At 66.0% G+C, this 55,170-nt stretch carries 57 protein-coding genes, 2 tRNA genes and 1 other RNA gene (2 of these 60 running past the window's edge); 45 read left to right on the forward strand and 15 right to left on the reverse strand.

Annotation, left to right across the window (positions count from 1 at the left end; all coding sequences use genetic code 11):
- From aspS to OVY29_RS02220, 4 genes are all read left to right on the forward strand, one after another.
- Positions 1–621: the 3' end of an aspartate--tRNA ligase gene (aspS, locus tag OVY29_RS02205; RefSeq protein ID WP_313910757.1), read on the forward strand. 1,161 nt of this gene lie to the left of the window's left edge; the window shows 621 of its 1,782 coding nt (coding positions 1,162–1,782); its start codon lies beyond the left edge, outside the window; it ends in the stop codon at positions 619–621.
- Positions 622–624: 3 nt separating this feature from the next.
- Positions 625–1,497, forward strand: a complete 873-nt coding sequence (locus OVY29_RS02210; protein WP_313910758.1) for an alpha/beta hydrolase — start codon at positions 625–627, stop codon at positions 1,495–1,497.
- A 98-nt stretch (positions 1,498–1,595) separates the two neighbouring features.
- Entirely contained in the window at positions 1,596–2,381 is a 786-nt protein-coding gene (locus OVY29_RS02215) for a polyphosphate kinase (protein WP_313910759.1), read from the forward strand.
- Between the two features lie 55 nt (positions 2,382–2,436).
- Positions 2,437–2,973, forward strand: coding sequence for a J domain-containing protein (locus OVY29_RS02220; protein WP_037554691.1), 537 nt, complete (start codon positions 2,437–2,439; stop codon positions 2,971–2,973).
- Between the two features lie 156 nt (positions 2,974–3,129).
- Here the strand turns inward: OVY29_RS02220 and mtgA are convergent, their stop codons facing one another.
- Entirely contained in the window at positions 3,130–3,837 is a 708-nt protein-coding gene (gene mtgA / locus OVY29_RS02225; RefSeq protein ID WP_313910760.1) for a monofunctional biosynthetic peptidoglycan transglycosylase, read from the reverse strand.
- A gap of 91 nt (positions 3,838–3,928) precedes the next feature.
- Between mtgA and OVY29_RS02230 the strand changes: the two genes are divergently transcribed.
- Positions 3,929–4,729, forward strand: coding sequence for a transporter (locus tag OVY29_RS02230; RefSeq protein ID WP_052182136.1), 801 nt, complete (start codon positions 3,929–3,931; stop codon positions 4,727–4,729).
- 4 nt (positions 4,730–4,733) lie between these two features.
- Here OVY29_RS02230 and rpoH read toward each other — a convergent pair whose 3' ends face one another.
- The gene (gene rpoH, locus OVY29_RS02235; protein ID WP_037554693.1) at positions 4,734–5,636 is read right to left on the reverse strand and encodes an RNA polymerase sigma factor RpoH; all 903 of its coding nucleotides are present in this window, start codon (positions 5,634–5,636) and stop codon (positions 4,734–4,736) included.
- Positions 5,637–5,713: 77 nt separating this feature from the next.
- Complete coding sequence (locus tag OVY29_RS02240) at positions 5,714–6,670, reverse strand: RluA family pseudouridine synthase (protein ID WP_037554695.1); 957 nt, start codon at positions 6,668–6,670, stop codon at positions 5,714–5,716.
- Between the two features lie 171 nt (positions 6,671–6,841).
- Here OVY29_RS02240 and OVY29_RS02245 point away from each other — a divergent pair, with 171 nt between their 5' ends.
- Complete coding sequence (locus tag OVY29_RS02245) at positions 6,842–7,483, forward strand: histidine phosphotransferase family protein (RefSeq protein ID WP_037554697.1); 642 nt, start codon at positions 6,842–6,844, stop codon at positions 7,481–7,483.
- A gap of 21 nt (positions 7,484–7,504) precedes the next feature.
- On the opposite strand, the gene OVY29_RS02250 is transcribed toward OVY29_RS02245, so the two are convergent.
- Positions 7,505–8,113, reverse strand: coding sequence for an OmpA family protein (locus OVY29_RS02250; RefSeq protein WP_313910761.1), 609 nt, complete (start codon positions 8,111–8,113; stop codon positions 7,505–7,507).
- Positions 8,110–8,667, reverse strand: a complete 558-nt coding sequence (locus OVY29_RS02255; protein WP_313910762.1) for a hypothetical protein — start codon at positions 8,665–8,667, stop codon at positions 8,110–8,112. The genes OVY29_RS02250 and OVY29_RS02255 overlap by 4 nt, the downstream gene beginning before the upstream one ends.
- 163 nt (positions 8,668–8,830) lie before the next feature.
- Between OVY29_RS02255 and OVY29_RS02260 the strand changes: the two genes are divergently transcribed.
- The 8 genes from OVY29_RS02260 to OVY29_RS02295 all read left to right on the forward strand — a co-directional run bounded on the left by OVY29_RS02260 (position 8,831) and on the right by OVY29_RS02295 (position 15,546).
- Positions 8,831–11,266 carry a chemotaxis protein CheW gene (locus tag OVY29_RS02260; RefSeq protein WP_313910763.1) on the forward strand — a complete coding sequence of 812 codons (2,436 nt, stop codon included), beginning with the start codon at positions 8,831–8,833 and terminating at the stop codon, positions 11,264–11,266.
- Complete coding sequence (locus OVY29_RS02265; protein ID WP_052182138.1) at positions 11,263–11,700, forward strand: chemotaxis protein CheW; 438 nt, start codon at positions 11,263–11,265, stop codon at positions 11,698–11,700. Before OVY29_RS02260 ends, OVY29_RS02265 begins: the two co-directional genes overlap by 4 nt.
- 76 nt (positions 11,701–11,776) lie before the next feature.
- Entirely contained in the window at positions 11,777–12,151 is a 375-nt protein-coding gene (locus tag OVY29_RS02270) for a response regulator (RefSeq protein WP_037554703.1), read from the forward strand.
- Positions 12,152–12,225: 74 nt separating this feature from the next.
- Positions 12,226–13,269, forward strand: a complete 1,044-nt coding sequence (locus tag OVY29_RS02275; RefSeq protein ID WP_313910764.1) for a chemotaxis protein CheB — start codon at positions 12,226–12,228, stop codon at positions 13,267–13,269.
- Positions 13,266–14,135 (forward strand): CheR family methyltransferase, encoded by an 870-nt coding sequence (locus OVY29_RS02280; RefSeq protein ID WP_052182140.1) that lies wholly within the window; start codon positions 13,266–13,268, stop codon positions 14,133–14,135. The genes OVY29_RS02275 and OVY29_RS02280 overlap by 4 nt, the downstream gene beginning before the upstream one ends.
- 67 nt (positions 14,136–14,202) lie before the next feature.
- Positions 14,203–14,892: an N-acetylmuramoyl-L-alanine amidase gene (locus OVY29_RS02285; protein ID WP_037554705.1), complete on the forward strand. Its 690-nt coding sequence runs from the start codon at positions 14,203–14,205 to the stop codon at positions 14,890–14,892.
- Between the two features lie 38 nt (positions 14,893–14,930).
- Positions 14,931–15,316, forward strand: an RNA gene (gene rnpB / locus OVY29_RS02290) — RNase P RNA component class A.
- Between the two features lie 74 nt (positions 15,317–15,390).
- On the forward strand, positions 15,391–15,546 hold the full coding sequence (locus OVY29_RS02295) for a hypothetical protein (protein ID WP_200880159.1): 156 nt from the start codon (positions 15,391–15,393) through the stop codon (positions 15,544–15,546).
- A gap of 418 nt (positions 15,547–15,964) precedes the next feature.
- Here OVY29_RS02295 and greB read toward each other — a convergent pair whose 3' ends face one another.
- Together greB and OVY29_RS02305 are read right to left on the reverse strand one after the other, a co-directional pair.
- A complete protein-coding gene (gene greB, locus OVY29_RS02300; protein ID WP_313910765.1) occupies positions 15,965–16,453 on the reverse strand; it encodes a transcription elongation factor GreB in 489 nt (162 codons plus the stop codon).
- Between the two features lie 7 nt (positions 16,454–16,460).
- Complete coding sequence (locus tag OVY29_RS02305) at positions 16,461–18,491, reverse strand: lytic transglycosylase domain-containing protein (protein ID WP_313910766.1); 2,031 nt, start codon at positions 18,489–18,491, stop codon at positions 16,461–16,463.
- A 100-nt stretch (positions 18,492–18,591) separates the two neighbouring features.
- Here OVY29_RS02305 and dapA point away from each other — a divergent pair, with 100 nt between their 5' ends.
- The 12 genes from dapA to OVY29_RS02365 all read left to right on the forward strand — a co-directional run bounded on the left by dapA (position 18,592) and on the right by OVY29_RS02365 (position 32,295).
- Positions 18,592–19,467, forward strand: a complete 876-nt coding sequence (dapA, locus tag OVY29_RS02310) for a 4-hydroxy-tetrahydrodipicolinate synthase (RefSeq protein WP_037554709.1) — start codon at positions 18,592–18,594, stop codon at positions 19,465–19,467.
- Between the two features lie 9 nt (positions 19,468–19,476).
- Positions 19,477–19,962, forward strand: a complete 486-nt coding sequence (gene smpB, locus OVY29_RS02315) for an SsrA-binding protein SmpB (protein ID WP_037554711.1) — start codon at positions 19,477–19,479, stop codon at positions 19,960–19,962.
- The gene (locus tag OVY29_RS02320) at positions 19,959–20,588 is read left to right on the forward strand and encodes a DUF2062 domain-containing protein (protein WP_152567587.1); all 630 of its coding nucleotides are present in this window, start codon (positions 19,959–19,961) and stop codon (positions 20,586–20,588) included. The genes smpB and OVY29_RS02320 overlap by 4 nt, the downstream gene beginning before the upstream one ends.
- Positions 20,589–20,686: 98 nt before the next feature.
- Positions 20,687–22,741, forward strand: a complete 2,055-nt coding sequence (locus OVY29_RS02325) for a M13-type metalloendopeptidase (RefSeq protein ID WP_313910767.1) — start codon at positions 20,687–20,689, stop codon at positions 22,739–22,741.
- Positions 22,742–22,830: 89 nt separating this feature from the next.
- Positions 22,831–25,215 carry a response regulator gene (locus tag OVY29_RS02330; RefSeq protein ID WP_313912034.1) on the forward strand — a complete coding sequence of 795 codons (2,385 nt, stop codon included), beginning with the start codon at positions 22,831–22,833 and terminating at the stop codon, positions 25,213–25,215.
- Entirely contained in the window at positions 25,205–25,558 is a 354-nt protein-coding gene (locus OVY29_RS02335) for a response regulator (RefSeq protein ID WP_313910768.1), read from the forward strand. The genes OVY29_RS02330 and OVY29_RS02335 overlap by 11 nt, the downstream gene beginning before the upstream one ends.
- A gap of 205 nt (positions 25,559–25,763) precedes the next feature.
- A complete protein-coding gene (recA, locus tag OVY29_RS02340) occupies positions 25,764–26,843 on the forward strand; it encodes a recombinase RecA (RefSeq protein WP_037554714.1) in 1,080 nt (359 codons plus the stop codon).
- Between the two features lie 154 nt (positions 26,844–26,997).
- Positions 26,998–27,813, forward strand: coding sequence for an agmatinase (speB, locus tag OVY29_RS02345; protein ID WP_313910769.1), 816 nt, complete (start codon positions 26,998–27,000; stop codon positions 27,811–27,813).
- A 15-nt stretch (positions 27,814–27,828) separates the two neighbouring features.
- Entirely contained in the window at positions 27,829–28,479 is a 651-nt protein-coding gene (locus tag OVY29_RS02350; RefSeq protein ID WP_313910770.1) for a glutathione S-transferase family protein, read from the forward strand.
- Positions 28,469–29,062 (forward strand): hypothetical protein, encoded by a 594-nt coding sequence (locus OVY29_RS02355; protein WP_313910771.1) that lies wholly within the window; start codon positions 28,469–28,471, stop codon positions 29,060–29,062. The genes OVY29_RS02350 and OVY29_RS02355 overlap by 11 nt, the downstream gene beginning before the upstream one ends.
- Before the next feature lie 90 nt (positions 29,063–29,152).
- Positions 29,153–31,810, forward strand: coding sequence for an alanine--tRNA ligase (gene alaS / locus OVY29_RS02360; RefSeq protein ID WP_313910772.1), 2,658 nt, complete (start codon positions 29,153–29,155; stop codon positions 31,808–31,810).
- 11 nt (positions 31,811–31,821) lie between these two features.
- A complete protein-coding gene (locus OVY29_RS02365) occupies positions 31,822–32,295 on the forward strand; it encodes an SRPBCC family protein (RefSeq protein WP_037554720.1) in 474 nt (157 codons plus the stop codon).
- Between the two features lie 111 nt (positions 32,296–32,406).
- On the opposite strand, the gene OVY29_RS02370 is transcribed toward OVY29_RS02365, so the two are convergent.
- Both OVY29_RS02370 and OVY29_RS02375 read right to left on the reverse strand, forming a co-directional pair.
- On the reverse strand, positions 32,407–32,820 hold the full coding sequence (locus OVY29_RS02370; protein WP_037554721.1) for a holin family protein: 414 nt from the start codon (positions 32,818–32,820) through the stop codon (positions 32,407–32,409).
- Positions 32,821–32,870: 50 nt separating this feature from the next.
- On the reverse strand, positions 32,871–33,446 hold the full coding sequence (locus OVY29_RS02375; protein ID WP_313910773.1) for a glycoside hydrolase family 108 protein: 576 nt from the start codon (positions 33,444–33,446) through the stop codon (positions 32,871–32,873).
- 73 nt (positions 33,447–33,519) lie between these two features.
- Here OVY29_RS02375 and OVY29_RS02380 point away from each other — a divergent pair, with 73 nt between their 5' ends.
- Together OVY29_RS02380 and OVY29_RS02385 are read left to right on the forward strand one after the other, a co-directional pair.
- Positions 33,520–34,497, forward strand: a complete 978-nt coding sequence (locus OVY29_RS02380) for an NADPH:quinone oxidoreductase family protein (protein ID WP_037554723.1) — start codon at positions 33,520–33,522, stop codon at positions 34,495–34,497.
- 101 nt (positions 34,498–34,598) lie between these two features.
- The gene (locus OVY29_RS02385) at positions 34,599–34,940 is read left to right on the forward strand and encodes an EF-hand domain-containing protein (protein WP_313910774.1); all 342 of its coding nucleotides are present in this window, start codon (positions 34,599–34,601) and stop codon (positions 34,938–34,940) included.
- Here the strand turns inward: OVY29_RS02385 and OVY29_RS02390 are convergent.
- Both OVY29_RS02390 and OVY29_RS02395 read right to left on the reverse strand, forming a co-directional pair.
- Complete coding sequence (locus OVY29_RS02390) at positions 34,937–35,710, reverse strand: TSUP family transporter (protein WP_313910775.1); 774 nt, start codon at positions 35,708–35,710, stop codon at positions 34,937–34,939. The two genes, OVY29_RS02385 and OVY29_RS02390, sit on opposite strands and share 4 nt — an antisense overlap.
- A 379-nt stretch (positions 35,711–36,089) precedes the next feature.
- Positions 36,090–36,166, reverse strand: a tRNA-Pro gene (locus tag OVY29_RS02395).
- Between the two features lie 253 nt (positions 36,167–36,419).
- Here OVY29_RS02395 and yajC point away from each other — a divergent pair.
- Genes yajC through secF form a run of 3 tightly spaced genes read left to right on the forward strand, consistent with a single transcriptional unit; the run spans position 36,420 to position 39,415 of the window.
- Entirely contained in the window at positions 36,420–36,749 is a 330-nt protein-coding gene (gene yajC / locus OVY29_RS02400; protein ID WP_052182143.1) for a preprotein translocase subunit YajC, read from the forward strand.
- Positions 36,750–36,805: 56 nt separating this feature from the next.
- A complete protein-coding gene (secD, locus tag OVY29_RS02405) occupies positions 36,806–38,419 on the forward strand; it encodes a protein translocase subunit SecD (RefSeq protein WP_313910776.1) in 1,614 nt (537 codons plus the stop codon).
- Positions 38,420–38,434: 15 nt separating this feature from the next.
- Positions 38,435–39,415 carry a protein translocase subunit SecF gene (gene secF / locus OVY29_RS02410; RefSeq protein ID WP_037554727.1) on the forward strand — a complete coding sequence of 327 codons (981 nt, stop codon included), beginning with the start codon at positions 38,435–38,437 and terminating at the stop codon, positions 39,413–39,415.
- A gap of 62 nt (positions 39,416–39,477) precedes the next feature.
- Here secF and OVY29_RS02415 read toward each other — a convergent pair whose 3' ends face one another.
- Positions 39,478–40,647 carry a glycosyltransferase gene (locus OVY29_RS02415; RefSeq protein WP_313910777.1) on the reverse strand — a complete coding sequence of 390 codons (1,170 nt, stop codon included), beginning with the start codon at positions 40,645–40,647 and terminating at the stop codon, positions 39,478–39,480.
- A gap of 108 nt (positions 40,648–40,755) precedes the next feature.
- Positions 40,756–41,316 carry a helix-turn-helix domain-containing protein gene (locus OVY29_RS02420; protein WP_058536123.1) on the reverse strand — a complete coding sequence of 187 codons (561 nt, stop codon included), beginning with the start codon at positions 41,314–41,316 and terminating at the stop codon, positions 40,756–40,758.
- Positions 41,317–41,404: 88 nt separating this feature from the next.
- On the opposite strand from OVY29_RS02420, the gene OVY29_RS02425 reads away from it, so the two are divergent.
- On the forward strand, positions 41,405–41,887 hold the full coding sequence (locus tag OVY29_RS02425; protein ID WP_052182144.1) for a DUF6456 domain-containing protein: 483 nt from the start codon (positions 41,405–41,407) through the stop codon (positions 41,885–41,887).
- 133 nt (positions 41,888–42,020) lie between these two features.
- Here the strand turns inward: OVY29_RS02425 and OVY29_RS02430 are convergent, their stop codons facing one another.
- The gene (locus OVY29_RS02430) at positions 42,021–43,796 is read right to left on the reverse strand and encodes an ATP-binding cassette domain-containing protein (RefSeq protein ID WP_313910778.1); all 1,776 of its coding nucleotides are present in this window, start codon (positions 43,794–43,796) and stop codon (positions 42,021–42,023) included.
- 134 nt (positions 43,797–43,930) lie between these two features.
- Between OVY29_RS02430 and OVY29_RS02435 the strand changes: the two genes are divergently transcribed.
- Positions 43,931–44,674, forward strand: coding sequence for an SIMPL domain-containing protein (locus OVY29_RS02435; protein WP_200880160.1), 744 nt, complete (start codon positions 43,931–43,933; stop codon positions 44,672–44,674).
- A gap of 101 nt (positions 44,675–44,775) precedes the next feature.
- Here the strand turns inward: OVY29_RS02435 and OVY29_RS02440 are convergent, their stop codons facing one another.
- A complete protein-coding gene (locus OVY29_RS02440) occupies positions 44,776–45,456 on the reverse strand; it encodes a 2OG-Fe(II) oxygenase (RefSeq protein WP_313910779.1) in 681 nt (226 codons plus the stop codon).
- A gap of 102 nt (positions 45,457–45,558) precedes the next feature.
- Here OVY29_RS02440 and OVY29_RS02445 point away from each other — a divergent pair.
- From OVY29_RS02445 to OVY29_RS02500, 12 genes are all read left to right on the forward strand, one after another.
- Positions 45,559–45,635: transfer RNA gene (locus tag OVY29_RS02445), tRNA-His, on the forward strand.
- Between the two features lie 98 nt (positions 45,636–45,733).
- Positions 45,734–46,786 (forward strand): Glu/Leu/Phe/Val family dehydrogenase, encoded by a 1,053-nt coding sequence (locus OVY29_RS02450; RefSeq protein WP_037554731.1) that lies wholly within the window; start codon positions 45,734–45,736, stop codon positions 46,784–46,786.
- A gap of 64 nt (positions 46,787–46,850) precedes the next feature.
- On the forward strand, positions 46,851–47,204 hold the full coding sequence (locus OVY29_RS02455) for a YbaN family protein (protein WP_037554733.1): 354 nt from the start codon (positions 46,851–46,853) through the stop codon (positions 47,202–47,204).
- Between the two features lie 339 nt (positions 47,205–47,543).
- Complete coding sequence (ccmC, locus tag OVY29_RS02460; protein ID WP_313912035.1) at positions 47,544–48,275, forward strand: heme ABC transporter permease CcmC; 732 nt, start codon at positions 47,544–47,546, stop codon at positions 48,273–48,275.
- 3 nt (positions 48,276–48,278) lie between these two features.
- On the forward strand, positions 48,279–48,434 hold the full coding sequence (locus tag OVY29_RS02465) for a heme exporter protein CcmD (RefSeq protein WP_152567588.1): 156 nt from the start codon (positions 48,279–48,281) through the stop codon (positions 48,432–48,434).
- On the forward strand, positions 48,431–48,868 hold the full coding sequence (gene ccmE, locus OVY29_RS02470) for a cytochrome c maturation protein CcmE (RefSeq protein ID WP_037554736.1): 438 nt from the start codon (positions 48,431–48,433) through the stop codon (positions 48,866–48,868). The genes OVY29_RS02465 and ccmE overlap by 4 nt, the downstream gene beginning before the upstream one ends.
- A gap of 121 nt (positions 48,869–48,989) precedes the next feature.
- On the forward strand, positions 48,990–50,960 hold the full coding sequence (locus OVY29_RS02475) for a heme lyase CcmF/NrfE family subunit (protein ID WP_313910780.1): 1,971 nt from the start codon (positions 48,990–48,992) through the stop codon (positions 50,958–50,960).
- Positions 50,957–51,487 carry a DsbE family thiol:disulfide interchange protein gene (locus OVY29_RS02480; RefSeq protein WP_037554740.1) on the forward strand — a complete coding sequence of 177 codons (531 nt, stop codon included), beginning with the start codon at positions 50,957–50,959 and terminating at the stop codon, positions 51,485–51,487. Before OVY29_RS02475 ends, OVY29_RS02480 begins: the two co-directional genes overlap by 4 nt.
- Positions 51,488–51,489: 2 nt before the next feature.
- Positions 51,490–51,915, forward strand: a complete 426-nt coding sequence (locus OVY29_RS02485) for a cytochrome c-type biogenesis protein (RefSeq protein WP_409581472.1) — start codon at positions 51,490–51,492, stop codon at positions 51,913–51,915.
- Positions 51,912–52,595 (forward strand): tetratricopeptide repeat protein, encoded by a 684-nt coding sequence (locus OVY29_RS02490; protein WP_313910782.1) that lies wholly within the window; start codon positions 51,912–51,914, stop codon positions 52,593–52,595. The genes OVY29_RS02485 and OVY29_RS02490 overlap by 4 nt, the downstream gene beginning before the upstream one ends.
- Before the next feature lie 39 nt (positions 52,596–52,634).
- A complete protein-coding gene (locus tag OVY29_RS02495) occupies positions 52,635–54,596 on the forward strand; it encodes a potassium transporter Kup (protein ID WP_052182146.1) in 1,962 nt (653 codons plus the stop codon).
- Positions 54,597–54,694: 98 nt separating this feature from the next.
- Positions 54,695–55,170: the 5' portion of a hypothetical protein gene (locus OVY29_RS02500; RefSeq protein WP_313910783.1), read on the forward strand. Its footprint extends 370 nt past the window's final position; only the first 476 of its 846 coding nucleotides appear in the window; it begins with the start codon at positions 54,695–54,697; its stop codon lies beyond the right edge, outside the window.

The following is a 55,170-nucleotide window of genomic DNA, read 5'->3' on the forward strand; positions in this document are numbered from 1 at the left end:
GGCATCGGCCCCGACGACGGCCTCTTCTTCGCCGCTGGCAAGGAAGCGACTGCGGCGAAGCTCGCAGGGCTGGCGCGCACGCGCGTCGCCGAGCAGCTCGACCTGATCGACGCGAACAAGTTCGAAATGTGCTGGATCGTCGACTTTCCGATGTTCGAGGCCGACGAGGACACGGGCAAGATCGATTTCAGCCACAACCCCTTCTCGATGCCGCAGGGCGAACTCGAAGCGCTCGAGACGAAGGATCCGCTCGACATCCTCGCCTGGCAATATGACATCGTCTGCAACGGCGTCGAGCTGTCGTCGGGCGCGATCCGTAACCACCGTCCGGACATCATGTACAAGGCGTTCGAGATCGCCGGCTATTCGCAGGCCGATGTCGATGCGAATTTCAGCGGCATGATCAACGCCTTCAAGTTCGGCGCGCCGCCGCACGGCGGTTCGGCGCCGGGCGTCGACCGCATCGTGATGCTGCTCGCCGACGAGCCCAACATCCGCGAGGTGGTCGTCTTCCCGATGAACCAGAAGGCCGAGGATCTGATGATGGGCGCCCCCGCGCCGGTCAGCGACAAGCAGCTCAAGGAACTCAGCATCCGCCTCGTCGACGGGCCGAAGAACTAAGGGATGAGCGAACCCCGGGAGCACCGGCTGGAAACACCGGACGGCGAGATTTGCTGGTTCGAGTGGGGCGACCGTTCGGACCGGCCCTCGCTGCTCCTCCTCCACGCCACGGGCTTTCACGCGCGCCTGTGGGATCAGGTGGTTGCGGCCTTGCCTTCGGGCACGCACGTCATCGCGCCCGACCATCGCGGTCATGGACGTAGCTATCGCCCCGCGACCCTCGCCAGCTGGTCGGCGACCGCGGATGCGCTGCTGCCCTTGCTCGACGGCCTCGGCGGCCATCCGCTCGTCGGCTGCGGCCACAGCATGGGCGCCTATGTGCTGACCCGCCTCGCGTCGCAGCGGCCCGCCGCCTTCGCCCACCTCGTCCTGATCGACCCGGTGATCATGCACCCCGCCTTTTACGAGGGCGAGAGTGCCAAGCCGATTCCCGATCCCGCCGGCCATCCCGTCGCGCGGCGCCGCAACGTTTGGGCCGCCGCCGAACAGATGCGTGCACGCTTCGCCGACCGCCCGCCCTATGCGAGCTGGGACCCGCACGTGCTCGCCGATTATTGCACCCATGGTCTGCTTCCCGCAGCCAATGGGGAAGGGTTCGAGCTGGCCTGCCCACCGGCTCTGGAGGCATCGGTCTATCAGAACGCGCTGCGCACCAGTCCGCACGAATGGTTGCACTATCTGTCGGTGCCCTCGACGTTAATCCGCGCCCCAACCGGCGAACGCGGCGGTGAACTCGACTTTTCATTGAGCCCGACCTGGACCGGCCTCGGTTCGGCGATCGGCGCCGAGCGTGACGAGCTATGGGCCGAGCATAGCCATTTTATTCCGATGGAGAATCCGGCGCGCGTCGCCGCACTGCTCGCCAATTTTCTCTGATAAGGACGCGCGCAGTTAAATCGGTCCGTGCTGTGCCAGAAAATGACATGGCGCATCGCCTGCTTGGTGCGAAGGGCGACGCGCGCTAGGGTGGGCGGATGAGCATTGCCCTTTCCGATTATGAAACCGCCGCCAAATATGACGGCGACTATTCCGACGATCTCGGGGAGCTCGAGGATCGGCTCGAACGGCTCCAGGCCGCGCATATCATCCATGGCCAGCGCAGCATTATCATGTTCGAAGGCTGGGATGCGGCGGGGAAGGGCGGGATCATCCAGCGGCTGACCGCGTCGCTTGACCCGCGCTTTTTCGAGGTCTGGCCGATCGGCGCACCGACCGACGAGGAAAAGGCGCGCCATTTCCTCTGGCGCTTCTGGAAACGCCTGCCCGGCAATCGCGAAATTTCGATCTTTGACCGCAGCTGGTACGGCCGCGTCCTCGTCGAGCGTGTCGAAGGCTTCGCGAGCGAGGCCGAATGGCGCAAGGGCTATGACGAGATCAACGAGTTCGAAGCGCAACTGACCGGCAGCGCGACCAATCTCGTCAAGCTGTTCGTCCATATCACGCAGGAGGAGCAGGACGAGCGTTTCGCCGCGCGCCTCGACGACCCGTGGAAGCGCTGGAAGACCGGAACCGAAGATTATCGCAACCGGTCGAAACGCAAGGACTATCTCGCCGCGATCGAAGAAATGTTTGCGCAGACAAGCACGCGCTGGGCGCCGTGGAAGGTGATCGACGGCAACAACAAGAAGGCCGCGCGTATCGCGGCGCTGACCCACATTGTCGAAACGCTCGAGGCGGCGGTGCCGATGACGCCGCCCGACCGCGATCCGGCGGTCGTCAAACTCGCGGCGAAAGCGTTTGGGTACAAGCCCAAAGACTAGGTTTTTCGGCCCGCTCGGCTAGCAATTCCGGCCCTCCGCCGCTACATGGGATGGAATGAGCCGCGCCAAGAGATCCGACGACTGGGGTTTTCCCCGCTGGCGCGCCTATGGCTCGTCGCGCGAGACGCAGAAGGTGCGCCTGTGCGACCGGCATGGCTGCACCAACCCCGGCAATTGCCCCGCGCCCAAATCGCCGAACAGCCCCGAACGCTGGTATTTCTGCGAAGCGCACGCTGCCGAATATAATCGCGGCTGGGACTATTTCGCCGGCCTTTCGGCCGAGGACGCCGCGGCGCGCGCCGCCGAGGAGGCGCAGGGTGCACGCAGCTATGCCCGTGCGCAGCATTATGCGTGGGGCGGATCGGGCGACGGCAGCCGCAGCGCCGACGAAATGCGCGCGCTCGAAATCCTCGACCTCGAGCCCGATGCCGATTTCGAGGCAACGAAAAAGGCGTGGCGCAATCTTGCCAAGGAATGCCACCCCGACGTCAAGCCCGGCGACGCCGAGGCCGCAAAGCGCTTCGCGGCGGGGCAGGCGGCGTTCGAAGTGCTCAAACAGGCCGAAGAGCGCAAGAGCTGGAAGCCGGCCTAGCGGCGATCCGGTTGAGGCGTGGCTGTTGGCGGCCGGTTGCTGACCCACCCATAATCGTCACCCCGGACTTGATCCGGGGTCCATGACTCCGGCGCCGCGGTGGATCCCGATCAAGTCCGGGATGACGAATGACTGGAAACCACCCCGGCGAAACCGCTATTTATAAACGCACGCATCCAGCCCGTCGCGCCGCACCACGCCGATACGCGCGGTGATCGTGTTGCCGTAACGCCGCGTGAAGCCCGACGGGCTGATCGCCTCGCGCTTCTTGGGCAGCGGCAGGATCGCCGCGATCCGCGCCGCCTCGCGCGGAGTCAGCCTGGCCGCGCCATGCTTGAAATAGCGCTGCGCGCCCGCCTCGACGCCATAGGTGCCGATGCCCGTCTCGGCGACGTTGAGGTAAACCTCCATGATCCGCCTTTTGCCCCAGATCGTCTCGATCAGGAAGGTGAACCACACTTCGGGTACCTTGCGGACATAGCGCGTCCACCCGCTGCCCTGCCACAGGAAGACATTCTTCGCGGTCTGCTGGCTGACCGTCGATCCGCCGCGCAGCTTCTTGCCCTTGGCGTTGCGCTCGATCGCCTCTTCGATCGCGTCGCGGTCGAAGCCCTTATGGCTGCAGAATTTGCCGTCCTCGGCCGCGATCACCGCGCGCACCATGTTGCGGTCGATGTTCGACAGGCTTTCCCAATCCTTGGTGATGCCGTTGCTGTCGAGCAGCATTGTCAGCGTCACAGGCGGCGGCACGACGACGTAGACGAGCACCCACACGACCGAGATGACGACGAACCAGAGCAGCCATTTGAACGGACGGAGATACCAGGGGAGCTTGCGCTTCTTCGCGCGGGAGGAGGTTGCCATGGCGGCAAATTAACCGCTTGCCGTTTCGAGGCAAGCGGGCTTGATAGGTCGATCGGGTTTCGGAAAGAAAAGCGACGAAAGAGAGGCTCCGATGCCACTTCGATCCGTCCTGCTCGTCGCTGCGCTCACTTTCACCGTGCCGGCGCTCGGGCAAGATGGGCGCCGCGATCTTTGCCCCGACCGGCCGGGGCTGGGGACGCCCGCCTGCACACTCGATTCGGGCGCAACGATGCTTGAGACCGGGATCGCCGACTGGACGCTCGACCGCGATGCCGACAGCCGCACCGACAGCTTCGCCTTCGGCGGCGCGCTGCTCCGCACGGGACTTACGCCGTCGCTCGAAGCCCAGATAGGCTGGACGATGCTCGGCCATGTGCGCGAGCGCGACCGGCCGACCGGCGATGTTGCGCGATGGACGCGAACCGGCGACGTCACGCTCGCGCTGCGCCAGAATCTCATCAATCCCGACAGCTCGGGCTTCTCGGCCGCGCTGATGCCTTACGCCACGCTGGCGGTGGGCGGGGAGGGAGTCGGGGCGGGCGACTGGGGCGCGGGGCTGATCGTGCCGGTCAGTTTCGAACTCGGCGCGATTTCGCTCGGGCTCTCGCCGCATGTCGATGCGGCGGTCGATGCCGATGGCGACGGGCGCCACCTCGCCTATGGATCGGTCGCCGGCCTGGGGTTCGCCCTGTCGGACGAGGTGTCGGCGACGGCCGAACTGTCGCTGACCCGCGACCGCGATCCCGGCGGGCATGCGACCGAGGCTCTGGCCGGTCTGTCGCTGGGATGGGAGTCCGGCGCCGACAGCCAATGGGACATGGGCGTCAATGCCGGGCTCAATCGTAACAGCGCCGACATTCAGCTCTACGCGGGCTACGCCCGGCGTTTCTGAGCAGTCAGGCCCCGACGAGGCGCCGGTCGCCCGCGAGCTTGAGCATCGCCTTTTGGAGCTTTTCGAACGCACGCACCTCGATCTGGCGGACGCGCTCGCGGCTGACGTCATAGACTTGGCTCAAATCCTCGAGCGTCTTGGGGTCGTCGGTCAGGCGGCGCTCGGTCAGAATGTGGCGCTCGCGTTCGTTGAGCGTCTCGAGCGCCTCGTTGAGCAGCGCATGCCGCACGTCGCGTTCCTGCGCTTCGGCGACGCGTTCGTCCTGCAGCGGGCCTTCGTCGCCGAGCAGATCCTGCCACTGGCTGTCGCCATCCTCGCCCATGGGCACGTTGAGCGAGGTGTCGCCGCCCATCGCCATGCGGCGGTTCATGCTGACGACCTCGTCCTCGGTCACGCCAAGGTCGGTCGCGATCTTGGCGACATGCTCGGGCGACAGGTCGCCGTCCTCGAAGGCTTCGAGATTGTTCTTCATCCGGCGGAGGTTGAAGAACAGCTTCTTCTGCGCCGCGGTGGTGCCCATCTTGACGAGGCTCCACGAGCGGAGGATGAATTCCTGGATCGAGGCGCGGATCCACCACATCGCATAGGTCGCGAGGCGGAAGCCGCGTTCGGGGTCGAACTTCTTCACGCCCTGCATCAATCCGATATTGCCTTCGCTGATCAACTCGCTGACCGGCAGGCCATAGCCGCGATAACCCATCGCGATCTTCGCGACGAGGCGGAGGTGCGAGGTGACGAGTTGCGCCGCCGCCTCGCTGTCTTCATGCTCCTGAAAACGCTTGGCGAGCATATATTCCTGCTCGGGCGTCAGAAGCGGAAATTTGCGGATTTCGGCCAGATAGCGGTTCAGGCTCGCCTCACCGCCGAGCGCGGGCACCACTGCCGGAACGTTGCTTTTGTTAGCCATAGCGTCTTCCCTAAAATTCCAGAGGAGAGATATGCCGCGGTTGACATCCACGGTCAAAATAGATTTTCATTCGAAACCTAAACGCGCAATTCATCGATCAGTTCCCGCATGTCCGCTGGGAGTTCGCTGTCGAGCGCGATCCTGTTACCGGTCACCGGATGAATAAAGCCCAAATGGGCCGCGTGCAATGCCTGCCGCGCGAAATGCCGCGCTTTCAGCACCTCCGACAGCGGCTTTTTGGCCCGGCCATAGACCGGATCGCCGACGAGCGGATGGCCGATATGCGCCATATGGACGCGCACCTGGTGGGTGCGCCCTGTTTCGAGCCGGCATTCGACGAGCGTCGCGTTCTTCAGCGGCTCGACCGTCCGGTAATGGGTGACCGCACGCTTGCCGCGTCCTTCGGCGACCACCGCCATTTTCTTGCGGTGGGTAGCAGACCGGCCGAGCGCGGCATCGACGGTGCCGTTCGCGGGCATCGGGCGCCCGGTCGCGATCGCGAGGTAGCGGCGGTCGATGCTGTGCGCGGCGAATTGCTTCGCGAGCCCTTCGTGCGCCTTGTCGTGCTTGGCGGCGACGATCAGCCCGCTCGTGTCCTTGTCGATCCGGTGGACGATCCCCGGGCGCGCGACACCGCCGATTCCCGACAATTGCCCCGCGCAATGATGGAGCAGCGCATTGACCATCGTGCCGTCGAGATTGCCCGCGGCGGGATGGACGACCATCCCGGCGGGCTTGTCGATGACGATCAGATGCTCGTCCTCGAACGCGATGACAAGGTCCATGTCCTGCGCGACGTTATGCGCGGGCTTCGCGGCGGGCAGGCGAACCTCGATCGTCGCGGGCGCAGCGGCTTTGGCCGACGGGTCCCACAAGATCGTGCCGCTCGCATCGGCAACGCGGCCGCCCTTGATCAGCGTCTTCAACCGCTCGCGCGAAAGGGATGGGAGCGCTTCGGCGAGCGCCCGGTCGAGCCGCAACCCGGCCGCGCGATCCTGAAGCGTCACGGTAAGTATCTCGTCGTCCCCCAACATCGCTGGGGATATGGGTCCGGGGCACCGATTTTCAAGGGGCGGAGGCGCGCGCCCGATGACGGTGAGTGAGGTGAATGGACCAGGAACCAGCTTGCCCTCGCGCCTATCCCTGCCCTAGGAGCGATCCACGCCGGAAATATCCGGCCACTGCGCTGGGGAGCCTGTTCATCCATGTCCGACGATCGCGTCGATTTCGCCTCGATGCTGGCTTCGCGCCTGTGTCACGACCTCTTGAGCCCGGTCGGCGCCTTCGCCAACGGCCTCGAACTGCTCGCCGACGAAAAAGACCCCGACATGCGGGCGCGCTGCATCGAATTGCTCGAGCAGAGCGCGCGCACCTCGGCGAACAAGCTCAAATTCTTTCGCCTTGCCTTCGGTTCGGCGGGCGGCTTCGGCGAACTCGTGCCGGCCGATGAAGCCAAATCGGCAATCCAGGGCATCATTGGCGACCGCGCGATCGAGCTTAACTGGATGATCGGCAGCGATCCGCTGCCCAAGCCGGCGGTCAAGATCATCCTCAACCTCGCGCTGCTGCTCGTCGATGCGCTGGTGCGCGGCGGCCGGCTCGATATCGGCTGCGAAAAGCAGGCGGAAGGCATCGAAATCGCGCTGCACGTAGAGGCCGAGCGGATTTTCCTCGATGCCGATGTCGAACGCATCCTCGCCGAAGGCGAAGGCGCAACCGCCATGACCTCGCGCACCGCGCCCGCGGTACTGGTGCAGGCGGTCGCGCGGCAGAGCGACGGCACTGTGATGCTGGCGCGCGAGACGCCGACCTCGCTGCTCGTCGGCGCGGTACTTAGAGGGCGCTGACGGCCTTCTCCCGCGACGGCGTCACCCGGCGGGGGCTGACGATCGGCTGCCTGTTGTCGGCACAACCAGCTCGACCCGCCGGTTCTTTGCGCGCCCGGCGGAATCATCGCCGCCCGCGGCATTTTCGTTGGGCGCGATCGGCGCGGTTTCGCCCCGGCCCGACACCAGAAACTCGCGCTGGCGAACGCCGACCTGCTCGCGAAGCCAATCCGCGACGCTGTTCGCGCGCGATTCGGAAAGCCTCTGGTTGTAGGCTTCATCGCCCTTGCTGTCAGTATGTCCGATCACCCGGATCGCCCCGGACGGGCTGCGGCGGATCATCTCGGTCGCCTTGCGCAGTTCCACCTCGGCAGCAGGGGTCAGCACGGCCTTGTCATATTCGAACAACGCGTCGGCGGGCAGGTCGATGATCGTGCCCATCTGGGTAACCCGCGTCCGAAGACCGCTCACCGCGCCCGTTAGCGGGCTGACTTTTGCGCTCAGGCTCGGGCCAGCCGGCGGTGGGGCCGGGTCGGCGGCAGCCGGCGTCGCGGTCGGGCTTTCGTCCTCGTTGGCGGCATCGGCCGGGGCGTTCGCCGAACAGCCGCCGATCGAAGCGGCGGCGGCGATGGACAGAAGCGCCCGCTTCATCGCTGGACAGGTATGCCGTCGAAGGGCGCGACCCCGGGAAGATTGATCGAAACCGTGGGGCTGGTGGCCGGCGGCGCCGGAAATTTGGCCCACATCACGCCGGGCTTGGAGGTGCAATCGACCATCATATTGTCGTTATCAGGGCTGCTGCTGCGGCTGAGGTTCGACACCATCGCATTGCCTTCATTGTCCTTCAGCACGCCAATGCGCTGCGACGTGGCATCGTCGATCACGCTGACCTGGGCGACGCGGATCGTTTCGCGATTATATCGCTCGGGGCTCGAGCAACGCAGGGTGACCGTCAGGATATCGCCCGTGACCTTGACCGAAAGCAGGTCGACCTGCGAACCGTCGGGGCCGGGCTGCGACTGGATGACCGTCGCCGCGGGCATCGGCGTGACCGGCGGGGTTTCCGTTTCGGCTTTGGCCTCCTCGCGCACGACACCGCCGGTGGAGGTGTTCGTCGTGCCGTCTTGCGCCTGCTCTTCCTTCGTCGTGCACGCAGTCAGCACCAGCGCCGCCGCACCTGTCAGCGCAAATATCTTCAATCGCATGAAATTCCTCCCGGTCAGCTCGTGCCCGAATACGCGCAACCGCGGGCAGGGTTCCCCCGCATTGCCCGCCGATCGCGCCGAGCGGTCGCGAAACAATGGTTTGCCCCCTCGCTTTCCCGCCGCCGGGCAGGCCAAGTAAAGCCAACCTTAACCATTGTCGGCCATGGTGAAGCCTCAGTTTTTGGGGCGCACCGGTACGGCGATGGACGATCTGCTGAACGACTTTTTGGCCGAAACGGCGGAAATCCTCGCCGAAGCGGGCGGGGCGATCGTCGCGTGGGAGGCGGATCCCACCGACCGCGCGCAACTCGACGCCATTTTTCGCTTCGTGCACACGATCAAAGGCAGCTCGGGTTTCCTCGCCTTGCCGCGGGTCACGGCGCTGTCGCACGCTGCCGAAGATGCGCTCGATCAGGTGCGCCGCGGCAACCGCGCCGCGAACGCCGCGCTCGTCACGGGCGTGCTCGGTATCCTCGACCGGTTGAACGAACTATGCGCTGCGCTCGGGCAGGATGGAACCGAACCGGCGGGCGACGACCGCGACGTCATCGGCGCGCTCGCCGAACGCGGGGCGGACGAAGATGCCCCGCACGAAATCGCGGGCGTTCCGCTGCGCCGGGAGGACGATCTTGGCGCCGATTTGCAAGGCTGGCGATCGATCCGCGTCCCGCTGCCGCTGCTCGACAGCGTGATGACGGGCGTCACCGACATCGTGCTCGCGCGCAACGAATTCGCCCGGATGCTGCGCGAATCGGGGGCGGACCTGTCGCTGATCGCCTCGTTCGACCGTCTGTCCGATTCGATCGCGGGAATGCGGCAGTCGGTCAGCCAAATGCGGATGCAGCGGATCGACAAGCTGTTCGCGCCGCTGCCGCGCATCGTCCGCGATCTGGCGCAGGAGTTGGGCAAGAAAATCGCTTTCCAGACGAGCGGCGGCGAAGTCGAACTCGACCGCGAAATGATGGAGAATATCCGCGATCCGTTGATCCATATCGTCCGCAACGCGATCGATCACGGCGTCGAGCCGCTCGAGGATCGCGTCGCGGCGGGCAAGGAGATTACGGCGACCATTTCGGTGTCGGCGCGCCAGTCGGGCAATCAGATCGAAATCGAAATCCGCGACGACGGCCGCGGGCTCTCTCCCGATGCGCTCGTCGCAAAGGCGATCGCGGCGCGCCTTGTGACCGCGACCGAAGCGCGCGCGCTGGGGCCGAAGGAAAAGCTCGAGCTGATCTTCCGGCCGGGATTCTCGACCGCTGCGAAGGTCACCGCCATCTCCGGCCGCGGCGTCGGGATGGATATCGTCAAGGCGAATGTCGAAAAGATCGGCGGCATTGTCGAACTGCGCAACGACGAGGGCCGCGGACTGACGATCCTGCTTCGTGTGCCGATGACGCTGACGATCATCTCGGGCCTGATGGTGCGTGCAGCGGGGCAATATTTCGCGATTCCACGCGGTGCGGTGCGTGAAATCCTGCTCGAAAGCGGCGATACGGTGCGTATCGACCGGGTCGGCGGCGGCGAATTGGCGACGGTGCGCGAAGAGCAATATCCGCTGCTCCGCCTCGAAACCATACTCGGCCGCGAGCGCCACGATGGCGACGACGTCGACGATCGTGCGCTGGTCATCGTCCGGCCGGGGCAGGGGCAAAGCTATGCGCTGAGCGTCGCCGCGATCCACGATCATGAGGAACTGGTGATCAAGCCCGCCGCGCCGATGATCATGGCGACCGGGCTTTATGCCGGAACCACGCTCCCCGACAACGGCCGCCCGGTGCTGCTGCTCGACGTTCAGGGTCTGCTCGCCGCCGCCGCCATCGATGCGAGCGAGGCGGGCCGCAGCCGCGACCGGACCGCCGAAGCCGAAGCCGAGGCGGTGGCTGCGCGCAATGCCGCGCAGCTTTTGCTCTTCCGCGACACGAACGCCCGCATTCGCGGCATTCGTCTGTCGGTGATCGAGCGGGTCGAGGAAGTGCCGGTGTCGGCCTTGTTCGAAAGCGCGGGGCGGATACAGGCCCAGATCGGCGACGAAATCTTCCCGGTGCATGCTGCGGCGCTGCCTGGGGGTCAAGGAACGCTGAAACTCCTTCGCCTCTACGACGGTCAGGCGGTGCTCTGTTACCCGATTGCGGAGGTGATCGACATCGTCCGCCTGCCCGACGCGGTGCAGCCGTCGGCGGCGCCGGGGCTGGTCGCCGGTGTTGTGCTCGTCGGCGGCGAGCCGGTCGAGCTCATCGATCCCTTCTGGCTGATGGAGCAATATGCCGCGGGCGCGGCGACTGCTCTGACTCCGCGCCAGCCACTGTGCCGGCTTGCCGACGATCGCGACGGCTGGGGCGACAATTTCCTCGCCCCGATCCTGCGCAGCGCCGGTTACCGGGTGATCGCGGACGGCGACCCGTCCGATGAGGCGCCTGACGTGCTGCTCTGCCTCATCGGCGACGACGCGCTCTGCTTGCAGCTCGCCGGGGGTGTGCCGGTGATCCGGCTGCGCACGTCGATCGCGGCGGCGGGACCGGAGGACGAAACCGTCTATCGCTACGACCGCCAGGCGCTGCTCGATGCGATGCGCCGCAGCGTCGGGGGAGCGGGCAAATGATGGAAAAACTCTATCTCGTCGCGCGCATCGCCGACACGCGCGTCGCGCTGCGCAGCCGCGCGATCCATTCGGTTGTCACCGTCGGCACTCCGGTCGAGGTGCCCGGTGCGCCGCCGCATGTCGCGGGGCTTTTCGCGTTGCGCAGCCGTGTCTTCACCCTCGTCGATCCGCATGTCGTCATCGGCCTTTCCGCGGTGCCCGTGGCGCCGGGACAGCGGGTGATCGTCGTCGAGGTCGCCGAGCATGGCTATGCGTTGCTCGCCGACGAAATCGAGGATGTCTGTTTTATCGAGGCGCCCGAGACGCGCATCACCGGCAAGCTGCTTCCCGGGTGGGCGCGCGTCGCCGACGCGGTGATCGAATATCAGGGCGCTTCGCTGCTCGTCGTCGACCCGTCCAACTTTATCTCGCTGCCTACCTTAATTGCCGCATGAATCTGGCCGTTTATTAACGGGCTGCACACGCCTTGGCGGTAAACATCCCAAATTCCCGGGGGTCGGAGTTAATTGAATGTCGAAATCTTGTCTGGTGGTCGATGACAGCAAAGTCATTCGCAAGGTCGCGCGCCATATCCTTGAAAGCATGTCCTTTGCCGTCGATGAAGCGGCCGACGGGCAGGAGGCGCTGACCTTTTGCCGCGCCAATCGGCCCGACGTGATCCTGCTCGACTGGAATATGCCGGTGATGAGCGGCATGGAGTTCCTCGGCGCGTTCAACGATCTCGACTATGGGCATCACGAGCGGCCGCGCGTCGTTTTCTGCACCACCGAAAACAGCATCGACCACATCCGCGCCGCGATCGAGGCGGGCGCCGACGAATATGTGATGAAGCCGTTCGACCGCGAAACGCTGGAAGGAAAATTGCAGCTCGTCGGCATCGCCTGAATCCGGAAACCCTGCGCGTGGCTCAACCGCAACCCCTGATACCGGACCCGGAGCCAACCGCACGCACCGTGCGCGTGATGCTCGTCGACGACAGCCTCGTCGTTCGCAGCATCCTCGAACGGATCGTCGATCAGCGCGCGGGGCTCAAAATCTGTGCTTCGGTCGCCTCGGCGCAGGACGCGCTCGACTATCTCTCGCGCGAGCCCGTCGATGTCGTCGTGCTCGACGTCGAAATGCCGGGCATGAACGGCATCGACGCGCTGCCGCACATATTGGAACGCGCCGAAAAGGCCCGCGTGCTCATCCTCTCCTCGAACTGCGTCGAGGGCGGCCCCGCCGCGATCGAGGCGCTCGCGCTCGGTGCTAGCGACACGCTTGCCAAGCCCGGGCGCGGCAGCTTTTCGGGGCGCTTCGCCGATGTGCTGACCGAGCGGATCATGACGCTCGGCCACCGGCAGGACCATCCGGCGCCGGTGCCGGCCGCCGAACGCCGCGCGTCGCAGCCGGCCGCGCTCGCGATCGACACCGACCAGCCGATCGAGTGCATCGCGGTCGCGGCGTCGACCGGCGGCATTCCCGCCTTCACCAATTTCCTCGCGCACCTCGATCCGCGGATCAGCGCACCGATCCTGCTGACCCAGCATCTGCCCGACGCCTTCATGGAGTTTTACGCGAAGCAGATCGGGATGATGACGGCGCGCCGGGTGCGCGTCGCCGAAGCGGGCATGGCGATCGAACCAAACTCTATCTATCTCGCGCCCGGCAACGCGCATCTGATCGTCGTCGAGGGCGCCCGGCGCCGCGAAATCGCGCTCGATCATCACCCCGTCGACAATGGTTGTTGTCCGTCCGCCGACCCGATGCTCGCTTCGGTCGCCGGCGTCTATGGCAAGGGCGGCATCGCCGTGATCCTCAGCGGCATGGGCCGTGACGGCGCGATCGGCGCGGCGCGATTGAAGGATGCGGGCGGAACGATCTTCGCGCAGGCGCGCGAAAGCTGCGTGATCTGGGGCATGCCGGGCGCGGTGGCGAAGTCGGGCATCGCCGCGGCGACGCTCAATCCTGACGCGATCGCGCTGATGCTCGGCAGCTTCCTGCCCGGAAGGCGCAAGTCATGATGGGGGGCAGCGCCAGCGAATCGGCCTATCGCGTCCTGATGGGCGTGCTCGAATCGCGCACCGGGCAGACGCTTTCGCCCAGCCGCATCTGGCGGATCGAAATGTCGCTCAAACCGGTGATGCAGCGTCACGGCATCGCCGATCTCGACGCGCTGGTCGCCGCGCTCGTCACCTCGACCAGCCGGGCACTGCTCGACGATACGGTCGACGCCATGCTCAACAACGAGACCTATTTCTATCGCGAATACAGCGTTTTTGACGAGATAGCTGCGACAGCACTCGAGCAAATTCGCGAGATCAACAAGCTGCGCCGCCGGCTGACGATCTGGCATTGCGGCGTATCGACGGGACAGGAAGCCTATTCGATGGCGATGCTGATCGCCGAACAGGGCGCGAAATGGGCGGGGTGGCAGGTCGATATCGTCGGCACCGACGTCAGCCATCATGCGATCGGCCGCGCGCGCGTCGGCCTCTACACTCAGTTCGAGATTCAGCGCGGGCTGCCCGTCCAGCGAATGGTGCGCTGGTTCGATCAGACCGAGGGCGGCTGGCTCGCCAAGGCGGATATCAGGCGCCGGATTGACTTTTCGGTGCAGAATATGCTCACCGACCGGCCGCCGCTGGCGAGCCCGGCGGACCTCATTTTCTGCCGCAACCTGCTGCTCTATTTTTCGGCACCGATGCGCCAGAAAGCCTTTGCGCGGCTGCGCGCGATGGCGGCGCCGCAAAGCTTCCTCGTTCTCGGCGCCGGCGAAACGGTGCTTGGGCAGACCGACCAGTTCGTCGCGAGCCCGCGCCTGCGCGGCCTTTACGAACCCGCCGACCAGCAGGTCCGCCGGCCAGATTCGCGCTCGATCGCCGCCTGACCTTGCTTTTTGCGCCCCGCTGGCGCAATCGACGGATTGGCAAGAACAGGATGGACCCGCAAAGCGCATGAGCGATTTTATCGAACGCTGGTCTCCCAACTTCGACGAGCGTTCGCTGCCCATTTCGATGATCATTCTCCACTATACCGGTATGAAGACCGGTGCCGAAGCCATTGATTGGCTTGCCAATCCAGAGGCGAAGGTGTCGGCGCACTATGTCGTCAGCGAGGACGGCCAGATCACCCATATGGTGCCGGAGGACAAGCGCGCCTGGCACGCGGGCAAATCGCACTGGCGCGGCGTCAGCGACATCAATTCGGCGAGCGTCGGGATCGAGATCGTCAACCCGGGGCATGAATGGGGCTATGTGCCCTTTCCCGACCCGCAGATCGCCTCGGTCGTCCGTCTCGTCCACATGGTCAAGGACCGCCACGCGATCACCCGCGGCAATGTCGTCGGCCATTCGGATATCGCCCCGACGCGCAAACAGGATCCGGGCGAGCTTTTCCCCTGGGAGGAACTTGCGCGCCGCCGCCTCGCGCTGCCGCGCCCCACAAAGAAGCTCACCGATCCCTTGTGGACCGACGCGGGCTTCCTGCTCGCGCTCGAACGCTTCGGTTATGACGTGACCGACGGCTTCGCGGCGACGGTGGCGTTCCAGCGGCGTTTCCGCCCCGAACTGATCGACGGCACGATCGACGGCGAATGCCGCGCGATCCTGCTCGCGCTGTTGCTGCCGCAGCCCGAGGGCAATTGACTCGTCAAACTCGGCAGGAAGGCTTATAATCGTCCGCGCCAGAGGGTCGGGCGATCGCCGCCGCGCAAGCGGGGGAGGAAAGTCCGGGCTCCACGGAAACCACGGTGCCGGATAACGTCCGGCGGGCCGGTCCGAAGGGCCGGTTCAGGGAAAGTGCCACAGAGAGCAGACCGCCAAAGGCCTCGGCCCGGCGAAAGGTGAAAGGGTGCGGTAAGAGCGCACCGCGCGGACGGTAACGGACGCGGCACGGCAAACCCCACCGGGAGCAAGGTCGAATAGGGATGGCACGGATTTATCCAGGGTCGGTTCCGGCCCCGCCGTCCGGGTTGACTGCTTGAGCGTTCGGGCAACCGTCCGCCTAGAGGAATGATCGCCTATCCCCGCAAGGGGGGGACAGAACCCGGCTTACAGACCCTCTGGCAACTCTCTCCAGGCCCCGCGTGCGGGAACGCCCGCACACGGGCCGCGTTCTGAAGAAACCAGAAAGGGAGACGAACCATGAAAGTCGTCGATGACCATGTCGAAGTGACCGAGACCGAGGCAAGCAGCGGGGTAAAGGGACATAATGTCCGCTATGTACTGGCCATTTCGTTGATCGCGGTGATCATCATACTGTCGGCGGTGTGGATCATTCCGGCGCTGCTGCAGCCGTGATCTTTCCTCCATTATAGTCGGCCCGGCATCGGATTATTGGCCGTTAGCGCTTCATCCACTTTGTCGATGGTGACGCGCGCAACGCTGCATGGAATGTCAGTTTTGGGGTGGTGAGCTGTCGTCCAGATCCTCCCCTTTGCGCAGCAATGGGGAGGTGGCAGCCCGCAGGGCTGACGGAGGGGTCGACGCCGTCAGGCGTCGGTGCAAGGCCAGACCCCTCCACCACCGCTTCGCGGAGTGTAGGGTTGGATTGCCCCCGGCAATCCAAGTCCAGTCCGGGGGACTGGACGACCCAACACTCCCCCTCCCCAGCGCTTCGCGATGGGGAGGATCTGTACGTCCGCTTCCGGTCGAAAGCCGTCGTTCCCCCATTGATTCGTTTGGGTAAGTTTGGCGAACGTGAGGATAGGGGCGAAAATCAAGCGGTGGGATAGCCGACCCCCATCACTTCCCATTCCTTCGGCCCGGCGGGGAGCTGCACGGTGCGCAGATCGCCCACCGCAGCGCCGCGTAACGCGCGGGCGAGGGGGCTGTTCCAGCCGATCCGGCCTTCGCCGGCCTCGGCCTCGTCATCGCCCACCAATGTGACCACGCGCCGCGCATCGTCGTCATCGGCAAGCTCGACCGTCGCGCCGAACCAGATGCGACTCTTGTCGGGTTGCTCGGCCGGGTCGACGACGCGCGCCGCCTTCATGCGCCGGGCAAGAAAGCCCAGGCGCCGGTCGATCTCGCGCAGCCGCTTGCGGCCATAGATATAGTCGCCATTCTCGCTGCGGTCGCCGTTGCCTGCGGCCCAGCTGATCACCTCGACCAGCTTGGGCCGCTCCTGTCCAAGCAGCGCGTCATATTCGGCGCGCAGCGCGGCATAGCCCGCAGGGCTGATGATGTTCATCTTGTCCCCCGCCATGCGGTTCTTACCCCGGCGTGCGCTTGCCGAGGTAGAAGCTCAGCGGGGCCTTCGCCCGCGCGGTGCCGCCGTCGCGCAGCGTGTCATAGACCACGGCATTTTCGAGCACGCGCTGGACATAATTTTTCGTCTCGAAGATCGGGATCGCCTCGATCCAGTCGATAATGTCGACCGCGCCGGTGCGCGGATCGCCGTTGGCGCGCAGCCATTTGTTCACATTGCCGGGGCCGGCATTATAGGCCGCGACCGCGAGCGGATAGCTGCCGCCATAATAGCGCAGCATCTGCTGGAAATAGGTCGACCCCAGGGTCATGTTGTAGTTGGTGTCGGTGGTCAGCGATCCCGCGTCGTAACTCATCCCCAGCTTGCCCGCGACTTCGCGTGCGGTGCCCGGCATCAGCTGCATCATGCCGCGCGCGCCGGCATGGCTGATCGCGGCGCGGTCGAACTGGCTTTCCTGCCGCGTGATCGCGTGGATGAAGGTCCAGTTGCTTTCGTGGCCCGACGGCACGCGCACCGTCGGGAAGCCCGACACCTCGACCGCGTCGAGGCTGTTCGCCTGCGCGCTGCGTCCGATCATCACGCCCAGGTCGGGGCGCCCGATTTGCTTGGCAAGCTGCCCGGCGAGCACATGGTCGGCGGGGGAGCTGGCCTGTTGCGCGAGCGCGCGCAGGAACGCCGATTGTTCGCGCCATGCGCCGATCTCGCCGAGCGCGCGTGCGGCGCGCACCAGCCGGTCGTCCTCGAACGCGCGGCGCTCGCCGCTGCTGACCTCGATCGTCGGGTCGGGCGTCGGCTTGGGCTGCGGGCGGTTCAGCCGCTCGAGCGCCAGCTGGCCGTAGAACTGGTCGTAATGCTGCGCCGCGTCGGTGAAATGCGCGTTTGCGCTGGTGCGGTCGCCCGCTGCCAGTGCCGCGCGGCCCGCCCAGTAAAAGCCCTTGGTGCGCGTCTGCGCCGAGCGTGCGGCTTCGCCATAGGCGCGAAAATGCCGCACCGCTTCGGCCGGGCGGCGCAGGTCGTTCAGCGCGAGCTGCCCGGCGAGCCAGGCGAGCGATGTGTAATCGTCGCGCACGCCGAGCGGGGTTTCGCGGACGACGGTGCCGGGCGGCAGCGCGTCGTCGAGCTGGCGCGCGATATTATAGGCGGTCAGCTTGTCGCCGCCCGAATCGGCAAGCCGTGCGTTGGTGAGCAAGGTTTCCAGCCATTCTTCGGCATCGGTCGGCGGTTTTGCCAGCGACCGCGGCGCGGCGAGCAGCGCGCGCGCTTCGCCGGCGCGCCCCGACGCACGCAGCCAGGTCGCTTTCGCGGTGATATAGCCGGGGTCGGTGCGCGTCAGCGACGGGTTCGCGCTTTCGACCGCCGCCGCCTGAAAAGCCGCGTCGACCGCGCCGCTGCGCATCGCGAGCCGTGCCGCGAAGATGCTGCGCTTGGCGGGCGAGGTGTAAGCGAGCTGGCGGCTCGCCGCCGCGGTCGCGTTGAGCCACAGCAGCTTGTCCATGCGCGCGTCATGGTCGGCGGGGGTGATCGCGCCGGGGAACATGCTGAGCGCGCGGCTCGTTTCATAATCGTCGAGCGGCCCGCTCGTCCACGCGCGGCGGACCGCGGCGTTGGCGTCCTCGCGCCGGCCTGCGGCGTTGAGCGCGAGGGCGTAGCGAAGCTGCCCGCTCGCGGTCTGCGGCGGATAGGACTGGAAATAGGCAAGGGTGCGCGCGGGGTCGTAGCTGTCGAGCGAGATCGCTTTCTCTGCTCGCGTGCGCAGCTTTTCTGCGTCGGGCCAGCCGCGGTTTGCCATCAGAAAGCGCGAAAGCTGGTCGAACGACGCGCCGGTGTTCGCGGTCAGGCGGCGCCACTCCATCACCGCATCGCCGACCGAATTGGGCGATGGCGGCGGTCCCGATACCGATGCGAGCCCCATCTGGGCGCGATACCAGGCCATTTGCTCGGGGGTGAGTTCGCTCGCATGGGCGACGGTGGGGATCAGGAGGGCCGCAGCGAGGGCCAAGCGGGAAATGCGGGGCAGCGTGGTCATGACGGCCATGTTAGTGCCAAACTCCTTGCGGGGCGCTGAATAGACGTTCAATAGCGGCGCGCTGGCCGGATTCTACCGGTCGCAACGGGTCGTTGTAAAGGAGCGGAGCATGTTTTCGGGTTCGATTCCCGCCTTGGTGACGCCATTCCGCGATGGGGCGTTCGACGCGCCCGCCTTTGCGCGCCTCGTGGATTGGCAGATCAAAGAGGGCACCAGCGCGCTGGTCCCGTGCGGAACGACCGGCGAGAGCCCGACGCTCGGCTTCGACGAACATTATCAGGTCATCGACACCTGTATCCAGGCTGCGGCGGGACGCGTACCCGTGATCGCCGGTTGCGGGTCGAACGACACCGCGACCGCGATCCGCCACATGCGCCACGCGCAAGCCGCCGGCGCGACCGCCGCGCTCGTCGTCGCACCCTATTACAACCGGCCGAGCCAGGAGGGAATGATCGCGCATTTCCGGGCGCTCGCCGACGCGAGCGACCTGCCGATCGTCGTCTACAACGTCCCCGGCCGCACCGTCGCCGACATCAGCGCCGAGACGATGTGCAAGCTCGCCGAAATCCCGAGCGTCGTCGCGATCAAGGATGCAAGCGGCGACCTCGCGCGCGTCACCGTGCATCGTGCGGGAGCGGGCAAGGATTTCTGCCAGCTCTCGGGCAACGACGACCTCTGGCTTCCGCACGCGGTGATGGGCGGCGTGGGCTGCATCTCGGTTACCGCCAACGTCGCCCCGCGCCTCTGCGCCGATTTCGCCGCGGCCTGCGCCGCTGGGGACTGGACACGCGCGCTGACGCTCCACGACCGGTTGTTCGATCTGCACAAGGCGATGTTCTCCGACACCTCGCCCGGACCGGTCAAATATGCGCTGTCGCGTCTCCACGACTGGTTTTCGCCCGAAGTACGCCTACCTATCATCCCGGCGAACGATGCGTCGCGCGCCGCCGTCGACGCCGCATTGTCCGCGGCAGGAGTGATTTAAGCTTTCGTCATGGCCCGTCCGCAGTCCGCCGCCGAATTCGACAAGAAGAAAGTCGTCGCCGAAAACCGGCGCGCGCGCTTCGACTATGCGATCGAACAGGTGTTCGAGGCCGGCATCGCGCTGCAGGGCACCGAGGTGAAGTCGCTCCGCTTCGGCGAGGGCACGATTGCCGAGAGCTATGCCGAGGTAACCGGCGGCGAGGTGTGGCTGATTAACGCCAATATCCCCGAATTCAGCCACGGCAACCGCTTCAATCACGAGCCGAAGCGCCCGCGCAAGCTGTTGCTCAATTGGCGCGAGATAAACAAGCTGCACGCGGGCGTGATGCGCCAGGGCATGACGCTCGTGCCGCTCTCCGTCTATTTCAACAGCCGCGGCCGCGCCAAGGTCGAGCTCGCGCTCGCCAAGGGCAAGAAGGCGCACGACAAGCGCGAGTCGATCAAGGAACGCGACTGGAAGCGCGACAAGCAGCGGCTGATGAAGGACCGCGGATGAGCGGCGGTAAGCAGCGCGACCAAAAGGGGCGGGACAAGGCGGCGGTGATGAACTGGATCCGCCGCAACTCGCCGACGCGCGAGGAGCTGCTCGAAAGCCGCTTCATCAAGCCCTTCGCGCACCGGGTCGCGCACAGCCATTTGTGGCGCTTCACGCGCACGTCGGTGCCGCGCGGCACCGCGCTCGGGCTGTTCGTCGGCATCTTTTTCCTGATCCCCGGCGTGCAGATATTGGGTGTCGCGCTGCTCGCACTGCCCGTTCGCGCGAACATTCCGATCGGTGCGGCGATGACCTTCCTCTCGAACCCGGTGACGACGCCGTTCATCATCCTCGCCTCGGTGTGGCTCGGCGACTGGCTGTTCGGGCTTCACGCCAACAGCGCGACCTTTTCGGCGATGATCGAGCATGGCGCGTCGGCGGGCGAGTGGGTGCGCTGGGTGTTTTCGGACGCCGCGCCTGCAATGCTTGCGGGGCTGTTCGTGATCTCGGTCGTCTCGGCGGCGGTAGGCTATGTGCTCGCGACCCTGTTCTGGGACAATTGGATCCGCCTCCGCTGGCGGCGCAAGCTGGCGCGCGCACGCGACCAACGACTTGAGGCATCGACGAGCGACACGGCCGCCGGTTGAACCGCCCCGAAAACGGGGCCTATAGCTGTTGCATCGCTGATCCGCGGCGTTTTTCGACGGCGCGGATCGTCGCTTCAAATCGATGATCGGGGAATATCATGATTCGCTTGAAACTCTCTTCGCCGCTGCTGGCGACCGCCGCGCTTGGCGCGCTGACGCTTGCCGCCGTCCCGGCCACCGCACGGGAGCAGGCCGCGCCCGCCGCCCAAACCGATGCCAAGCCTGAAATCGGCGACTTCGGCTTCGATCTTTCGGGCATGGACAAGAGCGTCCAGCCGGGTGACGATTTCTATGCCTATGCCAACGGCACCTGGGCGAAGAACACCCAGATCCCGGCCGACAAGTCGAATTACGGCATGTTCACCGCGCTCGCCGACCTGTCGCAGAAGCGCACGCAGGAAATCCTCGAAGCGGCGAAGGCCGACCCGAACAGCATGATCGGGCGCGCCTATGCCTCCTATCTCGACGCGCCGGCGGTCGAGGCAAAGGGCCTCGCGCCCATCGAGCCCTGGCTGAACAAAATCCGTGCCGTCGACAAGGCCGGCCTCGCCGGGCTGCTCGCCGAAGCCGACCGCAGCGGCGTCCAGCATTTCTTCGGCGGCTATGTCGGGCAGGATGACAAGAATCCCGAGGTTTACATCTATACGATGTTCCAGGGCGGCATCGGCATGCCCGACCGCGATTTCTACCTGAAGGAAAATGAGCGGAACGCCAAGCTGCAGGCCGCATACCTGAAGCATCTCGAAAATATCCTGACGCTCGCGGGCGAAAAGGACGCAGCGGCGCGCGCCAAGGCGGTCTATGACTTCGAAAAGCAGGTCGCGACCGTCCACTGGGACAAGAATGACAGCAGCGACGCGACCAAAGTCTATAACAAGATGACGATCGCCGAGCTGGCGCAGGCCGCGCCCGGTTTTGACTGGGCGACCTTCATTCGCGGCATCGGCGTCAATGAGGATTCGATCCTCGTGTCGCAGCCGAGCGCCTTCGCCGGCGAGGCGAAGCTGCTAGCGGGCGCGCCGATCGGCGTGATCCGCGACATGCTGATCGTGCGCAGCCTCGACGGCTTCTCGGGCGTGCTGCCCGACGCCGTCGCGCAGGAGGCTTTCTCCTTTTACGGCACCGCGCTGTCCGGCACGCCGCAGATGCAGGAGCGCTGGAAGCGCGCGGTCGACTTCACGACGGGCAATATGGGCGAGGCCGTCGGCAAGGATTATGTCGCCAAATATTTCCCGCCCGAAACCAAGGCGGCGATGGACGTGCTCGTCAAGAATGTGCTCGCCGCGCTCGACACACGCATCACCAATCTGACGTGGATGCAGCCCGAAACAAAGGTGAAGGCGAAGAAGAAGCTCGCCAATTTCACGACCAAGATCGGCTATCCCGATCGCTGGAAAGATTATAGCAAGCTCGAAATCAAGACCGGCGACCTGTTCGGTAACGCGCTCCGCTCGAACCAGTTCGCGCACGACGACAATATCAGCCGCCTCGGCGGCCCGATCCGCCGCTGGGAGTGGGGGATGACCCCGATGACGGTCAACGCCTATGCCAATTTCGGGATGAACGAGATTGTCTTCCCCGCCGCGATCCTGCAGCCGCCCTTCTTCGATCCGCACGCCGACGATGCGATCAACTATGGCGGCATCGGCGCGGTGATCGGCCATGAAATCAGCCATCATTTCGACGATCAGGGCGCGAAATATGACGAGACCGGCAAGCTCGCAGACTGGTGGACCCCCGCCGACGTCGCGGCGTTCGAGGCGGCGGGCAAGGCGCTCGTCGCGCAATATGACGCCTATGAAGTCCTGCCGGGCGAAAAGCTCGACGGCACCTTCACGCTGGGTGAGAATATCGGCGACCTCGCGGGCCTGACGATCGCTTACGACGCCTATAAAAAGTCGCTGGGCGGCAAGGAAGCGCCGGTGATCGACGGGCTGACCGGCGACCAGCGCTTCTTCCTCGGCTGGGCGCAGGTCTGGCGCCGCAATTATCGCGAACAGAATCTGTCGCAGCGCATCACGACCGATCCGCATTCGCCCTCGATCCAGCGGACTTGGGTCTCGCGCAATCTTGACCCTTGGTATAAGGCCTATCAGATCAAGCAAGGCCAGAAGCTCTATCTGGCGCCCAAGGACCGCGTCCGCATCTGGTGATGCGCCATTAGGAAAGACAGCCGTTGACCGTACAAAGCCTGCCCTCCGCTGATGGTGATGTCATCAGGGGGGCGGGCCCCGCCGGGCTCCTGTCAACGCCGGCCAGCCTGTCGCCGGTCGACAAGGCGATACTCGGCGGACTGGCTGCGCTGTCCGCCGCATTGCTGTTCTGGGCGACGCGCGACATGGTGTTGGCGGCGGGCTTCCTTGCCGGGCTTGCCGTTGCTGTGGGTGGCGTGCTGCTCGCGCGCCGCCTGTTCCCCGCGGCGGTGTCGGGGGAGGCGGGCGCGCCCGACTGGACGATGCTGCGCCAGGCGGTCAGTCACGACGATGTCGCGATCGCAGTGACCGACCGCGCGGGGCGGATGGTCTGCGCGAACGACCTGTTCGGAACATGGTTCAATGGCTTCGTGACGCCGCCGGGCCTGCCGCTCGAAGGGCGCGGCGCCGAAGAGCTGAAAAATGCCGGCCGCGTCGCGTGGCGCGACGGCGAGGGATATGCCGAAGATATCGCGATCGGCCCGCTGCAATTGCGTGCGCAGGTGACGCGCACAGGACAGTCGGAGGATTATCTCGTCTGGCGCTTCTCGGCGCTCGAACGGCTCGATCTCGTCGCTGAAATCGGCCGGCATCTCGACGGTCCCGCGGGGCGCACGCTTGGTCATTCGGGGGTGATGGCGGCGCTCGTCAGCTCCGAAGGGCGGCTGCGCGTCGCCAATCAGGCTTTCCTCCTCCGCGCGCTGGGTGAGGATGACGCGGTTCATTATGCCGGCCGCGACGTCGCGCCGATGATCCGCCTCGACGATGCCGGCGCGCTCTATTTCGCGCGCGAAGGCGACCGCGCGACCCCGGTGCGCCTGATCCAGATCCCGCTCGCCCCCGCCGACAGCAACACGCCGATGCTGCTCGCGCTGCTCGACGAGGAAATGGGCCCGACCGACCGCGGCACCGCACAGACCTATGTCGAAACCCTGCTGTCGCTGCTGCCCTTCGGGCTCGCGATGGTCGATCGCGACGGGCGCTTCCTTTACATGAACCGCGCCTTCGTCCGCGCGGCGAGCCTGCCCGAGGGTAAAATGCCGCGCTACCCCGGCGACATCGTCGTGGGTGAGGACAAGGGGCCGCTCGCCGACATGATCCGCCGCCACAGCAGCGGGCAGCAGGTCGGCGGCGACCTGTCGATCCGCCTCGCGGGACAGAGCGGCGATCCGGTGTCGATGCGCGTCGTCGGCGTGCGCGGGCTGGGCGAGGCCGCGGTGCTCCTGAGCCTGAAGGATTCGAGCGAGGAATCGCGCCTCAAGCGTCAGGTCGCGCAGGCGTCGAAGATGCAGGCGGTCGGCCAGCTCGCGGGCGGCGTCGCGCATGATTTCAACAATATCCTGACCGCGGTGCTCGGCGCGTGCGACCTGATGCTGATGCGCCACACGCCGGGCGACAGCGATTATGATGATATTCAACAGATCCGCAGCAACGCCAATCGTGCCGCCAGCCTGACGCGGCAATTGCTCGCCTTCTCGCGCCAGCAAACATTGCGGCCGCAAATCCTGCAGCTCCCCGACGTGATCTCCGAAGTGTCGCATCTTTTGAAGCGGCTGATCGGCGAGACCGTCCAGCTCTCGGTACATCATGGCCGCGGGCTCGGCGCGGTGCGCGCCGATCCGGGCCAGCTCGAACAGGTGATCATCAACCTCGCGGTCAATGCGCGCGACGCGATGCCGGGCGGCGGAACGCTGACGATCGAAACCTATCCGGTCTCGGCGGCCGACGTGCGCCAGATGGGCAATGAATTCATGCCGCCCGCCGATTATTGCGCGCTCAAGGTCAGCGACACCGGCACGGGCATTCCCGCCGATGTGCTGCCCAAGATTTTCGAACCCTTCTTCACGACCAAGGATGTCGGCAAGGGGACCGGGCTCGGGCTTTCGACCGTCTATGGCATCATCAAGCAGTCGGCGGGCTTCATCTTCGCCGACAGCAAGCCGGGGCAGGGGACGAGTTTTTCGATCTATCTGCCCGTCCATCGCGCCGGGGGCGATACGTCTTCGGTCGTGCCACCGCCGGCCAAGCCGAAGAAGAGCCAGTGGGGCACCGGGACCATTCTGCTCGTCGAGGATGAGGATATGGTGCGCGCGGTCGCGGAACGTGCGCTGACCCGTGCGGGTTATAAGGTCGTCACCGCTTCGCAGGGCGAAGAGGGACTCGAACGCTTTGCGCAGATGGAGAAGGTCGATTTGATCATCAGCGACGTCGTGATGCCGACGATGGACGGCCCGGCGATGGTGCGCGCGATGCGCGCCAGGCGCCCCGACCTGCCCGTCCTTTTCATGTCGGGCTACGCCGAGGAACAACTGCGCCAGTCGATCGACATCGACGACGTCGCCTTCCTGCCCAAGCCCTTTTCGGTCGCGCAGCTCGCCGAGGCGACGTCGGCGGCGCTCGACGACGCCGCGCATCGGGTGCCGAATGGCCAGTAACCATCGCATCCTGCTCGTCGAGGACGATGTGCTGATCGGCATGATGCTCGCCGACATGTTCGACGCGCTCGACCTGCCCGAACCCGCGCAGGCGACGAGCAACGAGGAAGCGCTCGCGCTGATCGCCGCCGAACCGCTCGGCGGCGCGCTCGTCGACATCAACCTCGGCGACGAAAAGGGCTGGCCGGTCGCCGACGCGCTTGCCGCCAAAAATATTCCCTTCGCCTTCACCTCGGGCGGCGGCGACGTCATTCCGCCCGCGCACGCGCACCGCACGCTGATCACCAAGCCGTTCCGGATCAGCGATATCGAGGCGGCCCTTGAGGAATTCGGCGCTTCATAATCCGTCGCCCCCGCAAAGGCGGGGGCCGCTGGAGGCTTGTCCGGCGGTGAAGTGCGAGTCCGGCGACGGCCCCCGCCTTCGCGGGGGCGACGATATCCAAGCGATAATATTTTGTTCCCCTCTTGTTCCATGAGAACAAATGTGGCACATGGTTCGGGCGTTGCGATGCTTCCGCTGTCGCTCTAGAGCTGGAAAGGGACGGCAAATGGCCGGACAATTGTCACTCGTCGAATCGGGGAAATCAGTGAACAACACGGACAGGCAGAAGGCGCTCGACGCCGCGCTCGCGCAGATCGACCGCGCGTTCGGCAAGGGCTCGGTGATGAAATTGGGCTCGAAGGAAGCGATGCAGGTCGAGGCGATCTCGACCGGTTCGCTAGGGCTCGACATCGCGCTCGGAGTCGGCGGGCTGCCGCGCGGGCGCGTCATCGAAATCTACGGTCCCGAAAGCTCGGGCAAGACCACCCTCGCGCTGCACACGCTCGCCGAAGCGCAGAAGACCGGTGGCACCGTCGCCTTCGTCGACGCCGAACATGCGCTCGACCCGGTCTATGCGCGCAAGCTCGGCGTCAATATCGACGAGCTGATCGTGTCGCAGCCCGACACCGGCGAGCAGGCGCTCGAAATCGTCGACACGCTCGTGCGTTCGAACGCGATCGACGTGCTCGTCGTCGACTCGGTCGCCGCGCTCGTCCCGCGCGCCGAGATCGAGGGCGAAATGGGCGACAGCCATGTCGGCCTGCAGGCGCGTCTGATGTCGCAAAGCTTGCGCAAACTCACCGGCTCGATCAGCCGCTCGCGCTGCATGGTGATCTTCATCAACCAGCTGCGCATGAAGATCGGCGTAATGTACGGCAACCCCGAAACCACGACCGGCGGCAACGCGCTCAAATTCTACGCCTCGGTCCGCCTCGACATCCGCCGCACCGGCCAGATCAAAAATGGCGACGAGATCGTCGGCAACACGACGCGTGTGAAGGTCGTCAAGAACAAGGTCGCGCCGCCGTTCAAGCAGGTCGAATTCGACATCATGTACGGGCAGGGCATTTCGAAGATCGGCGAGATCCTCGACATCGGCGTCAAGGCCGGGCTTGTCGAGAAATCGGGCGCCTGGTTCAGCTATGACTCGATCCGCATCGGGCAGGGCCGCGAAAATGCGAAGAATTTCCTGACCGAGAACCCTGAACTGCGCGAGCGGCTCGAAGCCGCGATCCGCGGCCGCACCGACGAAGTGGCCGAGGAAATGATGGCCGGCCCCGACGACGAGGGCGACGACGACATCTGATCCTATTGTTTCCGGCCGGTTCGCCTTGCTCGAACCGGCCGGCCGACGGCGGCGGGCCACCAGCCCCTTTGACCTGCGCTCTCCCCCTCCCAAGCAGGTCGGCCCGCCCGCCGTTGATCCTTGCGCGGACCTTGGCAGCGGCTACAAGCGGCGCATGCCCGCGATCCGCCTCTTCGGCCTGCCCACCGACATCAACAGCAGCTTCGAACGCGGCGCCGCCGCCGGTCCTGCCGCAATTCGCGAGGCGCTGTGGTGCGACCGCGGCAATATGGCGAGCGAGCTCGGCCGCGAAATCGGGACCGACATCGCCCTCACCGACGACGGCGATCTCCCGCTCACCGAGAACACGGCGCAGGACGACGCAATGATCCGCCGCCACATCGCTTATGTGCGCGAAGATGGAGAAATTCCGCTCGCCCTCGGCGGCGACCACGCCGTCACCTTCCCGCTCGTCGAGGCCGCTGCCGCTTGTCACGGACCGGTGACGATCCTCCACTTCGACGCGCACCCCGACCTCTACGACGATTTCGCCGGCAACCCGCGCAGCCATGCGTCGCCCTTCGCGCGCATTTGCGAGGCGGGCCACGCGAAGCGGCTGGTGCAGGTCGGCATCCGCACCCTCAACCATCATTGCCGCGAACAGGCGGCGCGCTTCGGTGTCGAAATCGTGCCGATGGCCGATTTCTCGCCCGACCGCGTCCCGGTTCTGGGCGGCCCGCTCTATATCTCGATCGACCTCGACGGCCTCGACCCGTCGGCCGCGCCCGGCGTGGCGCATCCCGAGCCCGGTGGACTGACGGTTCGCGAACTGCTCGCGGTGCTGCACAAACAGACCGCGCCGATCGTCGGGGCGGACATCGTCGAGCTGCATCCCGGCCACGACGTCGGCTGCGTCACCGCCATCCTCGGCGCCAAACTCGTACGCGAACTCGCGGCGCTGATCGACCGCAACGGCCCCTATCGGCCCTGATCCAAAGGAAAGCCCATGAGCCTGATCGTCCACCACCTCAACAACAGCCGCTCGCAGCGCATCCTGTGGCTGCTCGAAGAAATCGGCGCGGCGTACGAAATCAAATATTACGACCGCGATTCGGTCACCAATCTCGCCCCGCCCGAACTGCTCGCGGTGCATCCGCTCGGCAAGTCGCCGGTGATCGAGGCGTTCGACGATTCCGCCTCCGGCGGTGGGGGCCGCGTCATCACCGAATCGGGCGCGATCACCGAATATCTCTGCGAGCGGCACGGCGGCGGGCATCTGGTTCCCGAACGCGGCAGCGATGCCCATATCAGCCACCTTGAATGGCTGCACTTCGCAGAAGGGTCGGCGATGACGCCGATCCTGCTGCGGCTTTATACCGCGCGGCTCGGCGAAGCCGCGGCGCCGCTCGAGCCGCGCATCGCGCAGCAGCTCGACGCGCATTTCGCCTATATGGAAAGCCGCGTCGGCGAGAATGGTCATTTCATCGGCGACGATTTGTCGGCGGCCGACATCATGCTGAGCTTCCCCGCCGAAATCGCGATCATGCAGGGCATGGCACCGCGCTATCCCAAACTCGCCGCCTTTGTGAGCGCGTGCCACGACCGGCCGGCATGGCGCCGCGCGCGCGAAAAGGGCGGCGCCTATTATGGCTATTGATCTTCGGGGCTGCGTGCTGTTCGCCGGCGCGGCCTTGATGGCGGCGACTCCGGCGGCTGTGGCGGCGCCGCCGACGCTCGCGCCCGAGGTCGAGCGCGAGGTCGTCGCTCCCGAGGGCGTCATGTTCCAGCCTTCGTCGTCCGACGAGGAAGGCGCCGTCGACCGGTTCGCCGAATATACGCTCGCGCTCGAAAAGCGCGATTTCGCGGCCGCCTATGCGATGTTTCGCCTGTCGTTCCAGGCATCGAACCCGCGGCTCGAATGGGAAATGAACCTGCGCAAGCGGGAAACCTTGTGGGCCGACGGGCAAATCCGCCCGCTGCGCCTCAGCTGGTATCTCGATCCCGCCGGTCAGCCCGCGGGGCTCTATGCCGCCTTCGATTTTCGCGGCGACCGCAAGGACGGCACGATGGACTGCGGCTATGTCGTCGTCCACCGCACCGCGCCGGGCGCCGGCTGGACGGTCGTGCGCATCGACACGTCCGAAGTGCCGCCCGACCTGATCGAAGACGGAGTGCCGAAGGCCGACGTGCTGCACCAACTGCCCTGCTATCTGGGCAAGGGCATCGCGACCGCCTTTTGACCCCGAACCCGATTTGGGTCCGCTCACCGGCGTTCGGCTGCCGCGCGTATCGCGCTTGAGAAACGCGCCATTCCGCACTAGATCGCGCGCATGACATCGACCAACGACATTCGCCGCTCTTTCCTCGATTATTTCGGGGGAGCGGGCCACCATATCGAGCCGTCGGCGCCGCTGGTGCCGTATAACGACCCGACGCTGATGTTCGTCAACGCGGGCATGGTGCCGTTCAAGAATGTCTTCACGGGGCTCGAGAAGCGCCCCTACAGCACCGCGGTGTCGGCGCAGAAGTGCGTGCGCGCCGGCGGCAAGCATAACGATCTCGACAATGTCGGCTATACGGCGCGGCACCATACATTTTTTGAAATGCTGGGGAATTTCTCCTTCGGCGACTATTTCAAGGAACAGGCGATCCACCATGCCTGGACGCTGATCACCAAGACCTGGGGCCTCGCTCCCGAGAAGCTGACCGCCACCGTCTATCACACCGACGACGAGGCGTTCGACCTGTGGAAGAAGATCGCCGGCCTGCCCGACGAGCGGATTATCCGTATCGCGACGAGCGACAATTTCTGGTCGATGGGCGACACCGGGCCGTGCGGGCCGTGCAGCGAAATCTTCTATGACCATGGCGACCATATCTGGGGCGGCCCGCCAGGCTCGCCCGAAGAGGACGGCGATCGTTTCGTCGAGATCTGGAACCTCGTGTTTATGCAATATGAGCAGATGCCGGGGGGCGAGCGCGTCGACCTGCCGCGGCCGAGCATCGACACCGGCATGGGGATCGAGCGCGTCGCCGCGGTGATGCAGGGCGTCCACGACAATTACGACACCGACACGTTCAAGGCGCTGATCGCGGCGTCGGTCGACCTGACGGGCGTGCCCGCCGAAGGCGCGACGCAGGCAAGCCACCGCGTGATCGCCGATCACCTGCGCGCATCGAGCTTCCTTGTCGCCGATGGCGTGCTGCCGTCCAATGAAGGACGCGGCTATGTGCTGCGCCGGATCATGCGCCGCGCGATGCGTCACGCGCATCTGCTTGGCGCGAAAGACCCGCTGATGCACCGGTTGCTGCCGTCGCTGACCGCCGAGATGGGCGCCGCCTATCCCGAGCTGATCCGCGCGCAGCCGCTGATCGCCGAGACGCTCGAACGCGAGGAAACCAAGTTCCGCCAGACGCTCGACAAGGGGCTGAAGCTGCTCGACGAGGCAACGGTGGGCATGGGCAAGGGCGATACGCTGGCGGGCGATGTCGCGTTCAAGCTTTACGACACATATGGTTTTCCTTACGATTTGACCGAGGACGCGCTGCGCACACAGGACATCGCGGTCGACCGCGCCGGCTTCGACGCCGCGATGGCGCAGCAGAAGGCGGCGGCGCGCGCGGCGTGGAAGGGCAGCGGCGAGAAGGCGTCGGACGAAATCTGGTTCGACCTCGCCGAGACCAACGGCAGCACCGAGTTCACCGGCTATACCTCGACAGCGGGCGAAGCGACGGTCATCGGCCTCGTCAAGGACGGCAAGCCGGTCGACGAAGCCAAGGCGGGCGACGAGGTCGTCGTGCTGACCAACCAGACGCCCTTCTATGGCGAAAGCGGCGGCCAGATGGGTGACGCGGGGACGATCGCGACGCTCGAAGGCGCGAAGGCGTCGGTGAGCGACACCGGCAAGCCGCTCGGCCGCCTGCACACGCATCAGGCGAAGCTCGAAGCCGGAACGCTGAAGGTCGGCGACACGGTGCAGCTGACGGTCGATGCCGAACGCCGCGACCGCATCCGCGCCAACCACAGCGCGACGCACCTGCTGCACGCCGCTCTCCGCAACCAGCTCGGCGGGCATGTGACGCAAAAGGGCAGTCTGGTCGCCGAGGATCGTTTCCGCTTCGACTTCTCGCATCCCAAGGCGCTGAGCGCCGAGGAGATCGCCGAGATCGAAGCGCAGGTGAACGCCCAGATCCGCGGCAACGAGGCGGTGTCGACGCGGCTGATGACGCCCGACGACGCGGTTGCGGCAGGGGCGTTGGCGCTGTTCGGCGAGAAATACGGCGATGAAGTGCGCGTGCTTTCGATGGGTGCGGCGGACGATCATCATTATTCGGTCGAGCTTTGCGGCGGGACGCACGTCCGGGCGCTCGGCGACATCGCGTTGTTCAAGATCGTGAGCGAAAGCGCGGTCTCCTCTGGCGTGCGGCGCATCGAGGCGCTGACCGGCGAGGCGGCACGGCAGTGGCTGAACGGCCGCGACGAGGCGCTGAAAGCGGCAGCGGCGGCGCTCAAGACCTCGCCCGACGAGGTGCCGGCGCGCGTCGCGGCGCTCGCCGAGCAGCTCAAGAAGGCCGAGCGCGAGCTCGCCGATGCGAAGAAGGCTCTTGCCCTTAGCGGTTCTGGGGGCGGTGGCGACGGCGCAGCGGCCGGCCCGGCGGTCGAGCAGGTCGGCGATGTCGCGTTCCTCGCGCAGGTGGTCGACGGGCTCGACCCCAAGGAGTTGCGCGGCACGGTCGACGGCCTCAAGAAACAGGTCGGCAGCGGCGTCGCGATGCTCGTCGCGGTCAACGACGGTCGCGCCTCGGTCGCGGTCGGGGTGACCGACGACCGGACGGGTAGCCATAGCGCGGTCGATCTCGTCAAGGCCGCGGTCGCGGCGCTCGGCGGGCAGGGTGGTGGCGGCCGTCCCGACATGGCGCAGGGCGGTGGTCCCGACGGCGGCGCGGCGAACGACGCCGTTGCGGCGGTCAAAGCCGCGCTCGCCTGAAGCCGACGGACTTGAAACCCACCAAGAAGACGCGGCGCACCGATCATGCCGAGCGGCTGATCGCGGCGCCACTGGTCGACGTGTTCGCGGCCTTCACCAGCGCCGACAAGCTGGCGCGCTGGTTGCCGCCCGAGGGCGCGACGGGCGCGTTCGAGCATTGCGACTTGCGCGCGGGCGGCGGATTCCGGCTGCGGCTCACCTTCGACGACCCGGATGTCGAAACCAAGAGCGACGACGACAGCGATGTCGTCGAAGTGCATATCCCGACGCTCGACGAGGGGCGTCTGATCGTCTGGGAGGTCGAGTTCGAGTCCGACGATCCGCGCTTTTCGGGAACGATGGCGATGCACTGGTATCTGTCGCGCAAGGGCGGCGGCACGCTGGTCACGATCGACGCGCACCATGTGCCGCCGGGGATTTCGGCGAAGGATCATGAAGCGGGGCTCAATAGCTCGCTCGCGAATTTGGCGGGGGTGGTGGAGTAAACCCATCTTTGAATCCGTTTGCCCTGAGCCTGTCGAAGGGCTGTTCCTTCTTTTGCGATGTTCAGAAGAAGAACGGTGCTTCGACAAGCTCAGCACGAACGGATGTGGGTGTTAGCTTTCGACCCCCTTCGCTTTCCCCCAAGCTCTGGCAGCCGTATACCCCAGATACCCCGTGCCGAAGAGCGCGTAGAGCGGTTCGGGGATACCCGCGAGATAGGCATTCATGCCCTCGGCGATGCCCTTTGCCATGTCGGGCCGCGCGGCTGCGATCAGGCCCATCGGGATCGCCCAGAGCAAGAGCGCATACATGACGTAGAGGAAGCTCGGCCGCGCGCGGCTGGTCCACGGGTCGGCGCTGTTCGCCTCGGCGACGATCGCAGTCATCCGGGTGCGGATCGCCTCCATTTCCTGGCTGCCCTCGAGCTTGATCAGTTCGAGCTTGGCGCGGTCGCGCGCTTCGGGATCGGGAATGATCTTGTCGATCAGCTTGGCGATGGGGCCGATCAGGCCTTCGATGATGCTCATATCGATATCCTTTGAAAGTTGACTAAGTTGACGCTCCTATGCGCGCCCAATCAGGGGTTTGCGTCGCCGACGCGGTTCGCGAGCCAGCCGTAGAGAAAGGCTTCCTGGCTCGGGCGGCGCTCGGCGAGCGCGATGTAGCGTTCGCCCTGCAGCGCCTCCATCGCGCGGAGGAGGACGGTTTCGCCGCCCCTGCCGCGCGCTTTCAAAAAGCCGTCGAGCGCCGACAGGGTGCGGGGGCCGATTTCGCGGTCGACCGCGATGTCGGGATAATCGCGCGCGGCGCGGTTGAGCGCGTTGAGCGCGCGCTGAAGGAAACCCGCCGCGGTGCCAGTGCCCATATTGACGCCGGTATCGAACAGTTCGGCGGCGATCTTCGCGGCGCGCAGCGCAACGCGGTCGAAACCGGGACGCAGCCAATAGAGGCGGCGATAGATCGACGCGGCATCGGCGCGCGGGAGGCCCCGCATGTTCCCCGTATAGCCCTCGGCGCGCGCCACCGCTTCGGTGATGCCCCAGCAGGTTGGGCCGCCGCGATCGGCGGGGTGGTTTACATAACGGCCTTCGCGGTCGATGACGGCGTCGATCAACGCGTCGGCGTCGCTGGCTAGTGGGTCGGGTCTTGGCATGATTCGCTCCTTCTGGTTGGTTGAATGAGCAGAACGAGCCATATTGGAATATTGTAGGAAAGGCTTTTTCGCGATGCGGGCTTTGCAGGTGCGTGAATTGCTCCCCGACCATGGCGGCGCGGGACTGGCCGAACTGCCGATGCCGGTGCCCGGACCCGGCGAAGTCCGGGTGCGCGTGCGCGCGGCGGCCGTGAATTTTCCCGACCTGCTGATGACATCGGGCGGCTATCAGCTGAAGCCCGAGCTTCCCTTTGTGTCGGGGCTGGAGTTCGCGGGCGAGGTCGATGCGGTGGGCGAGGAGGTGGCCGGCTGGACGGCGGGCGACGCGGTCGTCGGCGGCAATCGCTTTGGCGCGATGGCCGAATATGCCGTCGTTCCTGCCAGCGCGTTGCGCGCGAAACCCCCCGGTTTGAGCTGGGAGGCGGCGGCCGCCTATCCGGTCGCCTATCTGACCGCCTATGTCGCGCTCATCCGCTGCGCGCGGATCGAACCGGGCGAGTGGCTGCTCGTCCATGGCGCGGCGGGGGGCGTCGGGCTGGCAACGGTCGATCTGGCGAAGGCCCTGGGCGCAAGGGTGATCGCGGCGGCGAGCAGCGAAGAAAAACGCGACGCGGTCGCGCGGCTTTATGCGCCCGATGCGGTGATCGCGGCGGGGGCGGGGTTCCGCGAGGAGGTGAAGGCGCTGACCGGCGGCAAGGGCGCCGATGTGATCTTCGATCCGGTCGGCGGCGATGTCTTCGACGAATCGACGCGCTGCATCGCGTTTGGGGGACGCCTGCTCGTCGTCGGCTTTGCCTCGGGCCGGATTCCCGAGGTGTCGGTGAATATGCCGCTGATCAAGGGATTCTCGGTCGTCGGCGTGCGCGCGGGCGAATATGGCCGGCGCTTTCCCGAGCGCGGGGCGGAGAATGTCGCGGCGATCGACGCGCTGGCGAATGCAGGCAAGATCCGACCGCACGTCCACGCCGCGCTCGACCTCGCCGACTGGCGCGAGGGCTTTGCAATGCTCGAGCGGCGCGCGGTGGTGGGGAAGGTCGTGCTGAAACCGTGACGGTCCGAGCGGTGCTGGGACAATTTTGCGACATCGCGCCGTCATTGGGTTGACGCCGGGGCGTCGCGGTGGGTTCGCCGCATCATTCGAGAGGAAATGACGTGAAGACAGCTATATGGATTGTCGCTTCGCTGGGTCTGGCGCTGCCGGTTGTTGCCGCCGCGCAGCCGCCGCAGGGTGGCGGGCGCATGTTCGAGCGGATGGATGCCAATGGCGACGGCAAGCTCGACAAGGCCGAAATCACGAAGATGATGGAAATGCGCGCCGAACGGCGCGGCGACGCGACGCTGAAGAGCCCCGAAAAGATCGACGCTTTCATCAAGCGCGCCGATGCCAATGGCGATGGCGCGGTCGACAAGGCCGAAATGCAAGCCACCCGCAAGATGCGGGCTGCGCCGCCGCCGCCGCCGCCGGCGGAGGGCGAAGGCGAGGGCGAGCCCTAAAACAGATCCCAGAGCGGATTGGCGGGGTCGGCGAGCAGCTTTGCGGTGAGCGCGAAGGACATGACGACGAGCAGCGGCCGCACCCCGCGCCCACCGAAGCGGATCGCGAGCCGCGCGCCGAGCTGATTGCCCGCGACATTGGCGGCGGCCATCGACAGGCCGAGCAGCCAGAGGACGTGGCCGCCGACGATCATCGCGAGCAGGCCCGCGATATTGGTCGCGAGGTTGAGGAGTTTCGTGTTGCCGATCGCGCGGACCAGCCCGAGTCCGCCGAGCGCGACGAGCGTCAGCGTCAGGAACGAGCCGGTGCCCGGACCGAAGAAGCCGTCGTAGAAGCCGAGCGCGGCGACGATGAGGGTGAGGCCGAGCGGGCCGGTGCGCGCGTGGCGGTCGACGCTGCTCATCGATGGTGCGAGCAGGAAATAAAGCCCCATCGCAATCAGGAGGATGGGCACGAAAGCGGCGAGAAAATCCGAGCCCACATATTGCACCGCCGTCGCGCCTAGCACCGAGCCGGCAAAGGCGCCGGTCGCGGGCCAGGCGAAGCGGCGGAGGTCGACATGCCCCGCGCGCCAGAAGGTCGCAAACGCCGATCCGGTGCCGATCGTGCTTTGCAGCTTGTTCGTCGCGAGCGCCGACACCGGCGGCACGCCCGCGGCCATCAGCGCCGGGATCGTGAGGAGGCCGCCGCCGCCCGCCATCGCGTCGATCGTCCCCGCGAGAAAGGCGACGGCGATCAGGAAGGCGAAGATTTCGGGGGTAAATTCCATGCGGGCGCTCGTAGTGCGCTGTATCGCGATGCTCAAGCGGTGGCGATCAGGATCGCTTGGTGGAGGAAGACGACGGTTACGACGGCAATCGACCGATTGCGGACATATCTCTCCCCTCCCTTTTAGGGAGGGGCCGGGGGTGGGTAGCCGCCGAAGGCGACGTTCTTCCTTATTACTCGCTGCGCTCGCGCACCCACCCCTAACCCCTCCCTAAAAGGGAGGGGAACGGCTTAAGCCCACCCCTTTTCAGACGTTCGTCGTGAAGCTGCCAACTCCCCGCGGTCGGGTGCAAATCTTGCATAGCTGTGCGCGGCCCGCGCGCATGGCGGTAGGGGTGGCTTTCGCCATCCCTGCGCTTTGCTGTTCCTGCCGGTAAAATTGGTCGGGACGAGAGGATTCGAACCTCCGACCCCCACACCCCCAGTGTGATGCGCTACCAGGCTGCGCTACGTCCCGACCGGCCCGATTGGGCAGGCGAGGCCCCTAGCGCGCCTTGGCGGGGGATGCAAGCCGCGATGGCGGCTTTTCGACCCGATCGATGCCACGGGCTTGATCTCGCCGCCCGGGACCCCATTTCGGGCGCGCTTGCCACGGGGGAGGGGCGCACGACCGGTTGCGCGCAAGGCCCCTGCATGATAGGCGCCGCGCCATATTTGCGCGCTCGCTCCGGAGGGGATCGGGCGCTGCCTGTAACGAAAGTTTTTCATCCATGTCGACGCAATTGCTTCTGACCCAGGCGGCCGGATCGGGCGGCGGGGCTGCCGGTTTCCTGATGCTGGTCCCCTATCTGCTGATCTTCGCGGTGTTCTGGTTCTTCCTGATCCGCCCGCAGCAGGTGCGCGCCAAGGAACATCGCGCCAAGGTCGCGGCGGTCAAGCCGCGCGATCAGGTGGTGACCGGGGGCGGCATCGTCGGCAAGATCACGCGCGTCGACGATGATTTCGTCGATGTCGAAATCGCACAGGGGGTGAAGATCAAGGTCGTGAAGTCGACCCTGGCCGACGTCCTGCAGCCCGGTGGCAAGCCCGCCAACGACTGACGCGGCGGGGCCGGCGCTCCCCCGGCCCCCGCTCTTGCTATCGGATCCTCAAGACTATGCTCGATTTCCCGCGCTGGAAGACCATCGGCATCAGCATCATCCTGCTGCTCGGTATTCTCTTTTCCATCCCCAGCTTCCTGCCGACCAAGGCGTTCGAAAGCCTGCCGGGCTTTGCGCAGGCGAAGGTCAACCTGGGGCTCGACCTAGCCGGTGGTAGCCACCTCTTGCTCGAGGCCGATATCGCCGATCTGCGCAAGACGCAGCTTACCAATATGGAAAAGACCGTACGCACCGCGATGCGCGGCGACAGCGGTCCCGACGACGATATCGCGATCGGCGAGCTGTCGAATGCGGGCGGCGGGATCAGCTTCCTCGTTCGCGATCAGGCGCAGCTCGACGAGGCGCGCGAGCGACTGTTCAGCGAGACGCAGGGTGCGGGCCTCACCGGCCAGCGCGACTGGAATATCAATGTCGTCGATTCGCAGCGTATCGTGCTGACCCCGACGAGCGCGGGACAGGCGCAGGCGGTCGCGAACGCGATGGATACGGCGCGCGACATCATCGACAAGCGCGTCAACGCGCTCGGCACGCGCGAACCGACGATCATCCGCGAAGGCAATGACCGCGTCGTTGTGCAGGTCCCTGGCCTGCAGGATCCGGCCGCGCTCAAGGAGCTGATCGGCAAGACCGCGCGCCTCGAATTCCGCATGGTCGACACCAATGCCGACCCGGCCGAAGCCGCTGCTGGTCGCGTGCCGGTGGGCAGCGAAATCGTCCCCTATGCCGAGGGCGAGGGCAGCGGCGCGCCGTTCGAGGTCCTGCGCCGCCAAGTGATGATCAGCGGCGAGCAGTTGATCAACGCGCAGCAGAGCTATGACCCGCAATCCGGGCAGCCGGTCGTTTCGATTCGTTTCGATTCGGGCGGATCGAGCACCTTTGCCAAGGTGACCGCGCAGAATGTCGGCAAGCGCTTTGCGATGGTGCTCGACGGCAAGGTGCTGTCGGCGCCGTCGATCAATGAACCGATCCTGGGCGGCAGCGCGCAGATTTCGGGCAGCTTCAGCGTCGCGAGCGCCAACGCGCTGGCGATCTCTCTGCGTTCGGGCGCATTGCCGGTGAAGATGACGGTCGTCGAAGAGCGCACCGTTTCGCCCGAACTTGGGCAGGATTCGATCGAAAAGGGCGTGCTGGCGGGGATCATCGCGACGGTGGCGGTGCTGACGCTGATGCTCGTCGTCTATGGCCGCTTTGGCGTCTATGCGAACCTCGCGCTGGTCTTCAACGTCTTCCTGATCATCGCGATCATGGCGGCATTCAATGCGACGCTGACCTTGCCGGGCATCGCAGGCTTCGTGCTGACCGTCGGCGCGGCGGTCGATGCGAACGTACTGATCAACGAGCGTATCCGCGAGGAATTGAAACGCGGGCGGCGGCCGTTCCAGGCGGTCGAACTCGGCTATACCGAGGCCAGCCGCGCGATTTTCGACGCCAACGTCACCAATGTCATCGCCGCGGCGCTGATGTTCTGGTTCGGCTCGGGCCCGATCAAGGGCTTCGCGGTGGTGCTGACCATCGGGATCGTCACCAGCGTCTTCACCGCAGTTACCGTCACGCGCATGTTCGTCGCCCATTGGCTGCGGACCAATCGCCCGACGTCGATCAATATCTAAAGGAGGGAGCGAAAGATGCGCCTGCTCAAACTCGTCCCCGACGACACCAATTACGACTTTTTGAAGTGGCGCAAGCTCGCCTCCTTCATGAGCTTTTTCCTTGTCGTGGTCTCGATCGCGCTGGTGGCGGTCAAGGGCCTGAACCTTGGCATCGACTTCGTCGGCGGCCAGTCGGTTCGCGTCGAGTTCACCCAGGAAATGCCGCCGATCGAGGATATTCGCGAAGCCGTGCGCGAGATCGGCATCGGCGAGGCGACGATCCAGCAATTCGGGTCGGACAGCGCGGTGTCGATCCGCACCGCGCTTCCCGATGGCGACAAGGCCGCGGCCGAACGCGCGGGGCAGCAGCTTGTCGCCGGCATCCAGAAGGCGTTCCCGACCGCGAAGACCGGATCGGTCGAAACCGTGTCGGGCAAGGTGTCCGAAGAATTGCTGCGCACCGGCGCGATCAGCCTTGCGCTCGCGATGCTCGGCATCTCGATCTATATCTGGATCCGCTTCGAATGGCAGTTCGGGGTCGGCGCGCTCGGCCGTCTGTTCCACGAGGTTGCGCTGACCTTCGGCTTTTTCGCGATCACCCAGTTGCAATTCGACCTGAACAGCGTTGCAGCGCTGCTGACGATCGTCGGTTATTCGCTCAACGACACGATTGTGGTTTATGACCGTATTCGCGAGAACCTCAAAAAATATCGCAAGATGGACATCGTCCCGCTGCTGAACCTCAGCATCAACGAAACCCTGGCGCGCACCGTGATGACCAGCGTGTCGATCCTGCTCGCGCTTGGCGTGTTGCTGGTGATGGGCCCCGACGTCATTTTCGGCTTCACCGCGGCGATGCTGTTCGGCGTCTTCGTCGGCACCTATTCGTCGATCCTGATGTCGACGCCGGTGCTGGTGTGGCTGAAGGTCGGTCCGCACAGCTTTGTGCCGCGCACCGTCGCGGGGATCGAGGGCGGCGAGCGCGTCGAGCGCAAGGACGACGGCGCAGTCGTCTGATCGTCGGCATTCAGGAATAACCCGCGCCGGTCCGCTCCGCGAGCGGGCCGGCGTTGGCGTATCTAGACCCCGGCACAGCGACGCAGATGATTGGCGAGCTCGCGGCCGTTGCGATCCCAGTCGAAACGCCCGCCGAGGCTGGCGGCGACGTCGGCGGGAGAGGGCGGGGTGGCGAGGAGCACTTGCACCGCTTCGGCGATCGCCTGCGGCGTGCGCTCGACGATGCGGCCGGCGAGCGGCGAGGTGACGAGTTCGGCGGCGCCGCCGGCGTCGCTGATGACGATCGGCGTGCCGCAGGCGAGCGCTTCGACCCACGCATTGGCAAGGCCCTCGCTCGCCGAAGGCATGACGACGGCATCGGCGGCGCGATAGAGCTGCGGCAGGTCGGCGTTGGCGACGGGGCCGAAGAAATGGACGCGGGTTTCGACTCCGAGTTCGCGGGCGAGCGTGCGGTAGCGGGCTTCTTCCTCGCCGGCGCCGGCGAGCCAGTAGTGGGCGCCGGGCAGCGCGGGCAGCGCCGCGATCACCAGCGCCTGCCCCTTGCGCGCGATGAGCGCGCCGACGGTGAGGAGTGCGGGCGCATCGCCCATGCCGAGCGCGGCGCGGGCCGCCGCGCGGTCGCCGGGGTGGAAGCGCGCGGTGTCGATGCCGGTGTAGTGGACCGCGACCTTTTGCGGGTCGATGCCGATCGCCGCCATGTCGCCGCGCATCGCTTCGGATACCGCAAGCAGACCCGCGGCCCTGGCGCCGGCTTCGATCACTTGCGATCTTGTCGCGGGGCCATGGCCGAAATGGCTGATGTCGGCGCCGCGCGCCTTCGCCGAAAAGGGGAGGCCGAGCGCGTGGGCCACGCGCATCGCGGCAGGGCCGTCGGGGTAGAAGAATTGCGCATCGACGACGTCGAATTTGCGATCGCGCACCGCGGCGAGGACCCCGCGCGCAATCTGCGCGGGATTGAAGCGCGCACCGTAGCGCGGGATCAGCGTGAAGCGCGGGCGCAGGACGGTGACGCCGTTCCATTGCTCGGCTCGCGGCAGGCCGCGAAGCGCGCGGTAGCGCCGGTGCAGCGACAGCGGAAAGGGCGGCAGGCCGACCGGCGCGACGATGGTGAGTTCAATCCCGGGCTGTGCGGCGAGCGCGCGCAGGCTTTTCTCGACGAACAGGCCGAAGTTCGCCCGCGCGGCGTCGGGGAACAGCGTCGCGATGCTGAGGACGCGGAGGGGCTGATTCATGCCCGACCTCTCCGCCGTTTGTGCCGAGCTTGTCGAAGCACCGTTCTTCCTTGCGCGTTTAGAGAAAAAGGACGGCCCTTCGACAAACTCAGGGCGAACGGAATGCTGTTATAGCGTGCGGAGCAGGCGGACGGCGACGGCCGCCCAAGGCGGATTGCTGACGACCTGCTGGCGCTGACCGGTGCCGAGCGGGAGCAGATGCAGCTTTTCGCCGTCGACGTTGAGCAGGCGCGCGAAGAAGAAACGGCCGGCGGGGCGTGGCACGAGCAGATCGCGATTGAGCACGCTCGCCCAGTCGCCCTCGATGCGGCGGCACCAGATTTCGTCGCCCGCGCGATAATCGCCGATCGACGAGGTGACGCGCACCGCGACCATATCCTCGCCCGGGCGCGCGGTGAGCGCCTGCTCGACGCGCGTCGGCGCCTGCGCGCCCTCGGCGCCGAGCAGCGCGGTGATCGTGAGCTGCGTATCCTGCGGCAGCTGGACGAGCTCGGCGGCGTCGACGCCGAGCGCCGCGGCGATGCGGTTCATCCAGCCGAGCGACAGGGTGCGCGTACCCGTTTCGAGGCGGCCGATCGTCTGCGCCGTGGTCGGCGGGACGCAGCGCTGGCCGACCTCCTCGAGCGTCAGGCCCTTGGCGCGGCGGACGGAGCGAATGCTATTGATCATGTGGACGGCCCTCGAATAACCAAATCGGTTTCCTCTTTCCTACAAAATAATCCAGTGTCAAGCCCGGCGTGCAGCAAAGGAGAATCGCATGACCGCACGCCGCCTCGAAACGCGCATCCATCCTGACGACCGGGTCGATCCGGGCAAGGCCGGGCCGCAGGTGATGCGGCATGTAACGGTGAATGTCGCCGAGAGTCCGATCGCTTGGCTCGCGTCACGCGGAATGCTCACCCCGGCGCAGCTCGGGGCGGGCGAGCGGCTTCGCAGCGATTACGAGCGCGCGGGGCTGTCGGCGCGGGTGACGATGCGCTGGGATGCCGCGCCGCCGGGAAAGAGCCGCGGCGGCGCGCCCGCATCCGACGCGTCGCTCGCCCGGATCGATGCGCACCGGCGCTTTCACGCGGCGCTCGACGCGGCAGGGCCGGGGCTCGCCGATATCTGCTGGCGGGTGATCTGCGCGGGCGAGGGGATCGGCTGCGCGGAGAAGGGGCTCGGCTGGCCGGCGCGGTCGGGCAAGCTGGTGCTGGGGCTGGCGCTCGACCGGCTGGCGGGGTTTTACGGGACGGGGTGACGAAATGGCAGGAAACGACCGGAAGCTGACCTTTCTTCGCCCCTCCCGCTTGCGGGAGGAGAAATCAGCTCACTATCGTAACGGTAGCTCCCCATGCTTAAGCCGCCCCGCCGTCGAAGCTGGCGATCGCCGTTTACCCTAACGCTTCGACTTCTTCCGCCAGCGCGAGCCAGCGATCTTCTACCGTCGCCTTTTCTTCACGCAGCGTGTCCAGCTTTGCAGTGAGGGCGTTGAAGCGCGCACTGTCGCGGGTGAACAGGGCGCCGTCGGACAGCTCGGTTTCGATCCCCGCCATCTCCGTCTCGATCTCCTCAATCCGGGCGGGCAGCAGGTCGTAGTCGCGCTGGTCCTTGTAGCTCAGTTTCTTGCGCGCTGTGGGCGGCGGAGGCGGCGCGGTGCCCGATGCCTTGGTTTTGGCGGCATTCGGCTTGGTCCGCTTCGCTTCCCAGTCGGCATAGCCACCCGCGACGATATCGACCTTGCCCGACCCGTCGAGGCCGAGCGTCACGGTGACGGTGCGGTCGAGGAAGTCGCGGTCGTGGCTGACGAGCAGGACGGTGCCGGCATAGTCGGCGATGACTTCCTGGAGCAGGTCGAGCGTTTCGAGGTCGAGGTCGTTGGTCGGCTCGTCGAGGACGAGCAGGTTCGATTCGCGGGCGAATTCGCGCGCAAGGAGCAAGCGCGAGCGTTCGCCGCCCGAGAGCGCGCCCACACTCGCCTCGACGACGCCGGGGTCGAAGAGGAATTCCTTGAGATAGCCCTGGATATGTTTTTTGACGCCGCGCACCTCGACCCAGTCGCCGCCGTCGGCGAGGATGTCGCGGACGGTCTTGTCGGGCGACATCAGGCTGCGCTGCTGGTCGATGATGATGCCGTCGAGCGTCGGGGCGAGGGTGATGATGCCGCTGTCGGGTTCGATCTCGCCGGTCAGCAGTTTGAGCAAGGTCGACTTGCCCGCGCCGTTGGCACCCACGATGCCGATGCGGTCGCCGCGCTGGACGCGGAAGTCGAGGTTTTTGATGATCGTGCGGTCACCGAAGCTTTTCGACACGTCCTCGGCGACGATCACCGATTTCGAGCGCACATCGTCGTTAGCGAGGCCGAGCTTGGCGACGCCGGGGCCGCCGATCATCGCGGCGCGGGTGGCGCGCATTTCCTTGAGCTTCTCGAGCCGGCCCTGATTGCGCTTGCGCCGCGCGGTGACGCCGCGTTCGAGCCAGTGCGCCTCGAGCCGCAGTTTCGAATCGAGCTTTTGCGCGGCGCGCGCTTCCTCGGCGGCGACCGCGTCGCTCCATTCCTCGAAGCCGCCGAAGCCGATTTCCTTGCGGCGGATGCTGCCGCGGTCGAGCCACAGCGTCTGACGCGTCAGGCGGGTGAGAAAGGTACGGTCGTGGCTGATCACGACGAAGGCGCCGGTGTAGCGCGCGAGCCAGCTTTCGAGCCAGTCGATCGCGGCGAGGTCGAGATGGTTGGTCGGCTCGTCGAGCAGCAGCACGTCGGGATTCTGCGCGAGCGCGCGGGCGAGCGCGGCGCGGCGCCGCTCGCCGCCCGAGGCGCTGGCGGCGGTGCGGCTCATGTCGATGCCGAGCTGGTCGGCGATGGCGGCCACCTCATGTTCGGGCGGGCCGTCGTCGCCGGAAATGGCGAAGTCCATCAGTGTTGCAAAGGGACGGAAGTCGGGTTCCTGTTCGAGCATCACGACATGGGTGCCGGGGACGATCGTGCGCTTGCCCTTGTCGGGATCGATGCGCCCCGCGAGCAGTTTGAGCAAAGTCGTCTTGCCGGCGCCGTTGCGGCCGATGAGCGCGAGGCGGTCGCGTTCGCCGACATAGATGTCGAGGTCCTGGAACAGCCAGCCGCTGCCTTGGACGAGGCCGAGGCCTTCATAAGAGAGAATGGGAGCAGCCATGATGAACGGCGCGCTACCGATACGTTCAGCCTGATGCAAGCGCGCAGCGGGCAAAGGCCGGAACGCGTTCGCTCCGTCTGCGTTACGGGGCGGAGATCATAATGAACCGAAAGCCCGGTTCGCAGGAGAATGAAATGACGAAGCAAATGCTCGCAGCTATGGCATCCGGTCTGGCCCTGATGGCGGCGGCGCCCGCTGTCGCGCAGCAAGGAGGTTCGACGGTGACGGCAGCAACGACGCAAGGTCCGATCCTGAGCTTCAGCGTCAGCGAGGAGGTGCGCTCGCGCCCCGACCAGGCGACCGTCGGCGCCGGCGTGACGACGACCGCGCCGACCGCGGTCGAAGCGATGCGCGCCAATGCCGCGGCGATGGACAAGCTGATCGCCGCAGCGAAGGCGCGCGGGATCAAGGCCGAGGACATCCAGACGAGCGGCATCAACCTGTCGCCGCAGTACGACTATAACAACCGCACCGACGGCCAGCCGCCGCGCTTCCTCGGCTATCAGGTCAGCAACACGGTTCGCGCGACCACGGGCAAGATCGACGACATCGGTCCGCTACTCGACGCGCTGGTCGCCGCGGGTGGCACCAATATCGACGGCCCGTGGTTCGGCATGAAGGATGCCGACGCCCAGCTGGTCGGCGCGCGCGGCGCGGCGATCAAGGCGGCCGAGGCGAAAGCGCAGGATTATGCGAAGCTGGCCGGTTTCCGCGGCGTCGAGCTGGTCTCGATCAGCGAAGGCAGCTTTGGCGGCCCGCAGCCGCCGATGCCCTATGCGCGCGGGCTGATGGCGGCGGAGGCGAAAGCGACGCCCGTCGAGCCGGGGCAGGTCGCGAACACGCTGACGCTGAATTTCCAGTATCGGCTGGTGAAGTAATCCTCAATTCGTCATCCCGGCGAAGGCCGGGATCTCATCGGCGCGTCGAGACGCACGAGCGAGACTCCGGCCTTCGCCGGGGTGACGTCTCTTTTATGCAGTCATCCCAGCTCCCCCTCCGCCCACGGCCACGGCCGTTCGCGGAACCATTTGGTGATGATATATTTGCGGCCCTTGCGCACCTTCATCCCGTGGTGGAGCGTGTCGGGGTTCGCTTTGCCGTCGAGCCTTATATTGTTCCAGGCGAGCAGCTTGCCGACCTCGGGCTGGTGCATTTTGCCGGTGGCGAGGAAGCGCGTCGCGCCGCCCGCCGCCGGCTCGTTCAGATAGATCATTAGCGTCCAGCTCCGCTGGCCGGGCACCGCGCAATAGGTTTCCCAATCGGCGCCGTGCGGATCGAAATAGTCGGTGTGCGCCTTGAATTCCTGCCCGACGTCGTAGCGCTGGCCCTGCATCGGCTCGCCATATTCGAGCGGAATGCCGGTCAGGTCGTGAAGGCGGTTGTTGACAGCGATCACCAGCGGGTCGCGGTGGTCGAGGTCGCAGGTCGTGCTGGTGCGGAAGGCTGCGTCGCCATTCGGGTCGGCGATGGTCGACGGGCGCACGTCGCGGTCGATCTGCGCGATCAGCGCGGCGCAGGTGTCGGCTTCGAGGAAACGCGACAGCATGAACTGCTGGAGCTTCGGCGTCGGCGCGCGGCGAATGCCGGGGACCGCGGCAAGCCGGTCGGCGGTGCGGTCGGCGCCCGAGGCCCTCATATCGACATGATCATTGCCAGCCATGGCGCGCTTTTAGTGGCTTGCTCCCAAGCGAACAATGCTTGACGAAGGGGGTGGGCGCGCCTATCGCCGCGCGCTGTCGCAGGCGGTTTCGCCGGGCATGTGGCGATCATAGCTCAGTTGGTTAGAGCGCCGGTTTGTGGTACCGGAGGTCGCGGGTTCGAGCCCCGTTGATCGCCCCATTTTCTCTATCGTTGCGCATATGCGGGATTTGGGGTGACTCTTCATCTCTATTGGATTATTGCGTCTATACGTAATTTTCTAATGCGAGGAGCCGCGCATGTCTGCTGTCTGGGATTTCGCCGATTTCGACGATCATGAACATGTCCACATGTTCCGCGATCGGGCGAGCGGTCTTACGGCGGTCATCGCGGTCCACTCGACGCACCTCGGCCCCGGCGCGGGCGGGGTGCGTTACTGGCATTATCCGCAGCGCGCGGCGGCGATCACCGACGCGCTGCGCCTGTCGCGCGGCATGAGCTACAAAAATGCGATGGCCGGCCTGCCGATGGGCGGCGGCAAGGGCGTGATCCTCGCCGACGAAGGCGCGGCAAAGACCCCCGAGCTGCTCGCGGCGTTCGGCCGCGCGGTCGATTCGCTCGGCGGCGCTTATGTGACCGCCGAGGATGTCGGGATCACCGACGCCGACATGGTCGAGATCGCCAAGCAGACGAAGCATGTCAGCGGCTTGCCGGTGGCGAGCGGGGCCGATGCCGGCGGCGACCCAGGGCCGTTCACCGCGCTTGGCGTCTATCTGGGCATCAAGGCGGCGATTCGCGAAGGGCTGAACACCGACAGCGCCAAGGATGTCCGCATCGCGATCCAGGGCGTCGGCAGCGTCGGCGGCGGCGTTGCGCGGCGGCTGGCGGCCGAAGGTGCGAAGCTGACCCTAGCCGATGTCAATCTGGCGCGTGCGAAGGCGCTCGCCGAAGAACTCGGCGCCGAGCTCGCCGATTCGGCGGCGATCATGGAGGTCGAGGCCGATGTGCTGAGCCCCAACGCGCTCGGCGCGATCCTGACCGAGCAAAGCATCGCCAAGCTGCGCGTGCCGATCGTTGCGGGCGGCGCGAACAACCAGCTCGCGACCGCCGCCGATGGCCAGCGCGTGCACGATCGCGGCATTGTCTATGCCCCCGATTATGTGATCAACGCGGGCGGCATCATCAACGTCGCGCTCGAATATCTGGGGCAGGGCAGCCGCGAGGAAGTCGAGAGCCGCATTCACCAGATCCCGGGCCGGCTGGCCGAAATCTGGGCCGAGAGCAAGGCGAGCGGGACGCCGGCGTCGGTTGTCGCGGACCGGATGGCGCAGAAGTTGATCGGGCGGGGTTAATCCGTTTCGGGATGACGATATTGGTGGGTGGTGCGGACGTTCATTTCCGCTAAGCCAGCTTGGCATGAAACGGCATTTCTATCTGGTCGCGGGCTGGGCGTCGTTGGGGCTTGGCGCGATCGGCGCCTTTCTGCCGCTGCTGCCGACCGTGCCGTTCGTCATCCTCGCGGCCTTCTGTTTCGCACGATCGTCGCCGCGGCTCGAGGCCTGGCTGCTGAACCATCCGCATTTCGGGCATCATATCGTCGCGTGGCGCGAGAAGGGGGCGATCAGCCGCAAGGGCAAGATCGCCGCGACGGCCGCCTTTGCGCTGAGTATCGTGCTCGCCGCGATCTTTTCGCCCTGGCCATGGGTGATGCTGCCGGTGCTCGCCGCGGCGGTGACCGGGAGCTGGATTTGGACGCGGCCGGAGGGGTGAAGTTTCGGCGGTTTGGGGGCGGGGGATGCTGCCCAGATCCTCCCTTTGCGCAGCAATGGGGAGGTGGCAGCCCGCAGGGCTGACGGAGGGGTCGACGCCGTCAGGCGTCGGTGCAAGGCCAGACCCCTCCACCACCGCTTCGCGGAGTGTAGGGTTGGATTGCCCCCGGCAATCCAAGTCCAGTCCGGGGGACTGGACGACCCAACACTCCCCCTCCCCATCGCTTCGCGATGGGGAGGATCGAGCGGCCGTCACCGGCCGTTCCCCGCATTCGCAGCGCCGCGCCGGGCAAATTGCTGGACCCTCTTGTCCGGCTCGCCTAAGGACGACGCGAAACCGATGCACGCCTATGCCAATCCGACCCGTTTTCTGGCGATCGCCAAGCCGCTGACGCCGTGGTTGCTCGGCTCCGGGCTGTTGCTCGTGCTCGGCGGTGCGTTCGCCGGGCTGACGATGGTGCCGGGCGATTACAAGCAGGGCGAAACCGCGCGCATTCTTTATGTCCATGTCCCCTCGGCCTGGCTCGGCATGGGCGGCTGGACGTCGCTGGCGGTGGCGGGATTGGTCCAGCTCGTATGGCGCCATCCCTTGTCGGGCATCGCGGCGCGTGCGATCGCGGTGCCGGGGATGCTGTTCACCGCGCTGTGCCTCGCGACCGGATCGATCTGGGGCCGTCCGACCTGGGGGACCTGGTGGGAGTGGGACGGGCGGATGACCTCGATGCTCGTCCTGCTGTTCCTTTACGCGGGCTTCATTGCGCTGACGAGCGGCGATGACGGCCAGCGGCAGGGCGGTTCGCTGTCGCGCGGCGCGGCGATCTATGCGCTCGTCGGCGCGATCAATATTCCGATCATCAACCGCAGCGTCGTGTGGTGGAACAGCCTGCATCAAGGGCCGAGCATCACACTGACCGGTTCGAGCATCGACGGCGCCTTGTTGTGGCCGCTGGGCTTGACCGTGCTCGGCTTTTCGCTGCTATTCGGGGCGATCGTATTGATGCGGATGCGGCGGATCATCGCCGACAATCGCGTCGCGGCGCGGCTGCGGCGATTGGCCGACGAGGAGGATTGACGCGTGACGGGGGTGATCAGCGGGGGCGGCCAATGGGCGTTCGTCGCCGCGGCCTATGGGCTCACGGCCGTGCTGACCGGGGCGGTGCTGTGGGCGAGCTGGCGTGCGATGAAAAAGGCCGAGAAGCGCAGCGATGCGCTGCGCAGGGATCCTCGATGAAACCGAAGCATCAAAGATTGATTTTGGCCGCCGTGGCACTCGCGGGCATCGGCGGTGCGGGCGTGCTCGCGGCGAGTGCGCTGCGTGACGAGGCGGCCTATTTCCGCACGCCGATCGAAGTGCAGGGCGGCAAGGCCGAAGTCGGCGAGGCGATGCGGCTGGGCGGCATGGTCGCAAAGGGCAGCATCGCGCGGCAGGCCGACGGGCTGACGATCCGCTTCGTCGCGACCGACGGCAAGGCGTCGGTGCCGGTCGAATATAAGGGCATTGTCCCCGACCTGTTCGGCGAGGAGAGCGGCATGGTCGCCGACGGCCGGATGCGCGCCGACGGGGTGTTCGTTGCCGATCGTATCCTCGCGAAGCATGACGAGCGCTATATGCCGCCGCAGATGGGCGAGATGCCGAAGAATATGAAAGCGCCGGCGGGGGTATGATCCGGCTTACCCTATTCCGTCATCCCGGCGAAGGCCGGGGTCTCGCCGGAGCGTATGGGCGCAGACGGCGAGACCCCGGCCTTCGCCGGGGTGACGGCGTGTTGGGTAGAGGTGTAGCCCAATGATCGCCGAACTCGGCCTTGCTCTGCTTTGGATCGCCGCGGCGCTCGCATGCCTTACGCTTATCGCTGGAACCCTGTTCCTGCGCGGCGGACCCAAGGATCTCGCATCACTCGTCCGGCCGGCGAGCGTTGCGCAGGGCGTGCTGACCACGGCCGCCTTCGGCCTGCTGATCGCGCTGTTCGTACGCTCCGACATGTCGGTCGAACTCGTCGCTCGCAACAGCAACAGCCTGAAACCGATGATCTTCAAGATCGCGGGGACGTGGGGCAATCACGAAGGATCGATGCTGCTGTGGCTGATGATCCTGTCGCTGTCCGGCGGGTTGATCGCGATTTTCGAGAAAAGGCTGCGCGAGGATACGCTGGTCGCGACGCTCGCGGCGCAGGCGGCGCTCAGCCTTGGTTTTTTCGCGTTCCTGCTCTTTTCGTCGAACCCGTTCAAACGGCTGCCGGTGGCGCCGCCCGACGGGCAGGGATTGAACCCGCTGTTGCAGGACATCGGTTTGGCCTTCCATCCGCCGACGCTCTACGTCGGCTATGTCGGGTTGTCGGTCGCATTCAGCTTTGCCGTCGGCGCGCTGATCACGCGTGAGATCGGCCCGGCGTTCGCGCGCGCGATGCGGCCGTGGGTGCTCGGCAGCTGGATTTTCCTGACATTGGGGATCACCGCGGGCAGTTACTGGGCCTATTATGAGCTCGGCTGGGGCGGCTGGTGGTTCTGGGACCCGGTGGAGAATGTCTCGCTCGTGCCGTGGCTCGCGGGCGCGGCCTTGCTCCATTCGGTCGCGGTGACCGCGACGCGCAACGCCTTGCGCGCGTGGACGGTGATGCTCGCGGTGATCGGCTTTTCGATGTCGATGGTCGGCACCTTCATCGTGCGGTCGGGGCTCTTGACGAGCGTCCACAGCTTTGCGGTCGATCCCGAGCGCGGCACCTTTCTGCTCGTGCTGATGGCGATCTATATCGGCGGCGCGCTCACCCTGTTCGCGCTGCGCGCGGGAACGGTCGCCGAGGGCAAGAAATTCGCGCTGCTGAGCCGCGAGGGTTCGCTGGTGATCAACAATCTGCTTCTGACGACGATCCTCGCGCTCGTGCTGCTCGGCACGCTCTATCCGATCGTCGCCGAGGCGATGGGCGAGAAGATTTCGGTCGGGCCGCCCTATTACAACCGCGTCGCGGGGCCGCTTGCGCTGATCCTCTGCCTCGTCATGGTCGCGGGGCCGTTGCTCAGTTGGCGCAAGGATGACGGGAAGCGGCTGTGGTCGCGGCTGCCGCTGGCGCTGTTCGCGGGCGCCGCGGTGCTGTTCGGGCTGGTCCTGTTCGGCGGCAAGGTGGGCATCTTGCCGCTGCTCGGGATGACCGTCGCGGGGATCGTCGCGGTCGCGAGCCTTGCGCCGCTGTGGGGACGCAATCTTCGCCGCACGCCGCTGCCGACGTGGGGCATGGTGGTGGCGCATTTCGGCGTCGCGGTGTGCCTCGCCGGCATGGGCGCCGAAAGCGCGTTCATCAAGGAGCGGCTGGTCGCGGCGGCACCCGGCGACGATATCAGGATCGGCGATTTTTCGGTGAAGTTCGTCGGGGTGAAGCCCGTCGCGGGGCCGAATTATACCGCGATCGAGGGGACGCTGGTCGCGACGACATCGTCGGGAAGCCGCTTTACGATGAAGCCCGAGGCACGCACCTTTCCCGGCCTGATGGGCACCGCGCCGACCGAGACCAACGAGGCGGCGCTGCTGACGCGGCCGGGCGGGCAGCTTTATGCCGTGCTCGGCCAGCCGGTGACGAGCGACGACGGGCGCGCCGACCGCTACCAGATCCGCCTGTGGTGGAAGCCGCTGGTGTGGTGGATCTGGCTCGGCGGCGGCCTGATCGCCGTCGGCGCGGCGCTGTCGATGCTCGGCCGCGCGCAGCTTTTGGCAATCTGGCGCGCGCGGCGTGCCCGCAAATTACAGGAACGTTTCGCGCCATGAAGAACCGCTGGGTCCTTTTCGTGCCTTTGGCGATCATGGGGCTGCTGTTCGGCGCCTTCATCTATCGGCTGGTGACGCCCGCCGAGACGCTGATCCAGTCGCAGTGGATCGACAAGCCGATGCCCTTGTTCGACCTGCCGCCCGCGACCGCTGGAGTCGAAGGGCTGAAGAGCAGCCAGCTTGCCGACGGCAAGCCGCGCCTCGTCAATGTCTTTGCAAGCTGGTGCATCCCGTGCCGCGCCGAGGCGCCGCAGCTCGAGGCGCTGAAGGCCGCGGGGGTGCCGATCGACGGCATCGCGATTCGCGACCGCCCCGAGGATGTCGCGATGTTCCTGAGAGAATATGGCAATCCGTTCGACCGCATCGGGTCGGACATGCAGAGCAGCGTCCAGATCGCGCTCGGGTCGTCGGGGGTGCCCGAAACCTTCCTGATCGACGGCAAGGGAATCATCCGCGAGCAGATTCAGGGCGTGATCCTCGCCGATCAGGTGCCCGAAATCGTCGCGAAGCTGGAGGCGATGAAGTGAGCCTGCGGCTGATCCTGCTCTGTCTGCTTGGCGCGCTGACGCTGCCGCTGGCGGCGCAGGACCGGTTGCCGCCGGCGCCCTATGCCTATCAGCAGCTGAACGATCCGGCCAAGGAAGCGCGCGCCAAGGCGTTGATGGAGGAATTGCGCTGCCTCGTCTGTCAGGGGCAGTCGATCGCCGATTCGGACGCGCCGCTCGCGGGGGACATGCGGCACGAGGTGCGGAGCAAGATTGCGGCGGGCGAGAGCCCGGACGAGATCAAGGCCTGGCTCGTCGCACGCTATGGCAATTGGGTGAGTTACGACCCGCCGTTCGACGGCGCGACGGCGCTGCTGTGGCTGGGGCCGCTCCTGTTTCTTGCGATCGGCGGATGGCTGGCGTTCGGGCGGTTCCGGCGCGGCAAGGACGATGCGGAGGACGGCGCATGATCTGGCTTTTGGTCATCCTGGCCGCGATGCTGACGATCGGCGGTATTTTCTGGCTCGGCCGGCTGCCCGCGGCGGCGCGGCCGCTCGCGGCGGCGGCGGTGATGCTGGGGCTCGCGGGCTATGCGCTGCAGGGGAGTCCGGCGTTGCCGGGCAAGCCCGTCGCGGCGCCCGAAGAGCCCGAAGGCTTTGGCGAGGCGATCACCGACCAGCGGCAAGGCATGTCCGAACGTTTCGGACCCGCCGCGCAGTGGCTCGGCATGTCCGACGGTTTCGCGCGCACGGGGAAGACTGAGCTCGCGGCGAAGACGCTTGAAAAGGGGCTCGAGAAATATCCCGACAATGTCGACCTGTGGGTCGGGCTGGGCAACGCGCTCGCGGCGCATGGCGGCGGAATGATGTCGCCGGCGGCGGCGCTCGCGTTCGACGAGGCGGCGAAGCGCGACCCGTCGCATCCGGCGCCGCCCTTTTTTGCGGGACTCGCGCTCGCGCAGGGCGGCGACCTCAAGGGCGCCGAGGCGGTGTGGAGCGGGCTGCTCGCGCGCAGCCCCGTCGATGCGCCGTGGCGAAGAGATCTCGAGATGCGGCTGGCGCAGCTGAGGCAGGCGCTGGGCCCGCAGCTTCCCCCTGAAACCTCTGGCGAAACTCCAGCCGCTGCGCCAGCGGGGGGCGTCCCAAATTGAAACCTGTTCCAAAAGCGCAGGCTCGTCTAAAGGCGCGCCATGACTGCTGAGTCGCAACAGGCGGCCGAAGGCGCGCAAAGCGCCATCGAGGCTGCCGCCGATACCGGCCATCACGGCCATGGACATCATGGCGATGGCAAGCTGAAGCTGGCCGTCGGCGCGATCGGGGTCGTGTTCGGCGACATCGGCACCAGCCCGCTCTACGCCTTTCGCGAAACCTTTGCCGGGCATCACCCGATCGAGGCCGACCGGCTGCACATCTATGGCGTCCTCAGCCTCGTTTTCTGGTCGATGATGCTCGTCGTGACGTTCAAATATGTCATGACGATCATGCGCGCCGACAACAAGGGCGAGGGCGGCAGCCTCGCCTTGCTTGCATTGATCAGCCGTTCGTCGGGCGAAAAACGCTGGACGTGGCCGATCATCCTGCTCGGCGTCTTTGCTACCGCGCTTTTCTATGGCGACAGCATGATCACGCCGGCGATGTCGGTGCTCTCGGCGACCGAGGGCTTGAGCTACGTCAACAAGGGGTTCGAGCCCTATATCGTGCCGATCGCGCTCGCGATCCTGATCGGGCTGTTCGCGATCCAGTCGCGCGGGACGGCGAAGGTCGGAATGCTGTTCGGGCCGATCATGCTCGCCTATTTCACGATGCTCGCGATCCTCGGGCTCATCCATATCGTCGATCATCCGGGGATCATCCTCGAAACGCTGAACCCGATGAACGCGCTGCGTTTCTTCTACGTCGACGGTTTCACCGCCTTCATCGCGCTGGGCGCGGTCGTGCTCGCAGTGACGGGGGCCGAGGCGCTCTATGCCGACATGGGGCATTTCGGGCGCGGGCCGATCGGACTGAGCTGGCTGGCCTTCGTCCTGCCCGCGCTGATGCTCAACTATATGGGGCAGGGCGCGATGGTGCTCGATGCCGAAATGGGGCCGCGCGGCGACCTGATCGCCGATCCCTTTTTCCAGATGATGCCCGACGCGTGGCAGATTCCTGTCGTCATCCTCGCGATCCTCGCGACGATCATCGCGAGCCAGGCGGTGATTTCGGGTGCCTTTTCGCTGACGCAGCAGGCGATCCAATTGGGCTTCATGCCGCGGCTGCGCGTCGAACACACCAGCGCCTCTGCTGCGGGGCAGATCTATATCCCGATGGTCAATTGGGGGCTGATGGTGATGGTAACCCTGCTCGTCCTCGGCTTCGGATCGTCGAGCAACCTCGCCGCCGCCTATGGCATCGCGGTGACCGGCGCGATGTTCATCGACACCTGCCTGATGAGCGTCGTGCTCTTCACCTTGTGGAAGTGGCCGGCGTGGAAGGCGCTGCCGATCCTCGCGATCTTCTTCATCGTCGACATCGCCTATTTCGGCGCGAATCTGGTCAAGGTGCCCGACGGCGGCTGGGTGCCGCTGGCGATCGGCCTGACGATCTTCACCATGCTCACGACCTGGTCGCGGGGGCGCAAGCTGATGCAGCAGGAAATGGCCGAAGGCGCGATGCCGATCCCGGTGTTCGTGAAATCGGCGGCGAACAGCGCGACGCGCGTTCCCGGGACCGCGGTGTTCATGACGTCGAGCAGCGACGGCGTGCCGCACGCGCTGCTCCACAATCTGAAGCATAACAAGGTGCTGCACGAGCGCATCATCCTGTTGACGATCAAGATCGCCGACGTGCCCTATGTGCGCGAGGAGAATAAATGCGCGCTCGACGATCTGGGGCAGGGGTTCCACCGGCTGATCCTGAACTACGGCTTCATGCAGCCGATCGACGTGCCCGACGCGCTCAAACGCGTGACGAGCTGCGGCGGCGAGTTCAAGATGCTCGAAACGAGCTTTTTCCTCTCGCGACAGACGTTGATCGCGGCGAGCAAGCCGGGAATGCCGATCTGGCGCGAAAAGCTGTTCGCCTGGATGCTCCGCAACTCGGAAAGCGCGATGGAATATTTCCGCCTGCCGACGAACCGCGTCGTCGAGTTGGGCAGCCAGGTCGCGATCTGACGCCGCCGGCGGAGCATGGGCCGTCCGATTAACTTTCCGACATGCGTCGATAAGCGTTTGAACATTCGGATCGGTCTTGCGATGCAAGCCGCGAACCCATGAAGGGCGCGCAACAGATGGATGTCGATGACCGCGATGCGTTGATCCTGCCGGTTCCGCCGGAACCCTTCGCACTGATTCTCGGCCCTGCGATGCGCGGCGCATCGGACGACGCGATCGAAACATCGCTTCGGCATATGGGGTTGCAGCCCGTGCGGGTTCGCGATGTCGGCGCCGATCTCGAAGCGCGGATCACGGCACCATGTTTTCGCTTGACGTTCGGGGCGGTGTCGGTGCTCGCCGGCCCGGCGGCGGGCGCGGCGCTCGATCTGGCCGATCCCGATCATCCGTCGACGAGCCTGCTCGCCGCCAGCCTGCCGCGCGGATGGCGCGAGAGCCGGGACTGCTGGATTTTCATTTCTGAAAACGATCGCGGCGCATCGCCGTCGCAGACGACGCGGATGCGCGAATTCTTCAAGATGATGTTGCTGCTGATCGACCTGTTCGATGCCAGCCATCTCTTCTGGTCGCCCGC

The organism is Sphingopyxis sp. SE2 (assembly GCF_032227185.1).
Classification (GTDB): Bacteria; Pseudomonadota; Alphaproteobacteria; order Sphingomonadales; family Sphingomonadaceae; genus Sphingopyxis.

Excerpts from the sequence above, each read along its gene's own strand:
- OVY29_RS02210 (WP_313910758.1), top strand. The coding sequence starts at position 625 with ATGAGCGAACCCCGGGAGCACCGGCTGGAAACACCGGACGGCGAGATT.
- OVY29_RS02215 (WP_313910759.1), top strand. The coding sequence starts at position 1,596 with ATGAGCATTGCCCTTTCCGATTATGAAACCGCCGCCAAATATGACGGC.
- OVY29_RS02220 (WP_037554691.1), top strand. The coding sequence starts at position 2,437 with ATGAGCCGCGCCAAGAGATCCGACGACTGGGGTTTTCCCCGCTGGCGC.
- mtgA (WP_313910760.1), bottom strand. The coding sequence starts at position 3,837 with ATGGCAACCTCCTCCCGCGCGAAGAAGCGCAAGCTCCCCTGGTATCTC.
- OVY29_RS02230 (WP_052182136.1), top strand. The coding sequence starts at position 3,929 with ATGCCACTTCGATCCGTCCTGCTCGTCGCTGCGCTCACTTTCACCGTG.
- rpoH (WP_037554693.1), bottom strand. The coding sequence starts at position 5,636 with ATGGCTAACAAAAGCAACGTTCCGGCAGTGGTGCCCGCGCTCGGCGGT.
- OVY29_RS02240 (WP_037554695.1), bottom strand. The coding sequence starts at position 6,670 with ATGTTGGGGGACGACGAGATACTTACCGTGACGCTTCAGGATCGCGCG.
- OVY29_RS02245 (WP_037554697.1), top strand. The coding sequence starts at position 6,842 with ATGTCCGACGATCGCGTCGATTTCGCCTCGATGCTGGCTTCGCGCCTG.
- OVY29_RS02250 (WP_313910761.1), bottom strand. The coding sequence starts at position 8,113 with ATGAAGCGGGCGCTTCTGTCCATCGCCGCCGCCGCTTCGATCGGCGGC.
- OVY29_RS02255 (WP_313910762.1), bottom strand. The coding sequence starts at position 8,667 with ATGCGATTGAAGATATTTGCGCTGACAGGTGCGGCGGCGCTGGTGCTG.
- OVY29_RS02260 (WP_313910763.1), top strand. The coding sequence starts at position 8,831 with ATGGTGAAGCCTCAGTTTTTGGGGCGCACCGGTACGGCGATGGACGAT.
- OVY29_RS02265 (WP_052182138.1), top strand. The coding sequence starts at position 11,263 with ATGATGGAAAAACTCTATCTCGTCGCGCGCATCGCCGACACGCGCGTC.
- OVY29_RS02270 (WP_037554703.1), top strand. The coding sequence starts at position 11,777 with ATGTCGAAATCTTGTCTGGTGGTCGATGACAGCAAAGTCATTCGCAAG.
- OVY29_RS02280 (WP_052182140.1), top strand. The coding sequence starts at position 13,266 with ATGATGGGGGGCAGCGCCAGCGAATCGGCCTATCGCGTCCTGATGGGC.
- OVY29_RS02285 (WP_037554705.1), top strand. The coding sequence starts at position 14,203 with ATGAGCGATTTTATCGAACGCTGGTCTCCCAACTTCGACGAGCGTTCG.
- OVY29_RS02295 (WP_200880159.1), top strand. The coding sequence starts at position 15,391 with ATGAAAGTCGTCGATGACCATGTCGAAGTGACCGAGACCGAGGCAAGC.
- greB (WP_313910765.1), bottom strand. The coding sequence starts at position 16,453 with ATGGCGGGGGACAAGATGAACATCATCAGCCCTGCGGGCTATGCCGCG.
- OVY29_RS02305 (WP_313910766.1), bottom strand. The coding sequence starts at position 18,491 with ATGGCCGTCATGACCACGCTGCCCCGCATTTCCCGCTTGGCCCTCGCT.
- dapA (WP_037554709.1), top strand. The coding sequence starts at position 18,592 with ATGTTTTCGGGTTCGATTCCCGCCTTGGTGACGCCATTCCGCGATGGG.
- smpB (WP_037554711.1), top strand. The coding sequence starts at position 19,477 with ATGGCCCGTCCGCAGTCCGCCGCCGAATTCGACAAGAAGAAAGTCGTC.
- OVY29_RS02320 (WP_152567587.1), top strand. The coding sequence starts at position 19,959 with ATGAGCGGCGGTAAGCAGCGCGACCAAAAGGGGCGGGACAAGGCGGCG.
- OVY29_RS02325 (WP_313910767.1), top strand. The coding sequence starts at position 20,687 with ATGATTCGCTTGAAACTCTCTTCGCCGCTGCTGGCGACCGCCGCGCTT.
- OVY29_RS02335 (WP_313910768.1), top strand. The coding sequence starts at position 25,205 with ATGGCCAGTAACCATCGCATCCTGCTCGTCGAGGACGATGTGCTGATC.
- recA (WP_037554714.1), top strand. The coding sequence starts at position 25,764 with ATGGCCGGACAATTGTCACTCGTCGAATCGGGGAAATCAGTGAACAAC.
- speB (WP_313910769.1), top strand. The coding sequence starts at position 26,998 with ATGCCCGCGATCCGCCTCTTCGGCCTGCCCACCGACATCAACAGCAGC.
- OVY29_RS02350 (WP_313910770.1), top strand. The coding sequence starts at position 27,829 with ATGAGCCTGATCGTCCACCACCTCAACAACAGCCGCTCGCAGCGCATC.
- OVY29_RS02355 (WP_313910771.1), top strand. The coding sequence starts at position 28,469 with ATGGCTATTGATCTTCGGGGCTGCGTGCTGTTCGCCGGCGCGGCCTTG.
- alaS (WP_313910772.1), top strand. The coding sequence starts at position 29,153 with ATGACATCGACCAACGACATTCGCCGCTCTTTCCTCGATTATTTCGGG.
- OVY29_RS02370 (WP_037554721.1), bottom strand. The coding sequence starts at position 32,820 with ATGAGCATCATCGAAGGCCTGATCGGCCCCATCGCCAAGCTGATCGAC.
- OVY29_RS02375 (WP_313910773.1), bottom strand. The coding sequence starts at position 33,446 with ATGCCAAGACCCGACCCACTAGCCAGCGACGCCGACGCGTTGATCGAC.
- OVY29_RS02380 (WP_037554723.1), top strand. The coding sequence starts at position 33,520 with ATGCGGGCTTTGCAGGTGCGTGAATTGCTCCCCGACCATGGCGGCGCG.
- OVY29_RS02390 (WP_313910775.1), bottom strand. The coding sequence starts at position 35,710 with ATGGAATTTACCCCCGAAATCTTCGCCTTCCTGATCGCCGTCGCCTTT.
- yajC (WP_052182143.1), top strand. The coding sequence starts at position 36,420 with ATGTCGACGCAATTGCTTCTGACCCAGGCGGCCGGATCGGGCGGCGGG.
- secD (WP_313910776.1), top strand. The coding sequence starts at position 36,806 with ATGCTCGATTTCCCGCGCTGGAAGACCATCGGCATCAGCATCATCCTG.
- secF (WP_037554727.1), top strand. The coding sequence starts at position 38,435 with ATGCGCCTGCTCAAACTCGTCCCCGACGACACCAATTACGACTTTTTG.
- OVY29_RS02415 (WP_313910777.1), bottom strand. The coding sequence starts at position 40,647 with ATGAATCAGCCCCTCCGCGTCCTCAGCATCGCGACGCTGTTCCCCGAC.
- OVY29_RS02420 (WP_058536123.1), bottom strand. The coding sequence starts at position 41,316 with ATGATCAATAGCATTCGCTCCGTCCGCCGCGCCAAGGGCCTGACGCTC.
- OVY29_RS02425 (WP_052182144.1), top strand. The coding sequence starts at position 41,405 with ATGACCGCACGCCGCCTCGAAACGCGCATCCATCCTGACGACCGGGTC.
- OVY29_RS02430 (WP_313910778.1), bottom strand. The coding sequence starts at position 43,796 with ATGGCTGCTCCCATTCTCTCTTATGAAGGCCTCGGCCTCGTCCAAGGC.
- OVY29_RS02435 (WP_200880160.1), top strand. The coding sequence starts at position 43,931 with ATGACGAAGCAAATGCTCGCAGCTATGGCATCCGGTCTGGCCCTGATG.
- OVY29_RS02440 (WP_313910779.1), bottom strand. The coding sequence starts at position 45,456 with ATGGCTGGCAATGATCATGTCGATATGAGGGCCTCGGGCGCCGACCGC.
- OVY29_RS02450 (WP_037554731.1), top strand. The coding sequence starts at position 45,734 with ATGTCTGCTGTCTGGGATTTCGCCGATTTCGACGATCATGAACATGTC.
- OVY29_RS02455 (WP_037554733.1), top strand. The coding sequence starts at position 46,851 with ATGAAACGGCATTTCTATCTGGTCGCGGGCTGGGCGTCGTTGGGGCTT.
- ccmC (WP_313912035.1), top strand. The coding sequence starts at position 47,544 with ATGCACGCCTATGCCAATCCGACCCGTTTTCTGGCGATCGCCAAGCCG.
- ccmE (WP_037554736.1), top strand. The coding sequence starts at position 48,431 with ATGAAACCGAAGCATCAAAGATTGATTTTGGCCGCCGTGGCACTCGCG.
- OVY29_RS02475 (WP_313910780.1), top strand. The coding sequence starts at position 48,990 with ATGATCGCCGAACTCGGCCTTGCTCTGCTTTGGATCGCCGCGGCGCTC.
- OVY29_RS02480 (WP_037554740.1), top strand. The coding sequence starts at position 50,957 with ATGAAGAACCGCTGGGTCCTTTTCGTGCCTTTGGCGATCATGGGGCTG.
- OVY29_RS02490 (WP_313910782.1), top strand. The coding sequence starts at position 51,912 with ATGATCTGGCTTTTGGTCATCCTGGCCGCGATGCTGACGATCGGCGGT.
- OVY29_RS02495 (WP_052182146.1), top strand. The coding sequence starts at position 52,635 with ATGACTGCTGAGTCGCAACAGGCGGCCGAAGGCGCGCAAAGCGCCATC.